Raw genomic sequence first — 57,671 nt, 5'->3', positions numbered from 1 at the left:
AGAGAGTGGCCGACAACATCCGCGACCGCACGTACACGCAGTAAAAGGAGCACCTCGTGGCCAGCACCCTCGCGGTCCCCGGCACCTATCCGACGATCCGTGACGCGCTCGAGGTGGCACCGGACGGCGCGGTGATCACCATCGGTCCCGGGACGTACCGGGAGCGGATCGAGCTGACCGGGCGGCGGCTCACCCTGCGCGGCTCCGGCGAGGAGGGCACGGTCGTCGTCGACGCCGCCGCGCTGGAGGGGCCGGCCCTGGCCGTGCTCAGTGGCGAGGTGACCGTCGAGGGGCTGGACCTGACCTCGGGGGACTATCCGGCGATCGCCGTCACGGCCGCGCGGGTCGTCGTCCGGAAATGTCGCCTCCGTTCGGGTTATGCCGCCGGCCTGCAGGCCACCGACATGGCCACGGTGGAGGCCAGTGAGGTCCGCGTACTGAAGGGCCAGAACGGGCTGGTCTTCTCGGACGCCGGCGGCACGGTCGAGTCCTGCGAGGTCCGCGGGGTCAACGACGACGGCATCATCGTGCGGCTGGGCGCCGACCCGGTGATCCGCAACACCACGGTCGCCGAGTGCGGCTATCGCGGGGTGTACGTCTATCAGTCCGGCCGTCCGGTGATCGAGCGCTGTGACATCTCCGGCACCGGCGACGCCGGCATCGTGATCGCCAACAGCAGCGCCCCGGCGATCCGGGAGACCTGGGTGCACCAGACCGCCGGCTCCGGGATCGTGGTCGGCGCCGGCTGCTCCGCGGTGGTCGAGCAGTGCCGGGTCGAGGGCACCGCCGAGCCGAAGGTCGCGGTCGACCCGCGCGCCCAGGCCACCGTCACCCTCTCCGAGGGCGGTCCGGCGCCGCGGGCCGGGATCACCGAGGCCGGCGCCGGGCAGGACGCCGCCGAGGTCGACCGGCTGCTCGGCGAGCTCGACGCGATGATCGGCCTGGCCGGGGTGAAGAACGAGGTCCGCGCCCTGATCGACGAGATCCAGGTGAACGAGTGGCGGCGCAGCGCCGGGCTGTCGGTCGGCGCGGCCAGCCACCACCTGATCTTCACCGGCGCCCCGGGCACCGGCAAGACGACGGTGGCCCGCATCTACGGTCAGTTGCTCAAGGCGCTCGGTGTGCTGCCCAACGGGCGGTTCCGCGAGGTGTCCCGGCGCGACCTGGTCGGGCAGTACATCGGGCACACCGCGGAGAAGACCACCTCGGTGTTCGAGGAGGCGATGGGCGGCGTGCTGTTCATCGACGAGGCGTACACCCTGTCCCGGGCCGGCGGGGCCAGCGCCGACTTCGGCCAGGAGGCGATCGACACCCTGGTCAAGCTGATGGAGGACCACCGTGACCAGGTGGCCGTGATCGTCGCCGGGTACACCCGGGAGATGCTCGATTTCCTGGACGCGAACTCCGGTCTGGCGTCCCGCTTCGCCAAGACGCTGGAGTTCGAGAACTACGGGCCGGACGAGCTGGTGATGATCGCCACCCGGATCGCGCAGAACGACGACTACACGTTCGCGCCCGGGCTCAGCGAGGCGCTGCACGAGCACTTCTCACAGATCGAGCGGGACCGGAACTTCGGTAACGCCCGCGAGGCCCGCAAGCTGCTGGAGGGGATGCGCAAGGCGCAGTCCGGCCGGCTGCGGTCGCTGGGCCGGATGCCCAGCCGGGACGACCTGACCACGCTGGTGCTCGACGATCTGCTGACGGCGATCCGCTGAGGACTCGCCGGGCCGCTTCCTGTCGGGGGTGGCACATAGAATGGGCTCGCTACGGGGACGGCGGGGAGGTGTGCGGTGAATCCAGGTGACGGCTACTCCGGGCAGGCGTATGGCGCCGCTCTGCCGCCGCCGCCCGCGAGCGCTCCGCCGCCCACGCCGGGCGCCGCGGCGCCGCCGCCCGCGGTGACCGCGCCCCCGCAGGCCCACGCCACCGCCGCGGCCACCCCGCTGCGCCGGGCCGGCACCCAGGCGCGCGGCAGCGTCCCGGGGCCCACCTCGGGGGTCCCGTCCGGGCCGCCGACCGGCGCGGCGCACCGCCCGGCGCCGCCCGCCCCGTCGGCCGCGTCCGACGCCGCCGACGCCGGGGTGCGGGCCATCCCGCGCCGCGGGCAGGTCGGGCCGCTGAGCCTCACCCAGATCGTGGTCGCCGAGGTGGCCGTGCTGGCCACCATCGCGGCGGCCCTGCAGGGGCCGATCCCGGCGCTGGTCACCGGCGTCGCCGGGCTGATCCTGATCATCGTCTTCTTCGCCCGGCAGCAGGGCCGCTGGTGGCTGGAGCACCGGCAGATCGCCCGCCACCACGCCCGCCGGCGGGCCGCCGCTCCGGAGACCGGGGCCGGGCCGGTGCTGGCCGCGCTGCGCACCATCGCCCCCGGCCTCGCCGTGCGGGACATGACCGCGCAGGACGGCGCCCGCGCCGGGGTGGCCAAGGACGAGGCCGGCTGGTTCAGCGTGGTGGCTCTCACCCCGGCCGCGCCGGTCCACCACGACGCCGCGCCGATCCCGCTGGACGCGCTGGTCAGCGTCCTCGCCGCGACCGAGCAGCCGGGCGTGGTGCTGGAGCTGGTCACGCACACCGTGCCGGCGCCCAGCCCCGACGTGCACGCGTCCTCGCCGGCCGTCTCGTCGTATCGCCAGCTCGTCGAGTCGCTCAGTCCGGAGCCGGTCCCGGCTCACCGGGAGTCCACGATCAGCGTCCGGGTCGACGCCCGGGTGCTGGCCGAGGCGCTGCACGACCACACCGCCGATCTGGAGACCGCCGCCGCCCTGGTCGCCGGCCTCGGCCGCAAGGTGGCCACCAGCCTGCGCCGGATCGGGATCGCCTGCCGGGTGCTCGACGCCGACGAGCTGCTGGCCGCGCTGGCCCGCTCGTGCGACGTCGAGGCCGGTTCGCTGGCCGAGGGCGCACAGGTCGACGAGGACTGGACACACTGGAGCTCGGCCCGCCTGATCCACCGGACGTACTGGGTGAAGACCTGGCCCACCTCGGCCGGCGAGATCGGCTCCCTGTTCGCCTGGGCGGCCACCGCCCCGGCCGCGCAGACCAGCGTCGCCCTGGTGCTGAACGCCGCGGCCGACGGTGAGGACGTCGCCGTCCGCGCCTTCATCCGGCTGGCCACCCGGCCCGACGCCGACCTCGGCGCCCTCGACCGCGTCCTGCTGGAGGGCGTCAAACGCGTCGGCGCCGAGCTGCAACCCCTGGACGGCGAGCACGGCCCGGCCGCCTACGCCACGGCCCCGACGGGAGGCGGAGCGGGATGACCGACCCGAACCGGGACGGCTCCTGGCGTCCCTATCCCCCACAGACTCCGGACCAGCCCGCCGCCGACGCCGATGCGCCGGACGCCGCGGGGCGTGAGCAGCAGTTGCCACCGCCACCCGCGATCTTCCCGCCGGGTTCGGTGGCCCGTGCGCAGGTGCGTCCGCCGCAGGGTCAGCTGCCGCCACCGCCGGCGCACCTCCCGCAGGCGCCGACGGGTCCGGGGCAGGGCCAGTATCAGCAGGGTCCCTACTCTCCGGGGTCGTATTCGCCGGGCGGGGCGCAGCCCGGCTTCGGTCCGCATCCGGCGGGGGCAGCAGCCCCGTCCGGGCAGTTCGCGCCCGGCCAGGCGGCGCCGGCACCCCTCGCACCCGGCCAAGCGGCGCCGGCACCACTCGCACCCGGCCAGCCCGCGCCGGCACCACTCGCACCCGGCCAGCCCGCGCCGGCATCACTCGCACCCGGCCAGCCCGCGCCGGCACCACTCGCACCCGGCCAGCCCGCGCCGGCATCACTCGCACCCGGCCAGCCCGCGCCGGCACCACTCGCACCGGGTCAAGCCGTGCCGGCACAGGGACTGTTCGCGCCGGGGCAGGCGTTTCCGACATCCGGGCTGCAGGGAACGTCCGGGTCGCAGGGCCTGCAGCAGGGTGCGGGTGATGCGAGCGGGCGGCGGCTCGCCGCGCCGCAGCTGACGTCGGCGCCCCTGGCCGGCCCACAGGGCCGGCTGCCGGCCGCGGCGCAGGCGGCGCAGACGTGGGAGAACGACTCTCCGCCGGACGATTCCCCGGACGAGGACGACGACGCCCGTACCGGCCCCTCCGGGAAGACGTCACCGCTGCACATCGGCTGGCACGCGATCTCCCGTAAGACGCTGCGCCGGGTCACCGTGGCCCCGTCCGCGGGCGCCGGCCTGGTGCTCGGCCGCGACCGGCAGCACGCCCCGGTCCCCCTGCACCTGTTCGCCCCCGAACCGGTCCGCATCGCCCTGGTCGGCGGCGTCTGGGCCGCCCAGCTCCTGATCTTCCGAGCCTTCGCCCTGGGCGCCCGGGTCGTCGTCGTCACCACCGAGCCCCGCGCCTGGGCCGGCTTCGGCGAACGCGCCACCGGTCAGTACAACCGGCTCACCGTCCACAGCAGCGACCAGGGCGTCGCCCTGGCCGGCAGCGCCCAGATGCCCACGCTGGCCGTCTACGACCTGGGCATGTCCGGCCCGGCCACCACCCCACCGTTGGGCCCGTGGCGCACCCAGCTGACCATCCTGCGCCAGCTGGACCGCCCCGGCCTGGCCGCCCTCCAGGATGCCCAGCTCACCCTCCTGCAGCGCCTGGGCGGTGACGAGGCCGCCATGGCCGCCTCAGCCCTGAAGTTGCGCCCGCACAGCAGCCAGTTCCTCCAGTTCATGGCCGACGACATGCTGGCCCTGATCGGTGCGGGCACCGACCGCTACCTGTTCCTGTCCCAGACCCCGACCGAACAACAGTTCGTCGGCCTCCCCCGCCGCTGACCTGAGCCGCTCGGCCCCGGCCGAGGTGACGGCCTCCACCGGCCGCACCAGACGCCTCATCCCGCACCCACGGACCGGCATCGCGATCCGGGCAGCCGGCCCACGGGATCACGGGATCACGGGATCACGGGATCACGGCCTGAGGGTGGGCGCCGGCGAATGGCCGGTGGCATGATGCCGAGGTGCTCCATGAGCGGCGTTCCCGCCATCACCGCGTCGCGGCCGCACTGGCCGGCCGCTCCGACGGTGAACTGGCGGCGTGGCTGCAGACCGCATCGCCCATGGGCGTGGGCGTGGGTGGCGACGCTTCGAGCATCCACGTCGACGGCGTGCCCGTCTTCGTGAAGCGGATCCCGATCACCCATCGGGAGCTGGCTCATCCCTACAGCACGGCAAACCTGTTCGACCTGCCGGCCCGGTGGCAGTACGGCATGTACCGCCTGGCCGGTCCGGGTTTCGGAGCGTGGCGGGAGCTGGCCGCTAACCAGATCGTCACCGAGGGGGTTCTCGCGGGCGAAACGCCGTCGTTCGCACTGCTGCACCACTGGCGGGTGCTGCCCGGCCGCCCGCCGACCGCGGCGGAGCACCTCGACGTCGATGCCGTCGTCGCCCAGTTCGGTGGCCACCGGGCCGTTCGCGCACGGTTTGAGGCGCTGGCGAGCGCCACCGCGAGCCTCGTGCTGTTTCTCGAGCATCTCCCCGACGCACTGCCCGGCTGGCTGAGCGACCCGGTGGGGAGAGCCGCGACGGTGGAACGGCAACTGTTCGAGATGGTGGCGTTCCTGCGTAGCCACGAGGTGCTGCACCTGGACGGACACTTCGGCAACATCCGAGCCGACGAGGACCGGCTCTACCTCGTCGACTTCGGGCTCGCCACCTCACCGCGCTTCGACCTGTCGGGCACCGAGCGCGACTTCGCGGCCGACAATGCCGGTCACGACGCCGACTACGCTTCCATGCGGCTGGTGAACTGGCTGATCACCGCGACGTGCTCGGTGCCGGCCGGCGGCGGTCCGGTCGCCCGCAACCGCCTGGTACGCCGGTGCGCAACCGGCGACATTCCACCCGAGGTGCCGGCGCCCGTAGCGGAGATCATCGCCAGACACGCCCCCGCCGCCGCCCGGATGAACGAGTTCTGCCGGCGCCTGTTCGACGGCGACCTCCGCGCCGCATATCCCGGCCATGCGGATGCGATCCGGACACCTCCGGATGACGCGACGCCGGTGACGGCGTAGGCCACCCGTCCACTGCGGACGATCGACCACCCGGTCCCGAGACGAACCTCATCACCCCGTGAGCGACCCGGGCGGCCCCGCGGCTACCGGGACGGTAGGGCGCCGGGCGTCCGGGCCGACGGGCAACGGGTCAGTGGGCCGGCGGCGTCCAGGCGAGCTGGACCAGCCGGGCGCCGTGCTTGCGGGTGATCATCCAGGCCCGGCCCGGGGGCAGGAACTGAGGTTTGATCGTGCCGAAGAGCGGGCCCTCGTCGCGCGGGCCGGACATCATGATGCCGGGGGAGGCGAGTTCGCGGATGCGGCCGATCACCGGGTCGAACATGGCGCGGGCGGCGCCGCCGATGCGGCGGGTGATGACCAGGTGCAGGCCGATGTCGCGGGCCTGCGGGAGGAATTCCAGCAGCGGCAGCAATGGATTCTGTGCGGCGGCGGCGACCAGGTCGTAGTCGTCGACCAGAACGTACAGCTGGGGGCCCTTCCACCAGCTGCGGTTGGCGAGCATCTCGGGGGTGACGTCCGGGCCGGGGAGGCGTTCCCGCATGGCGACCACCACCTGGTTGATCAGGTCGGCGGTGACCTGGTGGGAGGTGCCGTAGCCGATGGTGTTCTCGGCCGGGATGATGCCGAGCAGGCTGCGGCGCAGGTCGACGGTGAGGATGCGGGCCTCGGACGGGCTGTTGCCGGCCACGATCGACTTGGCGAGGCTGCGCAGGAACGAGCTCTTGCCGCTCTCGATGTCGCCGAAGAGCAGGGCGTGCGGTTCGGCGTCGAAGTCGAGCCAGACGGGTTCCAGGTCGGATTCGGCGATGCCGATCGGGACGACCGGGCCGCGGGCCGCGGGCAGCGCCTCGAACGCAAGCTCGGCCGGCAGCAGCCGGACCCGCGGCGCGGGTGGGCCGGACCAGTGCTCGGTGGCGTGCTTGACCATCTCGGCGACGGCCTCGGCGAGGTCGTCGGCGCGCTGCTCGCGGTCGATGCGGGGCAGGGCGGCGAGGAAGTGGTGCCCGTCCGGGGTGAGGCCGTGGCCGGGTGACTTGTCCGGGACGTTGACCGCCTCCCGGCGGTTGATCAGCGAGTCGCCGGGCTCGCCGAGCCGCAGTTCGATGCGGGTGCCGAAGACGTCGCGGATCTGCGGGCGCACGTCCATCCAGCGGCTGGTCGCGCCGATCACGTGGATGCCGAAGCCGAGGCCCCGGTTGGCCAGCTCGTTGACGGTGGGCTCGAGGTCCTCGAATTCGGTGCGCAGCGTGGACCAGCCGTCGATGACCAGGAAGACGTCGCCGAACGGGTCCTCCGCGTACCGGCCCTGGGCTTTGACCCGCCGGTACGCCGCCATGCCCTCGACGTTGCGCTGGGCGAAGAAGTCCTCCCGGCCGCGCATCAGCAGGTGCACCTCGGCGATGGTGCGCCGGACCCGGTCCGAGTCACGGCGGCCGGCGACCCCGCCGACGTGCGGCAGGTCAGCGAGCGCGGTGAGCGGGCCACCACCGAAGTCGAGGCAGTAGAACTGCACCTCACGGGGGGTGTGGGTGAGCGACAGGCTGGTGATCAGCGTACGCAGGAAATTGGATTTGCCGGATTGTGCGCCGCCGACGACGAGCAGGTTGCCGGCCGCGCCGGACAGGTCCAGCCACATCGGATCCCGGCGCTGGTCGAACGGCTTGTCGATGATGCCGGTGAGGGCGTGCAGCGCGCCGAACCGCTCGGCCGCGTCGACCTGCAGGCCGCGGTCCGGCATCGAGATCACCGGCGGCAGCATCTGGCCGAGGGTGGGCGCCTTGTCCAGCGGGGGCAGCCACACCTCGTGCGCCGGGGTGCCGCGCCCCTCCATCTGCCGGGCCAGCACGTCCATCAGGGTGTCACCCTGAACCTTCTCCTCGACCTCCTGGCCGGCCGGCTCGGCGGCGCGGGGCTGCTCCTCCTGCAGGGGCATCGCGTAGTAGGTGGTGAACTCGCGGATCGGGCTGCCGGCCCGGGTGCCGCCGGCGGCGACGGCGCCCTCGCGGCGGACCGCCCCGGACACGTAGGCCGCCTTGAGCCGGATCAGGCCGTCGGTGCCGGCCCGCAGATAGCCGTGGCCCGGGTGGGACGGCAGCTCGTAGGCGTCCGGCACACCGAGGACGGCGCGGCTCTCCATGGAGGAGAAGGTGCGCAGACCGATCCGGTACGACAGGTGGGTCTCCAGGCCGCGCAACCGGCCCTCGTCCAGCCGCTGCGAGGCGAGCAGCAGGTGGATGCCGAGCGACCGGCCGACGCGTCCGATCTGGACGAACATGTCGATAAAGTCGGGCCGGTCGGCGAGCAGCTCGGAGAACTCGTCGACGATCAGCACCAGACTGGGCAGCGGCGCCAGCGGCACGCCGGCCGCCCGGGCCCGCTCGTAGTCGCGCTGCGAGGCGTAGTTGCCGGTCTTGCGCAGCAGCTCCTGCCGGCGGGTCAGCTCACCCTGGATGGCGCCGAGCATCCGGTCGACCAGGGGCTGCTCGTCCTTCAGGTTCGTGATCATCGCGGCGGTGTGCGGGAGCCGGTCGAGCGAGGCGAAGGTCGCGCCGCCCTTGTAGTCGACCAGCACGAAGTTGAGGATCTCCGGGTCGTGGGTCAGCGCCAGCGCCACCACCAGGGTGCGCAGCAGCTCCGACTTGCCCGAGCCGGTGGCGCCGATCAGCAGGCCGTGCGGGCCCATGCCGTCCTGGGCGGACTCCTTGAGGTCGATCTCGATCGGCCGGCCGTCCAGGCCGATGCCGATCGGCACCCGCAGCCGGTCCCGGTTGGGCCGGTTGGCCCAGAGGTCGGCCAGCTCGAGTTGATACGGGTCGTCGACCTCGAGCAACTCGGCCAGCCCCATGTCCTGGGAGATGGCCGGCTGGTCACCGGAGGCGGCGGCGGACAGTCGCAGCGGGGCCAGCTCGCGGGCCAGCACCTCGATCTCGGGGAGCCCGAGCGTGTCGGCCCGGCCCACCTGGGTCGAGCCGTCCATGGTGACGCCGGTGATGGTGCCGTCCGCGGCGATCTCCAGGATCACCGAGCTGTCGTCGAGCAGCCGGGGCGGCGGCCCGGACAGGTCGAGGATGGTGACGCCGGCCACGCCGCCCTCGGTCATCAGGTGGTCGGAGCCGGCCGTCGAGCCACCGTCGATGATCACGACGACGTGCGGGCCGGGCGGCGGCGGGCCGGTCAGCTCGAACCGGGACCGGCTGGCCAGCACGTCGTCGAGCGAGGCTTCGAGCGCCGGCACGCTGGGCGAGACCAGCCGGACCGAGCCGGCCGCGTCGATCTTGTCCGGGTGCTGGCCGTGCGGCAGCCATTTCACCCACTCCCAACGGGGCCGCTGGTGGTCCGGCACGCAGACGCCGATGCGCAGGTCGTCGGGGGCGTGGAAGGTGACCAGCTGGGCGGTCAGCGCCCGGCAGAAGCCGAGCACCGCCTCCTCGGCGCCGCGCAGGTAGATGTGGGAGAAGTCGCGCAGGGCGACGGAGACCGGAAGGTCCGGGACGACGGAGTACGTGTTGACGAATTTCCGCAGCGCCATGGCGCACAGCGGCTCCAGTTCGTCGACCGGCCGGGTCTGCGGCGGAACCAGGCGGGTCGCCACCTCCTGGGCGCCGACCGCGATCCGCACCACGGTGAAGTCGGCGTCGTTGCGCCGCCGCTCCCAGAGCCGGCCGCTGTCCGCGAACGTCCACAGCGTGGCCGGGTCGGGATTGCGGTAGTAATACGCCTCGCGCTGCTGGCGGATCGTGGCGCGCAGCTGGGCGCGCAACTGGGAGAGGTGCCGCAGATACTGCCGGCGAGACTCGATCATCTCGCGCTTGCCGGGGCCGGAGGTGTTGGTGGCCATCATCGCGATCATGCCGAGGATGGACACTCCGTACATCGCGCCGGCGACGTAGGTCAGCGGGCCGCCCCGCTGGGCGCTCATCATCAGCCCCATCCCGGCCGCGCCGGCGCCCATCGGCAGGACCATCAGCATCCTCGTCCAGCCCTTGCCGCCGGGCGGCGGAATCTCCGGCGGTGGGTCGAGCAGCACCTCGCCGGAGGGCATCACCGGCGCGGGCCGGCGCGGGGGGCGCTTGACGATGGTGACGGTCACGCTTGGCTCTCCCCGAGTACGGCGAATCTCCCCTGCACGGGTCGGTGTCGCCGCTCATCCTAGCTCCCGGGGCCGGCGACCCCGGCCCCGCAGCCATTCGCCGGGGCGAATCCGGCCCGGCCCGGCCTGCTAGTTTGGTGGCACAGAAGGCACAGCTGGAGGTGACCGCGTGACCGCACCGGGTGGGCCGAGTCTGGCCCGGGTGACGATCGCCGCGCCGACCCGGCGGATGGATGTCGCTCTGCCCGACAACATGCTGGTGGGAGAGCTGCTACCGCACCTGCTGCGGCACGCCGAGGGCGCGTTGGGCGAGCCGGCCGAGCGGCACGGCGGCTGGGTGCTGCGCCGCGCCACCGGCGCCGCGCTGGAGCCGCAGCGCAACCTGGCCGCCCAGGGCGTGCGCGACGGCGAGCTGCTGCATCTGAAACCGGCCCGGGAGGACTGGCCCGAGCTGGCCTACGACGACGTGGTCGAGGTGATCGCCAGCGGGGCGCGCCGGGCCGGGCGGTCCTGGGGTGCCGCCGCGACCCGCCGGGCCGGTCTGGCGGTCTTCGCGGCCGCCCTGCTGATCGGCCTGTTCGGGCTGGCCGCCGGCGGCCCGGCCCGGCCGACCGCGGCGATCGTCGCGCTGGTCGTGGCGGTCGCGCTGGCCGTGGTCGGCATCCTGCTGTCCCGGGCGTTCGCCGACGCGGGCGCGGGCGCCGTGGTCGCCGCGAGCGGCCTGCCCTACGCGTTCCTCGGCGGGGCCTGGCTGATCGCCGACTCGGGCGCCCGCTTCCTCGGCGTCGGCGCGCCGGCCCTGCTGCTCGGCTCGGCGGTGCTGCTGGTGCTCAGCGTGCTGGGGCACACCGGGGTGGCCGGGTTGCCGCGGCTGTTCGTGGGCGGCATCGCGGTCGCCCTGACCGGTCTGCTGGCCGCGCTGCTCACCCTGGCCGGGGTGTCCGCGGCCGGTGCCGCCGCGGTGGCGCTGACCGCCGCGATCGGCCTGCTCCCCGGCTATCCGGTGCTGGCCAGCTGGATCGGCCGGCTGCCGTTCCCGGAGCTGCCCAGCCGGGCCGAGGAGATCCTCAAGGACAAGCCGATGCCGCGCCGGGCGGACGTGTTCGCCGCGGTGGTCCGGGCCGACGAGGTGCTCACCGGTTTCCTGCTGGCGACCGCGTTCAGCAGCATCGTGGCGATCGTCTACCTGGCCTGGTCGCACCCGGGCACACCGGCGGTGCTGCTGATCGTGGCCGCGGTCACCGCGCTGCTGCTGCGGTCCCGGCTGCTGGCGACGCCGCGGCAGCGCGGCCCGCTGCTGGTGGCCGGGGTGGCCGGACTGGCCGTGCTGGGCGTCGGCGCGGTGGTCACCGGCGCGGTCCCGGGCCTGCTGGTGCTGGCCGGCGCGGTGCTGGCCGGCGCGGTGGCGCTGCCGGCCGCGGTGGTCTACAGCCAGCGGCAGCCGTCGCCCTATCTGGGCCGGGCCGCCGACCTGCTCGACGTGATCGCGATCATGGCGCTGATCCCGCTGGCCTGCGCGGTGATGGGCGTCTTCGACGACATCCGCGGCCTGCTCTCGTCGATCGGCGGGTGAGGCGCGGATGGCCTCGCGTCGCGATCAGCTCCAGTCGTACCAGTTCCTGAACCAGCGGGTGATCTCCGCGTTCGTGATGCGGGAGACCGATCCGGCCCAGTCGCCGCTGCGGCGGGGTATCGGCGCGCTCTTCGGCGGCCTGATGATCGCCGTCCTGATCGCGGCCGGTTTCGGCATCTACGGCATCCTGACCAAGGTCGGCGGCGACCAGTGGCGCACCGAGGGCTCGGTGGTGGTCGAGAAGGAGTCCGGCGCGAGCTTCGTGTTCCTGCACGACCGGCTCAACCCGGCGCTCAACTTCACCTCCGCCAAGCTGGCCGCCGGCAAGCCGAACCCGCAGGTCTACCGGGTCGCCGCGAAGGCGCTGACCGGGGTGCCGCGCGGGGTCACCATCGGCATTCCGGGCGCGCCGGCCTCACTGCCGGCCGCCGATCAGCAGTCCGGTCTGCCGTGGGCGATGTGCCTGGTGCCGGGCGAGAACCCGGCGGCCACCCTGCTGGTCGGCACCGCCGGGCCGGCCGGCGCCGACCTGGGCGACAAGGGGCTGCTGGTCACCGATGGGGCGGGCAACGTCCAACTGATCTCGCACGGGTGGAAGCACCGGATCCAGGACGCGCAGACCAACCTGCCGGCGCTGTTCGGCGCGGTCGACCCGATGCGGGTCAGCACCGCCTGGCTGAACTCTCTCCCGGCCGGCGCCGACATCGCCGCGATCCCGGTGCAGAACCGGGGCGTCCCGTCGCGCCGGGTGACCGGTCTGAACAACGGTCAGGTGCTCGCCACCGAGGTGGGCGTCAACGGCACCCAGTTCTACCTGGTGCTGGACAACGGCGTGCTGCCGATCACCGCCCTGCAGAAGGCGGTGCTGAACGCCGCTTTCCCGGCCGAGCCGAAGAATGTGCCGGTCACCGTGGTCACCGGCGCCCCGCAGCTCAAGCCGGCCGGCAACGCCGACGCGCAACCCCCGGCCGACCCGCCCAAACTGGCCACCGTGGCGGCCGGCACGACCGCATGCGCGGTCACCCGGTCCGCGGCCAAGGCGCCGTCGATCGTGGTGGGCGGCTCACCGGCCGGGCTCTCCGCGGCGGTGCCGACCACCGGCGCGGCCGGCGGGCGGGCGCTGGCCGACCAGGTCGGCGTCCCGGCCGGGCATTTCGCGCTGGTGCACGTGCCCGGTTCGGGCGGCTACCAGGTGATCACCGACCTGGGGGTGCGGCACGCGGTGCCGGACGCGGACGCGCTGGCCCGGCTCGGTTACACCGCCGCGTCGGCCACCGAGGTGCCGACCGCCCTGGTCACCAGCATCCCGGCCGGCGTCACGCTGGACCCGGTCGCCGCCCTGAAACCGGTCACCGGCACCGACTGACGATCCGGGGACCACCGACCGGAAAGGACAAGCGGCACCGATCAGCGGTCCGGCTGGTCCAGCAGCATGACCGGTGGCCCCGGCTCGATCGGCTCGGCATAGGACGGCGGTGGCGGGGCGAGCGCCGGGCGCCAGTGCTGCCGCCGGCTGCGCCGGATCGCCGCGGTCACCATCAGCACCGCCAGGACCGCGACACCGGCGATGGTCGCCCCGGTGAAGGCCGCCGCCCGCCGCCGGTTCTCCACCCCGCTGCGGCCGGCCGCCGCCGGGCTCAGGGCGGGCAGGGCACGGGGCCGCCGGTCGCTGACCCGTCCGGTGACGGCCGCGGACGGGTTCACCACGCCGGCCCCGAACGCGTCGCCGGTCACCGTGGGGCTGGCCGACGCGGTCAGCTGCCGGGTCACCTCGGCCACCGGCAGCCGCCCGAAACGCGCGCGCACCAGCGCCGCGGTGGCGCCCACGTAGCCGGCCGCGAGTGCCGTCCCGTCGGCCTCGACCAACCCGGCGGACGCCCCGTCACCACCCTGCAGCGTGGGCACCGCCACCCCGGGGGCGACCAGATCGACGTACGGTCCATGCTGGGATTTCGGGAAGATCGCGCCGTTCTGATCGATCGCGCCGACCCCGATCACGCCGGGGTAGGTCGCCGGGAACGGCGTCGGGTTCGCGTCCTGTGCCGCGCCGAGGTCACCGGCCGCCGCGATCACCGGCACGTCCGCGGCCACCGCCGCGGCCACCGCGTCGCGCAGCGCCGCACTGTCCTGATAGGCCGGCTCGGCGACCACGATCACGTCGGCGCCGGCCTGGACCGCGAAGCTGATCCCACGAGACAGGGCGGCGGGTTGCACCGTGCCGTCGTCGCCGGTGACCCGGACCGGCAGGATGGTCGCCTTGCCGGCCAGTCCCAGCACCGGGCTGCCGTCCGCCCGGTCGGCGGCGATCACGCCGGCCACCTGGGTGCCGATCCCGGTGCAGTCGGTGTCCGCCGCGCCCTGGTTGCGCACCGCGTCGCGGCCGGCCAGGACGCGCCCGGCGAGTTGCCGCTGGCCGGCCCGCACCCCGGTGGAGAGCACCGCGACCACGACTCCGCCGCCCCGGCTGAACGAGGTGGCCGAGTCGATCGACAGCATGGTGCGCGGCCAGGCCGTCGAACCGGTCAGCCGGGCCGGACGGGCACAGTCCGCGGCCATCGCGGCGGCCGGGGTGACGACGACCGCGATCAGGAGGAGGAACACGGCCGGCAGCCCCCGCAGCAGGGCCATCAGCGGGCCGCCAGGGCGGCGCGGCGGGCGAGCAGGTCGGCGCGGCGGAAGCGTTCCGGCGACCGGGCCCGCGCCGCCCGGCCGGCGTCACTCCAGAACGCCTCGGCCGGCACCTCGGCGGCGTCCGCCGGCAGGAACCGGAGGGCCTCGTCGAGGCAGGCCACCGCGATCAGCAGGGAGCCGGGGTCGTCGTCGATCTCGGCGGCCAGGCTGAGCATGTCGGCGAGGTCCACCCACTCGCCGGCGTCGAACAGCTGGGACGGCTCGCTGCCGAACGTCACGTACTCCCCGGCCCGGGGCGGTGTCGGCCGGTCCGGCAGAGCGAAGACGAACTCCCGGTCGCGGCCGCAGCCCCCGCACCGGCCGTGATACCGGCGGGCCAGCACGCCGGACCGGTCGACCAGCGCCTCGGCCCAGGTGACGTCGACGCTGCCGCAGTCGGGACAGCCGTGCAGGTCCATGTAGAGGTGGGCTTCGTCGCGAGTCCTGGCAACCGGTAGCACCCGCCGATGATATGCCGGTCGATCCCGGTTCGGCGCTACCCTGTGATGCCCGGCCCTTCTCCCCCGGGAGCCCGATGAAGAAGCGGATCATTTCGTACGCCGTCGCCGCGTTGCTCACCGCCGTGGTCGTCGCCGACCTGCTCAGCGGTGGCCGGCTGGTCCGGCTGCCACAGCGCGCCGACGCGGCCCGGGAGCAGGCCGCGCAGATCGGCGCGCGGCTGCGGGCGGCCGGCACGGCGAAGGTGACCTTCGAGGCGTCGATGAATCCGGGCGGATCCTGGGCCGGCACCAGCACGGTGCGGTTCGGCGACACCCCGGTGTGGGACACGGCGTACACCCGCGCGACGGCCGGAAGCCGCCGCATCCCGCTGCGAAGGCTGCATCTCCAGCGCCGGGACTTCTACTCCTCCCCGGCGCTGACCACGGCCGACGCCCGGCCCTGGATCCCGCCGGACAGAATCGGGTTCGGCCGGCTGTCCTCGCCGGGCAACAACATCAGCGACCTCACCACCTGGCTGCCGTTCCTGACCGGGGCGGGTGAGCAGGTCGCGCCGCACGAATACGAGTTCCGCTGCGACGGGACGTCCGCCGGGTGCCCGCCGCCGCTGCATTCCGACCTGGACAGCTACTTCAACGCGGTCCCGGACGGCCCGGTGATGCGGGCCCGGCTGGACGACGAGGGCCGGCTGGTCCGTCTGCAGGTGACCGCGGTGCTCGACAACATACGCGGTGACGGGTCGCGCGGCATCCTGGTCCCGAGCGATGTCACGGCGACCTTCACACTCGCCGACTTCGGCACGCCGGTGCAGGTGGTGGCACCGGCCGAGGCCGACATCACGACGACGTTCGTCAGTCTTCCGGGGTGAAGGCGAGCAGGGCCAGCACCTGGTCCTCGGGCAGCTGGAACGCGGAGTCGCTCTCCGGGTCGACCGAGAGCCCGTGCCCCTCGGGCCACAGCGCCAGGGCGAACGCCAGCGACACCTCGACACGCTCCGGCGGCTCGTGCGGGTGCCGCCGGTCGAATGCCTCCGGGCTGGTGAACACCTCGATCATCTGGTCGTAGCCGGGCAGCCAGGGGAACCCGTCGCCCAGGATCTCCTCCGGCTCGGCCGGGCGGCTGACCGGGATCAGCACGTTCGCGTCGAGCAGCCGGTCGAGGTAGCCGTACACGTCGCCGACCTCCAACGCCGCCCGCAGCGCCGCCCGGTCGTCGTCCGGATACTCGGCCGGGTCGCGACGGCGGTGCCGCGCCTCGGCGTCGGCGATCGCCTCCCGCTCGGCCGACTCGGCCAGCTCACCCAGGGTCGGCACCCGGATGTCGCCGAGCGCGGCCTGCATCAGGGTCTCGATCGAGAGGTACGCGTCGATCGGCGTACCCGGGTTGATCGCGAGCCGCCAGTCCGGGTCCGGCCACTTGCGGCTGAGCTCGGCGAAGTTGGTCACCGTGTAGCCGTCGACGGCGTGCCCGACCTGCGCGGCGAGCGCCCGCACCGAGGTGAACACCGGCAGCATCACCTGGCCGAGCGCGTGGATGGTGAGGAAGCGCTGCGGGCCGTCCCCGCTCATCCGCGGCAGGTACAGGTCGGAGGACGCGACCACCTGGAAGAACGTCTGCCGGTCGTCCTGGATCGCGGCACCCAGCAGGGTCTCCTCGACCCCGTTGCCGGGCTCCCAGGCCGGGGCGGTCACGGCGCGACCCACCGATGCGTCGCGGGGAGCAGAGCACCCAGACCGTCCGGCGCGGCGAGCTCGGCACTCGCGGCCGCGGCCCGCGCCAGATCCGACAACTCGGCCGGTACGGGTCGTAACGCCAGCCAGAACGCCCCGAAGTCGCCGGCGAGACGATGCATCAGCCGCTCGCAGCGGTCGGCCGCGGTGAAGTGGTCCCGGTCCCGCCAGTCGTCGTCGTCCAGGTAGCCGACCGCGCCCACGTCCGCGCCCCGCACCCGGATCGCCAGCAGGCCGCCCTGCACGTGCCCGATGCCCAGCCAGTCCGGCGTGAGCCGGTCGGCGAACCAGGCGTTGAGATACCCCACGTCCTGCAGCCGGTCGTCCCGGAACCCGAACAGCGGCTGGTCCAGCACGAACCCGTGGCCCGGGAACACGCTGGGCCCGGCGGGGGCGGCACCGTTCGTCCGCAGCAGGAAGTCCCGGTAGTGGGCCGGAAGCGCCACCTTCAGGATCTCCTCGCCCACCGCCAGCGCCGCCTCGGTGAGCCGCTCGCCGACCAGCATCCGCGGCGGCTCGCCGGCACCCGCCGTCAGGCCGCGACCGGCGGCGCGCGGCCCGCCGACACTGACCCCGCCCAGGTGCCGGAAACCGGCGTGCAGCTCGGCCGGTACCAGCGCGAGGTGCCGGGTCTGCGCGACGTGCGCCCAGGTCCAGCCGACCGGCGTGCCGGCGGCCCCGGCCCAGAGCGGGTCACCGGCGGCCCGGGCGGCCAGGCCCGCGGTGCACACGTCGACCACCCGCGCCTCGTCGACGGTCAGGTCGGGGATCGCCGGCGGCAACGCGACCAGCAGCCGGGCGTACGGCGTCCAGTCCGGGAAACCCCACGGGTCCACCGGGACGCCGAGGCGGTAGCGCACCCGCAGCATCGGGCTGGCCGGGTGCGCGGCCCGGAAAGCGTAGCGGGCGCCGGCGATCCGTCCGGTCACGGCCGCCACTCCCGGATGTCGCCGAGGTCCGGATCCACCCCGGCGGCCGCCCGGGCCGCGCGGACCATCTCCCACGCCTGGCCGGCCGGCGGCATCCGATCGGCCGGGAACTCGTACACGTCGTCGTCCGGTGACCACGCCGGGAGGCCCGTCTCGGCGAGCCACACGGCGCGCACCGCGGCCGCCTCGGCGAGCCGGCCGTCCCGCTGCCCCGGATCGGTCGCGAACTCGCGCTGGATCGTGCTGACCAGCGAGTCGTACGCGGCCAGCGCGGACTGCGTCGCATGCGTCGAGTATCCGGTGGCCACGTCGAGTCCGGTGGCGGCCCGCTCGGCCCGCTGAAGCTCGAGGCGTTGCGCCGGGGTGGCCCGGCGGTCGGTGAGGTCGCTCAGACCGTGCCGGGCCACCCACATGGCCCGCACCTCGGCCCGGAGCCGGACCACCTTCAGGTAGTCGGAGTCGGGCCCCCCGGCGAACTCCTCGTCGGTCATCGGCGGAATCCCGCCGTCCAGCAGCGCCCAGCGGGACCGCTGGTCGCTCAGCCAGCGACGCCGGAACCGCTCCGGTGCCGCGGCCCGCGCCTGCCGGCTCCACCCCGTCCACAGCGCCGACTCGGGCAGGTCCTCGTCGTCCTCCATGGTGGTCCAGAACTTCGCCGCCTCGTCCAGGGCCGCATCGGCCACGTCGAGCAGCGCCTGCACGGTCTTCTGCTGGTCACGCGGCAGCGCCCGGATCCCGGGAATGCTCTGCGGGACCCCGGACAGGTATCGCTCGGCGACCCACAGCCACTGCCCGGCGTCGATCAGCTCGGACGGAGCCTCGCGGTGGCTGAAGCCGGTGCTGTCCGGGCGGTCGCCGAAACGGAATCGGAACGACCGCTCCCGGCCGCAGCGCGGGCAGACGCCGAACCACCGCACGCAGTCCGCCTCGGCGACGACGGACGGGGTGAAGGCGGTCTCCCCGCACTCGCACGGGGTGAGGTCGAGGTACAGGTACGCCTCGGCGTAGGTCTGCGCCACCAGCACGGTCATCGCACGAACTCCCCGGTCGCCGGGTCCTGCCCGGCCGCCGCCCGCGCGGCCCGGACCAGTTCCCAGGCGGGCTCGGCCGGCGGCAACCGATCGGCCGGCATGTCGTACTCGTCGGCGTCCTCGTCCCACTCCGGGTAGCCCTGCCGGACACACCAGGCGGACCGCACCGCGGCCACCGCGGCGAGCCGACGGTCCCGCTCGGCCGGGTCGTCCTGGAATCGGGCGCGGATCTGGTACGGCAGCCGGTTGTATCCGCTGAGCGCGGTCCGGCCGGTGTCGGTGGGAAAGCCGGTGGCCGGATCCTTCTCGTAGCTGGGCGGCCCCGGCCACGGGCGCGGCTCCCAGACTCCGGAGGACCGGTTGTAGCTCTCCCAGAGCGGGGACAGTCCCTCGGCGCCGAGTTTCTCCGCTTCGTTGATGCAGGCCATCGCGGTGCGCATGCGCATCGGGTCGGCGGGCGGAGCCGCATACCGGGCGGCTGCCGCAACCCACTGATCGGCGTCGATCAGCTCCGAGGGCTCGGGACCGCCGAACCGTGGCCAGCCCGGCTCCTCGATCTCCGGCTCGGTGGACATCCGGTAGACGAACTCCCGGGGCCGGCCACAGTTGTCGCACGGACCGGCGAAGCGCACCTCGGCGAGGCCATCGGGCAGCAACGTCTTCTCGGGCTCGCGGGGGAAGCGCGACTCACCGCACACGCACGGATGCAGATCCATGTGCAGGTGCGCCTCATGCTCGCTACGGGCGCGTGGAACCGGCATGCGACCACCCTGCCACAGGCGTATAGGGTTTGACCCATGCGGGACCCCGACGACGACCGCGACCCGGCCCGGCACCTGCTGTCCCGGGTCCGCTACCGGCGGCTGCCGGACGGTACCCAGCAGCGCGTCCCGATCACCCTGGACCAGGCCGCCGCCGAGTTCGGCGAGCTGATCGACGCCGGCCGGCCGGCCGAGGTGCGCCTCGACCCGGACGAGGGCCGCGACGAGGTCGCGGCGTTCTCCCGGCAGCGGGCCAAGGTGATCGCCTCGCTGCTCGACGAGCTGTCCCGGCGGGTGCGTCCGGGGCTGGCCGTCGGCCCGATCCAGAGCGACGGCAAGCTCGCCGACCTGGCCGCCGAGTCCGCCGCGCACCTGCGCAGCGGCACCGGTTACTGAGAGGAGCCGGCATGACCCCGGACCCGGCCCGGCACTGGCTGAGCTACCCCGTCCACCGGGGTGATCCGGAGGGCTTCCGGCCGAAACCGCTCGATGAGTTCGCCGCCGACGCCCGCCCGGCCCTGGACGCGGGCGACGCCTTCGACCACCGCACCACCCGCGGCTCGCGGGACATCGTGTCGATCTCCGTGCAGCGTGCCGGGGTGATCGCCGCTCTGCTGGACGAGTTGGCGCTGCGGCTGCGCCCGGGCGTCGAGGCGGGGCCGATCCAGGCCGACGGCGAGCTCAGCCTGCTGGCCCGCGAGCTGGCCGACGACATGTACCGGTGGGCGTCACCCGAGTGAGCGGACCGCCGACCGGGCGGCCTCGACCATCTCCCACACCGCCGCGGCGGGCGGCAGATCGGTGTCCGGCGTCTGCCAGATGTCCCCGGCCCAGAGGGCGTCGCGCCATGGCCCGTCGCTGATCCGCAGACGGTCCAGCCACGCCTGGTACGCCGCCAGGGCGGTGCCGATCCGCAGGTCACGGGCCGGCACGTCGGCCGCCAGCGCGATCTCCAGATCGTCGATGAACTGCCGGAACGCGGCGAACCCGGCGGCGGCGCTGTCCCGGTCCAGGCCGGTCTCCGGGTCCAGACCGTCCATGCGGCGCAGCTCCCGGTCGATCTCCCGGTTCTGCTCCGCGGTGCCGGCGCCGATCACCGGATCGGCCAGGCCGTGCCGGGCGGCCCAGGCCTCGACCGCGCGGTTGCGGGCCAGCTGGCGGCGGACCTGCTCCGGGTCGCGCGGGGGCGGCGGGTCACCCGGAAGGGCGCGCAGCCGCCGCTCATATCCCAGTCGCCGGTCGATCAACCGCTGCCGGGTGAAGTCGTCCGGGTCCCGGCCGGCCGGGACGTCCCCCGGCGGCAGCCGGTCAGCGCCGTCCGGCAGGAACTTCGCCGCTTCGCGCACGGCCGCCACGGCCGCCATCAGCCAGGTCCGCGCGGTCGCCCGCGCTTCGCCGGTGAGATGTTCCGGATCGCGGGGTACGGCCTCGGCATACTGCTCCGCGGCCCATAGCCACTGCCCCGGGCCGAGGAGCCGGGAGGGGCGGGTGCCGTAGCCGTACACGATCTGCCGGGTGCTGGTGGAGTCCTCCGGTACGGCGGGCATCGCGAACACGAACTCGCGGTCGCGCCCGCAGGTCGGGCAGCGTCCCGCGTACCGCCGTCCGGGGTTGCCGTCCGGCAGCGTGACCGGCTCGCCGGCGGTGGCCAGCCGGCGATCCCCGCAGGCGCACGGGGTGAGGTCGATGAACAGGTGCGCTTCCTGGCGGGTCCGGGCCAACGGGTGGGTCATCGCCGGATCATCCGTCGTCCTCGTCCGACCAGTCGGCGATCGCCAGCCACTCGTTGTCCGCCCAGGTGAGCAACACCGCGACGGGCAGCTGGTCGAGCACGATCGTGGCCCGCTCGCCGGGCCACCGGACCTGCGGGTGGTCGGCCGGCCTGCCGTCGCCCGGCTCGCCCAGGATCGCCGTGCCGGTCCGGACCGCCAGGTCGAACACCCCGGGCAGGAAGTCCGGCGGCGCCTCGGGCAGTCCGGCTACCGAAGCCAGGGTGATACTCACCTCGTCCACCGCGCCGCGGCTCCAGGCCAGCTGGACCGGGCGGCGCGGAGCCGGCCACGGCACGTCGGCGATCACACCGTTGTCGTCCTGGTAGGTGACGGTCCATCCGAAGCGCTCGGCCAGGGCCGGAAACCCGGCCCGGTCCCAGGACCACTCGGTGTCCCGCAGCGTTCTGAACAGCCCCTCCAGCGACGGCTGATCGGCGGCGGGCGGCAGCTCAGTCATGATCTCCGGTCCTCAGTGGCTCGTCGCCGACCAGCCGGATCGTTCCCGGCTGCAGGCGGTCGTGATCCAGCAGGTACTCCGTGACGGTGACCCGCCCGTCCGCGGCCGCGTGCACCTTCAGGAAGCGCAGGCTGCCCAGACGCTCCGAGCTGATGATCGACTGCAGCAGCGGGCGGAGCTCCGGACGCTCCTCGAGCAGGGGCCGGAGCTTCACGTCGTGCTGCAGCATATGCCTCAGGTACTCGGGGCTGCACTGCTCCGCGCGGATCATGACACCGCCGAGATCGGCCGGGTTCTCCACGTTGCGCGCCTGCAGCGTGCTGCCGGCGCCCTTCTCCTCGATCGCGATGATCGCCGGGCCACCCTGCCGCGGATCCTCGACCAACAGGATCCGGTCGATGTTCTGCGGGGTGCCGGGCTTGTCGGAGACGGCGCCGGTCAGCTCCCGGGCCCCCGGGAAGTGCCGCTCGACGATCAGGTCGCCACCGGCCGTGCCGAGCTTCTCGCTGGCCAGCTTGACCTCCTTCGTCAAGCGGATGTACTCGATCCCCCGGGCCCGCAGCGCGCTGCTCTGGGCGTCGGACAGGAACGGGGCCGCCTTCGTCAGGGTGTCCCGCAGCGACGCCCCGCCCAGATGCTGCGCGTCGAGGGTGATCCCGTGCCCCTGGAGCACCCGGGCGAGCGGTGCGAGGTGCCGGTTCCAGACCTCGTTCCGCTGGGCCTCGAACGACGCGCGGGCCTCCGCCGCCTGCCGGACGCCGACCTCGGTGGTGGAGTCGCCCGTCGGGTCGTACTGGCGCTCGGAGCCGCGGTCCGGAACCGCACGCGCAGCGGCGTCCCCGGTCGGCGGCGGGTTGTCGTCCTCGACGTTGCGGGAGCCCACCCGCGGCCGGCCGTCGCGGTTGCGGCTGGTGCCGACCCGGTCACCGGGGAAGTGATCCTTGCCGTCCGGCCCGAGCATCAGCTTCTGGCCGTACGTGGTGTCGCGGCGACCGTCCCAGACGAGCTCGTGCTGCTGCCAGCGACGCTCCGGGCTGGTCTCACCGGGCCGGACGTGCTCCACGGCGACCGGCTCGGCCGCCGCGTGCGCGGGCTCCCGCAGCGGGAGTTCGGCATGCCAGCTCTCGCCGGCCATCACCTCGACACCCAGCGAGGTGCCGCCACGGTGCCAGCCCGCCTCGGTGCCGGCCCGCGCGAACTCCTCCGGCCGCGGGAACCGCGGATCGCCGAACGGATGCTCGGCGGCCCGGCGCAGTAGTCCCTGCCCGGCGGTCAGCTCGCGGCGCATGTTCGCCGCGGTCTCCTCGACCGTGCCGCCGCCGAACCGCTCGCGCAGCGCCGGCACATCCGCGCCGCCGTCCGCCAGCGTGTCCAGGGCGTGCCGGATGTCGCGCACCCGCTCGTCCAGGCCGGTCAGGATCCGGGCGACGTCCGCCGCCTCGGTGCCGGTGCCCCAGCTGTAACCGCGCCGGGCGAGCTCGTAACCGTCTCGTCCGATGGCCGGCGCCTCGATCCGGTCCACTCCGGACTCCCGGTACCACTCGGCGAGCTGCCGGTCCACCCGCGGATCGAGGGACACACCCTCGTGCCGGGCGACCACGCTGCCGTCCGGCTCGCGGATCAGCACCCGGGTCTCGGTGCCCAGCGGGACGCCGTTGCGGTCGTCGACCCGGAGCCGGATCACCATCTCGTCGGGTCGGACGGTGATCGCCGCGTCGCCGGCCAGCCGCAGGGCCCGCGTGCCGATCCGGCGTTCGTCCAGCTGCCGGGCGATCTCCGCGGCGGCGTGCTCCGACCAGCGGCCGGCCTCCGCCTCGGAACGCGGGAGCAGTTCGTCAATCGTGGGCACCCGGCCCTCGGCGTGCCAGGGGCGGCCGATCCAGCGCAGCTCCCGGGCCGGCTCCGGATAGCCGAGCCGGGTCAGGTCGCGGTCCACCCCGTCGATCTCGTCGCGCAGGTGCGCCTGCAGGTCCGGGTCGCCCTCGGCGGCGTCCAGGCGACGCTGCAGGTGGAGCCGTTCGTTCATCCGGGCGGCCGCGTGCGGGTCGACCGGCGGCCGGTCGGCGCCCAGGGCGTGCCGGATCGCCGTCATCGAGCGGCGCACCAGGCCCTGGTCGGCCGCCCGGATCTCGCCGGCGTGCCGGATCGCCAGCGTCTCGCTGATCTCGTGCACCAGGACCCGGCTGAGCTGGTCGGTGGCGACCCGATGGTTGACCGTGACCACGTGCGGACTGCCCGGCGTGCCGTCGCCGACACGGGTCTCGGCCAGGTCGTCCATGTCCCGGCCGATCTCGGTGACGAAGTGCCGCGGTACGTCGTCGGCGGTGGTGACGGTGATGACGTGCCGGCCGTCAGCCTCGATCGCGTGCACCTCGCCACCGGCGAAGTCGGCGCCGGAGATCTCCCGCGCGGCCTCGTGCAGCTCGGTCACCGAAAGGTCGGCCGCGCCCTCGGGCCGCCCGTCCGGCACGAACGCGGTGTCCTCGATCGGGCTCGCCGTATGCCGCGGGTTCTCCCCCGGAGGGCCGTCATCACGACCATCGGCCCGGTCATGCGCGGTCTCCTCACCACGCGGGGCGGCCCGGTCATGCGCGGTCGCCTCACCGCGCGGCGTCGACCCGCCGTGCGTGGTCGCCTCACCGTGTCCGCTTCCGGTCGTCCCGTGCGGGCCAGGGCGGTCCGGCCAGGCGAAGCCGCCGGTCGCGGCCCGCCGTTCCGGCCAGGCCGACATCTCCGGTCTTTCCGGTACGTGGTGGGCCCCCTCGTGCGCACCGGTCCGCTCCGTCACCGCACGCGGCGAGTAGACCGGATCGGCGGGCGCCTCGCCGCGCAACACGTCCAGCACGCCCCGGGCCGCATTCCCCGGCGCGTACCGCTCGCCGAGGAAGTCCCGCAACTCCCCGGCCCGCGCATAGTGCCGGTCCAGCCCGGTCAGCGCCGACCGGACGTGATCCACCCAGGCGCCCAGCCGGTCGTCGTCCACCGCGGTCAGCAGGTCCTTGACCACCTTCTTGGGCAGCACCTCGGCGTCGCCGGCCACCGCGTCGACCCGGTCGCGCAGGGCGGCCACGGTGTTCCCGTCCCGCACCGTCGCGGCCTCGCCCAGCCCCTCCGGCACATACCGCGAGTCGCCGAAGAACATCCCGGCACCGGTGCCCTCGGGCACCACCACCGGCACCCCGGCCTGCGCCGCCTCGCTGGCCACCAGCCCGAAACCGTCCTGAATGGACGGCATCAGCACCAGATCCGCGTCCATCAGGTCCTGCCGCAGTTCCGCCCGGCCCTCCGGGGTGCCGGACGGGACGAACTCGCGCACCTCGACCGGATGCCCGGCGATCGCGGTGAGCCGATCAGCCATCATCGGCCCCTGCCCGTCCGGGGCGCCGCGCACGGTCAGCCGCACGTCGACGCCCTCGGCCCGCAGCTCGCGGACCATCCGGGCGGCCATGTCGACGCCCTTGATCGCGTCGTCGGCGCGACCGCGCACGTGCAGCTCGTACCCGCCACCCGGGGACCGGGACGGCGCCGGGCCGGTGTCGCGCGGCATGTCGGAGATGATGGTGTGCGCCGGCACCGGACGCTCCGGCGACGCCTCCCAGGCCAGCCGCCCGGCCTCCTGGCCGAGCAGCGGCCCGATGCCGGTGACCAGGTCGGCCCCGTCCATCAGGGCGCGCTCGGTGGCCGCCCGGTCGTGACCCTCGGCGGGCAGGCCGCGGACCCCGTCCAGCACCTCCGGCGAGGTGTGCAGCACGTGGACGTACTTCGCCTCCGGATAGACGTGCTCCTGCAGCACCCGGGCCGCGCCACCGCCGAACCGGGAATTGCCGACGATCACGTCGACCTCGGCCGGCAGGTTGTCCAGCAGCATCGACATGGCGCGGCGATCGGGCCGGTCCTTCTCGTCCAGCACGCCCCAGACCTCGCGGACGCCACGCACCTCGATGCCCTGCCCGGTGGTGAGCCGGGTGAGCTCCGGACGGCTCTGGGAGACCAGCGACACCCGGCCGTACACCTCGGCGCCGGCGGTCCGGAAACTCTCGCTCAGCTCGCGGTTCGCGGTGATCACGCCGCCGGCGTTCGAGTCGTACTCGGTGCAGACGGTCATCACCCGGGTGGTGCCACCGGCGGGCGGATCCCCGGCGGCGTTGCGGCGCACCACCTCGCGCGGGTCGAGGGTGTCGTGGAACGTCTCGTCCCGGACCCGGGCGACACCGTCACCCAGGCCGCCGATCGCGTCGTGCACGCTTCTGGCGGCGGCCGCCGGGCCGTACCGCTCCTGCAGCTCGCGGCTCAGCGACAGGGCGTGCTCCCGGGCACCGGGGTCGAAGGCCTGCCGGGCCCGGTCGACCCAGCCGGCGGCGTCGGTGCCCGCCGGGACCACCGATCGGCCCGCGTGCTCCGGCGAAACCTTCTCCGGGTCGCCGAACAGACGCCCGGCGCCGCTCTCGGCGTGCGCCAGCACCGGCACGCCGTCGCCGGCCGCCTGCAGCACCAGGCCGTCCAGCTGGGGCCGGGCCACCGGGTCGAGCACCACATCCGCGTCGCGCAGCAGCTCGCGGCGCCCGGCGACGTCGTCGGGCAGCCGGCGGACGGTGACCTCGCTGCCGGCTGCCTCGGCCAGCCGGTCGGCGTGCCAGGCCGCCTCGGCCCCCTCCGGGTCGCGCAACGCCACCGTGAGCCGCGCGTCGACACCCTCGGCGCGCAGCCGCCGCACCGCGTCCGCGGCGGCCAGCTGGGACCGTTCGTCGCCGGTGGCCAGCACGTGGTAGCCACCCTGCCCCGGGATCCGCTCCGGCGGCGGACCGCCGTCGATCGGCGGGATCAGCTCGTGCACCGGCGGAATCGGATCGGCGCGGTGCTCGGTGAACGCCGCGCGCAGGCCGTCCGCGACCTCCGGACCCACCGCGATCACCAGGTCGGCGCGGGACAGCACGTCCAGGTGCGCCGGATCGGTCGGCACCACGTCGATGATCTGCACCACCCGGGCATCCGGGAAGGCGTCCCGCCGCGCCTCGGCCACCCCGGCCGTCTGTCCATAGCCGACGATCACATCGGTGTCGGCCGGCAGGTGATCGGGACGCAGCAGCGGGCTGATCCGCCCGGTGACACCCGGAACCGGCTCGGCCGGGATGGCGCGGACATTCGGGCCCAGCTCGCCGGCCTCCAGGTCGGGGGCGCGCAGTGCGACATGGTCACCCTCGCCGCCCAGCGCGATGGCCAGCTCCCGCAGCGTGCCGCGCTGCATCGGCCCGTCCGCTACGTCGTCGAACGCGAGCAGATGCTGCGGAGCGGTGTTCCGCCACTCCGCGACCCGCGGCGGCACCGCCGGTTCCAGATGCTTGATACCGGCCCAGCTGGAGGTGAGCAACGCGTCCTTGCCGACCCAGTGCGCGTCCCGGCCGTGCTCACCGCGGTCCCCGACGGCGAGCACCTGCTCGGTGGTCGGCCAGTCCGCCAGCAGACGCTCACCTCGGGTGATGGCCAGCATCCGGTTGTAGATCTCGCGCGCCTCCTGGCGCTGGCTGATCATGTTGTCGCGCAATTCCGACGGGTTCTCCCCGCCGTACTTCCGGTAAAGCGGGCGCAGTTCGTCGGCATCCCGTCGGCTCAAGCCATCCAACAGCTCGTCGATCCGGTCGGCCTCCAACCGCAGGCGCTGGATCGGATGGACACCACCGCGCGGTTCCCAGGCGTAGCCTTCCCGTGCCCAGGCGAACCCGCCGACCTTCTCGGTGTTCACATGGATGTAGCGAACACCGGACTCGCGATACCAGCCTTCCAGGTGATCATTGAACTCTCCGGCGAAGCCTCCGCCCTGGACGCCCTCGGCCAGGTAGAAAGCCTCGTTCTTGACCACCAGGAAGTTCTCTTCCGGCTGCCGCCTGAACCACTGGGTCGAGCGGCCGACCTGTCGTCCCGCTTCGTCCAGCACCCGCACGTGGACCCGCACCGCGTGCTGGGCGATCTCGACCTTGTTCACCTCGACGTGCTTGTCGCCGTACGTCCGGCCCTCGTACCTGTCCTTGACGGCCTCCTGAATCGCTCCGTGCCAACGTTCCGCCTGCTCACGGGTGTGCGGGATGAGGTCACCCACGGGTGGCCGCTCCCCCGCCTGCCACGGTGGGTCGACGAGATGCTCGGGGCCCGACGTCCCATCCGGCCCGGAAGGCCCATCGGGGTCATGTGCGCCCGCGGCGGCCCGGTCCTCCACGCCCGGAGCAGCGTGGTCATGTGCCCCGGAAGCGGCATGGTCATGGGCCCCGGGCGTCACCTGGTCATGGACGCCCGGAGTGGGATGTCGCGATCCGAGCACACCACCCGACAGCCCCGCGGGCCGCTCCACCGCGAACGGGTTGACGTTGTGCCCGAGGGCCCGCAGGTCCCGCTCCACGCCGGTGATCTCGTGGCGCAGCTGGGCCTCCCGGACCGGGTCTCCGGCCGCCTCCCGGAGCTGCCGCTGCAGATGCAGCCGCTCGTTCATCCGGGCCGCCGCGTGCGGTTCCACCGGCGGTCTCGCCGGGGCGTCGCCACCGGAGAAGAACCGCCCGATGCTGGACGCGGCCCGGCGCAGCAGCCCCTGCGGCGGCCGGCCCACCTCCTCGGTGTGCCGCATCGCCAGGGTCTCGGTGATCTCGTGCACCCAGACGCGGCTCAGCTGCTCGGGTGCGACCCGGTGATTGACCTGGACCACGTGCGGGTTCGCGTGGGTGCCGGCCTGTACCGAGACCTTGCCCAGGGTATCCATGTCCCGGCCGACCTCGACCACGAAGTGCTCGGGTTCGGCCCGGCCACGGACCCGCACCTCGACGTGGTCGCCCCGGTGCGTGACGGCCTCGACGTCCCCGGCCGAGAAGTCCTTCGGGTCCACGTGCTCGCTGGCGTCCCGCATCTCCTCCGGGGTCAGGTCGGGCAGGTGCTCCGGCCGCCCGTCCGGTACGAAACGGGTTCCCTCGATGCCGCTGGCGGTGTGCGTGACCCCGCCGACCGGCTCGGCCCGCAGCGCCGGGTCGTATCCCAGGAACTCCTCGGGCGGCGGCCCGTCCAGGTACCGGCGGCCGGTCCACCGCCGGTCCACCATCGCGTCCTTGCCCAGCCAGTGCTGATGGGCCCGGTCGGTGCCGTGCAGCGACTCCCGGTAGCCGAGGCGCGCGATCTCACCGGGCACCGGGTACGCGTGGCGCGGCTTCGTGCCGTCGGCGACGCCCTTGGCCCGATCGAGCAGATCCTGCGCGTCCCGGCTCTGCTCGCGCATGTTCCGGGCGAGTTCATCGGGGTTCGCGCCGCCGAACTTGTCGTACAGCGACCGCAGCCGCTCGGGCCCGTACCGGTCGAGGTTGCGCAGGTCCCGGCCGATGGCGTCGACCTGCTCCTTGAGCCCCTTCATCACCTCGTGGCCACCGTGGATCTGCCACTCGTAGCCGGCCGCGGCCCAGCTGTATCCGCCCACCTTGGTGGCGCGCAGCTCGACGAAGGACGCACCGGACTCCCGGTACCAACCCTCCATGTGCCGGTTGAACCGGCTCGCGAAACCGTGTCCGCGGGCGTCCTCGGTCATCTCGAGCCGGTTGTGCTTCACCCACACCGTGCCGTCCGGCTCCCGGAAGAGCCCCCGGGTGATCTCGCCCACCCGTTGCCCCTCGGGCGTGAGCACTTCGAGCTCCACCACCACGTAGTCCCGGCCCACCTGGGTGCGACCGGAGCGCACCCGGACCTCGTTCCCGGCGAACTCGTGGCCGTGCAGTTTCGCCTGGATGGCGGCGTCGATCGCGTCCGCGCGGAGCGCCGCCTCCTCGTCGGTCCGCGGAATCAGATCGTCGATCGGCGGCGTCTCCCCGGGCGCCCACGGCGTCCGCGGATCGGTCGGATCGTGCGGCGTCGCCGGCACCTCCGCCGGGTCGTGCCCGCTCTTGCCGTCGTGCCCGAACTCCCGATCCTGTGCCTGCTCAGCACCCTCGTGAACCGGCTCGCGATCATGCGGAAGCCCGTCCTCACGCGCAGGCAGACCGGCACGTGGCGAAGCCTCGTCCCGGACCGGCCCACCATCGCGCGCGGTCACTTCATCGCGCGCGATCGCCTCGTCCCGTGCCGGCACACCGTCGTGTTCCGGCCCCCGGGACAGGTCCGGGTGCGGCGTAGCCTCCGGCCGGCGTGGCGCCAACGCCGCCAGATCCGGAAACTCCGACCTTTCTGTCCTTTCTGTCCCTTCGGACCTTTCCGATTGCTCCGGACGTCCCGCCCGTTCCGGCTCAACCGGCCTCGCCGGCTCGGCCCGGCGCGGCTCCAGCGCCTCCAGGCCGCGCAGGTGCGCCGGCGGCTCCGCCCACTCCCGCGGCGTGACCCGGTCGACCGCTTCGTCTCCGAGCGCCCGCAGGTGCTCAGCCACCGCCTCGGCCGGCTTCGGCCGGATCCGGCCGTGCTCCCCGGCTTCGGTCAGGTGCTCCTCGGCCCACCGCGGCAACGGCTCGGGCACATGCCGGCCCCGGGCGATCGACTGGATCGTGCCATCGGTCAGCTCCGGGGGCAGCGGCGGCTCAGCCGGCTCCGCCGCATGCCGCACCATGTCGTCGTGATCCCGTAGTCCGACCTCCGGCCGCGCGTCCTCCAACCCCCACAACGCATCCCGCGGAGTCTCCCGGGCGCCTGCGGGCACATCGGAAACAGCGTCACGCGGCGCATCGGCACCACCATGGCGCGCGAAATCGGGAGCGGCCTCACGGGGTACGTCCGTTACGGCCTCCCGCGGCGTCCCATCGTGCGAAGCAGCCTCACGAGGCACATCGGTTGCGGCCTCGCGCGGCACCCCATCGTGCGGTCCGGCGTCGGCGGCCGCACCATCCCCACGGGACGGCGGGAGGTCACCCGCCGCACCCTCGTCACCGATCGCCTCGAGATCCCTCGGTGCGCCTTCGCCGCTGTGCGGCGCCGGCTCGCGCCCTCCCGGCACGGCTTCGCCGGCCGGCGGTCGGAGCTGTCCGCCGACCTCTTCATGCAGTGCCCGCCAGGCGTTGTCCAGATTCCCGCGTACGTACGAGGCCCGCGCCCCCGGTTCGGCCGGCACATGCGGGGACAGCCCGATCGCGGCCCCGTCCGCCTGCCGCCAGGTGCCGTCCGCGAGCTGTTCCAGGGCCGGCCGCCGCAGCACCGGCCCGCCGGCCGGCAGCGACTCGTTCACCTGCACGGACACGTCCACGGTCACGCCGTCGCCGTACCGCACCCGCAGGGTCGCCGACTCCGGGTCGAAGTCGGCCCGGTGCGGCAGGTCCGGCGCTCCCGGCTCACGTCCCTCGATCAGCGCGCCGATCTCCCGGTCGGCGACCGTCTCCACGTCCTCGGGTCGCGTCACCGGCCGGTCCGGAGCCGCCCCGTCGACCTGCACCAGGCGGAACGGCTCTATGCGGCGTACGTCCCCGCCGCCGGCCACGTCCCCACGGTCCGGGATGTCCGGACCGCCTTCGCCGCGACCGCCGCGAACGCCGGCGTCGCCGCCCCGTCCAGCGGCGTCCCCGCCGGCGTGTCCTTGTCGATCACCAGCGCCCGGTCCCGGCTCGGATGCCCGTACCGGCACTCCACCGTGGTCGGGTCCTCCCGCGCCTTCCGGAAGCCGACCAGAATGGCCATCCCAGGGATCCCGCCCTCTGCTCGTCTCCCCGCCCGCCGCCACATCGCCTCGAGAAGCCCCGTGCCGTCCGGAAGCCGCCCGGTCTCCGCCAATCGCCCCGCGCTCGCCACCAACGGCGGCACGATCCCCTCCCGCCGGCCCCCGCTCGCCACCGATCGGCGCACGGTCGTTCCCCACGGCAGCACGATCCACAGCAGCACGATCCACGGCAGCCCGGTCACTACCGACCCGGGCACGGTCACTACCGACCGGGGCACGGTCACTACCGACCGGGGCACGGTCACCCCCGGCCAGGCCATGGTCGGCCCCGGCCGGGCTCCGCTGCATCCCGGCGGACCCACGGCCGGCCGGACCGACCCGATCCCCGCCCGGCGGCGGCCCGTCCCCACCCGGACGCACACCATCCACCGACGCGTGAGCACCCGGACTGTCCCCCAAGGAACCGGCAGCCGTCCCGCCCAGCCGGTCGGGCGCCGCTGTCCCGTCGACACGACCCGCCACCTGGCTCGGCGTCTCGCTGCGCGGAGAGGCGGGTGTCCCACCATCCGGCGGCGGCCCACTGCCGTCCGGCAGATGCCCCCTGCCCCCACTGTCCGGCGCGGTCGGCTCACCCGCCTGGCCCACAGACCGCTCACCAGCATCGGGACCGCTGTGGCGACCTGCATCCGGCGTAGTCCGATCACCGGCCCCGGGCACACCGCGGTCACCCGCACCCGGCGCGCTCCGATCACCCGCGCCGGGCACACCGCGGTCACCCGCACCCGGCGCGCTCCGATCACCCGCGCCGGGCACACCTCGGTCACCGGTCCCAGGCGCGGCCCGGTCAGCCGCGCCGGCGGTGTGCTCGGCCGGTGCCGACGACGCGTAGTTCGCCCCGGCGGCCGGGCTGCCCGAGGCAGTGCCGGCTTCGGGCGTACGCACCGGGGAGGAAACGTCTCCACCGGATCGCCCGGCGGCGGCCGCGGTCCTGCCCCCGTCGGCGGCCGCGCTCGGGCCGGCCTCGCCGGCACGTGCCGGAGTCCCGCCACCCCCACCGCCGCCACCACCGGAAACCGTCTGGCGCGGACCGCCACCGCCCCCACCGCCGCCCCCGCCGCCGTCGGCACGGGCCGGAGCGCCCGGCTCGACGCGCGCCGGAGCCGCCGCCGGGGCCGCCGCCGGCGGCTCGGCCGTGACACCCGGTGACGGCGACTCGGTCCGGACCGTGGCCGGCTCCGGACCCCAGTTGTCGGCGATGTGCTGGGCCACCTCGGGCCGCGCGGAGACCTCGGCGGGCACCACCCGCAGCGCGCCGTCACCGCCGTGGTTGGCCCCCTGGTACGCGGCGTAGCCGTTGTCGGTGAGCACCAGGTGCTCCCGGATGCCGAGCTTCGGGTTGTCCCGGAAGGAGACCGCGGAGAAGCTGCCGTCCTCATGGGACAGGATGTGCAGGTCTTTGCCGATCTGCAGTTTGCCGGCGCCGAGCGTGCTCATCTCCAGGTGGGTCTGCCCGCCGAAGATCACCCCGGCCTCGGCACCCTGCACCGCGCCGTGCCCGGCTTCGGTCCAGTTCAGGTCCTTGATCCCGGTGCCCTGTTCGAGCTGGCTCATGATGTCCAGGCCACCGCCGGCCAGCGCGCCGCCGGCGACGTGGCCGGTGATGCCGCCGAACATGCTGGCGCCGAAGACGCCGCCCTGGATGGCGCTGTCCTTGACGTGGCCCCAGTCCAGGCTGTCCCGGTTGCCCTCGCCCATCTGGACGAGCTGGCCGGCCAGGTCGCCGCCGCCCATGAAGCCGGCGCCGAACGCGACCCGGCTGCCCACGTAGTGCCCGAACTCCTTGCCCAGGCCGACCGTCGCGGCCTCCTTGACGGCGAGCTTGGTAAGCGCGTTCTCGCCGACGTCCTCGGCGACCTTCCTGCCCACCCAGTTCTTCATCAGTTGCTGCTGGATCTCTTTGACCAGCTGCTTCTGCACCGCGCGGGCGCTCTGCTGCGCGAGCAGACCGCGGACCTCGGTGTTGGCCATGTCGCGCAGGGCCTGGGCGGCGAGCCGGTTGGCGACGGTCTTGGAGATGCCACGGGCGGCCAGGTTGGTGGCGCCCTTGATCGCCATGTCGGTGAGCCACTTGCCGGCGATCTTCTCGGCCAGGTTGCGGGCGCCCTGGGCGACCAGGCCGCGGACCACGCCGGCCGGGATCATGTGGCCGAGGGTGATCCGGGTGACCAGCGGGACGGCGAACCGGACGCCGGCGGTCAGCGCGCGGGCCGGGAGCTTGCCGAACACGAACGCCAGCGGCTTGATCGCGAACTTCATCACGATGCCGGCGATCCGCCCGATGGTGGCGGAGGCGGCCTTGCCCAGCAGTGCCCGGAAGCCCCAGAACGCCGGTGGGGCGCCGGTGAGCGTGGCGCCGCCGGTCGGGCCGGCCCCGGCGATCATCATCCAGATCTGCACGGCGAGCATGAACAGGTTCATCGCGACGGCGAACTTCATCAGCTCGACCTCGAGCCCGAAGTTCTGCACGCCCTGGCGCATCTCGCCGGCGCCCTCGGCGGTCTGCCGGAGGCTGTCCAGGTACGCGTACCACTGCTCGACGAAGGCGGAGGCGGACGCGTCGCCGGACCAGTTCTCGACGATCGGGTCGGCGGCCCGGACGATGTCCTGGTACGTCCGGTTCAGCTCGTCGGCGAGCCGCTCCCACTGGTCGGCGAGGTCGTACACGTTGTTGGCGTGCGCCAGCGGGATCTCGCCGATCACCAGGTGCGAGAGCCAGTCGGCCCAGCCGGGCAGCCACTCCTCGAACGCCGAGAAGTAGTCCAGCATCGACGTGATGAACTCATGATCGTCACTCACGGGTCGGTCCGGCAGAGCCTCAGACGCGCTTCGCCGTCGCCGTGTGTTTCACGATGTCGCCGGCGTTCTCCAGGTCGGTCACGTCGTAGTTCACCATCGCCTTGCCGACGTACTCGCCGACCTCCTGGAGCCGGGCGGCGACCGCCTCGGCGCCCTGCATCAGCGCCTCGTTGGCCGGGATGTCCTGTCCCGGCACCGGCCCGGGAACCGGCTTCTTGTAGTTCTTCGGCACGAAGCCGTCGGTGAACTTGTCCGACGGGAAGGTGTCCCCGCGGTTCTCGTGCTCGACGATGTCGAGCTTGATGGCGCGCACGTTCGCGGTGAGCGAGATCCCGTGGTCGCGGAGCCGGTCGGCGACGTTGATGAGTTCGGACGGGCTCGACTTGATCGAGACGTAGTTACCCATTAGTCATCCTCTGCCCGGATCAGCACGTCGGCGTCGTGGCTGCCGACATAGCTCCGCACGTCGTCGGGGGCCATCCGGCGCAGATCGGCCGGAAGGCTGTCGGTCATCACCGCGGTGCTCTTGCGGCCGGCATCCTCGATGGCCGCGCGAACCGTCTGCACGATGCTCGCGGAGAGTGCCTTCGAGTTGGGCTGCCGGAGCACCCGGGGGTCGATGTCGAGCTCGAGGAGGTGGCCGCGCGGGCCGACGACCGCCTTGATCAGGCCGTCCGGCGAGTAGCCGGTGCCGGTCACCTGGAGCATCCTGCGCTGCACGTTCGGCAGGTCGGAGGTGGCCTTGCGGAGGTCGGAGAGCATGTCGCGCAGCACGCCCCAGTCGGGTCGTCCCGGTACGTCCGCCATCGTCCTGCCCTTCCTCCCGCGTACCACCGATCATCCCGCACCGGACCGGCCGCCGGGAACCCCGTCCGGGGCTCCCCACGGCCGGGCCGATCACATTCCGGCGGCGATCTGCTGGTCGATCTGCTGCATCCGCTCCGCCGACGCGCCGAGCTTCACGCCGACGCTGGCCAGCGCGGCCTTGATCTCGTTGGCGCCCTGGTTCCACTTCTGCCGGGCCTGGTCGCAGGCCTCGCCCGCGGAACCCTGCCAGTCAGCCGCGAACAGCGTCGTGAACGCCGTGTACAGCTCGGTCAGCTGATGGTCCATCTGCCCCTCAAAGGTGCCGATGGCCGTCGCGACGTCGTTGATCTGGCCGAAGTTGTAGGTGATGCTCATGATTCGCCTCTCTCCGATCTCGCGGGCGGCGCTCAGCCGCGCAGGATGCTGACGACGGAACCGTCGCCGGTCGACGCGGCCGCGGCCCGGATGTCGTGGGCGGCGTCCTCGTCGTGCGTGCCGTACTGCTTCGAAGCGCTGCTCATCTTGCCGGCCAGTTCGTCGAGCGCGTTGACGATCTTCGCGAGACCCTCGGTGAGCTGGCCCGTCACATCCTGCAGCGCGTTGTTCGCGCTGCCCTGGAACCCGCCACCGCTGAGCCCCTCGATCCGCTCCCGCAGCCCCGCCATGCCCCGGGAGATGTTCTCCCCGGTCTCCTCACAGCGCTGGGCCATCCTGTTGAGCTGTTCCTGCGTGGCATGGACCTGTCCCATACCCGGAGTTCCTGCCAAGGTGGTTCACCCCGATTCTTCCCTGTCGGCACACTCCGTGAGCGGCCGGCGAAACGTCCATGTGGGCCCCGAAGGTAGCGATCCGCTTCCGTCCGGTGCTACCCCGATGTACCGCCTTGGGGCCCTCCCGGTTCACATAAGTACATTCGAACCTACGTATCGGCGAAGGCGTACTCTATCGCGTCACCAAATGTCGTACCGGGCGGCTAACCTGACCGGTGCGCGATCGACGACGGGGAGGCGTGATGGGCGACGACAATCTGTATCCGGATACCACGAAGCAGAACACGCATCAGCCCTGGCTCGACGAGCACACCCCGGTCGACGTCAACCTCGACGGCCTCCGGGAGTATGCGAAGCTGATGGGCAAGCAGCAGACCCAGCTGCAGGACGACCTGGGTCGCCTGACCCATCTGTACGACTCGCCGTTCAAGGCGTGGGACGGGCACGTGCTCGGCGAGGCCGCGAACATCCGCCAGCAGCTGACCAACAACGCCGGCGAGCTCCAGGCGTACATGGGGTATCTGGCGCAGGCCTTCTACAACATCGGCTCGGCCGCGCAGACGATCGCCGACATCTACTCCGACGGCGACGCGACCGGTGCCGCCTCGCTCAACGACGTGCTGTTCGCCTTCGGCGACAAGTCGATCCCCCGGCCGCACGGCCTGCCCCGCAACATCGGCCGCACCTACCTGGACGCGGTGACCGAGCAGGCCAAGTCCGACCCGGTCGCCATCCCCGGGGAGACCAGCCCGGAGTGGGGCAACCCGACCGTCACGACCCTCTCGCCGTACCAGTCGAAGGAGGTCTCGGTCGGTCCCGGCGGGCAGCACATGGAGAAAGTGATCACCAGCGTCCCGGGCAGTGGGGTGACCATCGAGACGGTCACCATCTTCAACGCCAAGGGGCAGCAGCTCTCCACCAAGAGCACCCGCACCACCACGTCGTTCGACGCGTCCACGCACTCGATCGTCACCTCCACCGAGAGCAGCCAGGACGGCCGGGCCACCGGCTCCTCGGTGAACACCAAGACGTATGCCGGCACCCGGCTGGCCGACGAGACCACGGTGAACAAGGGCGCGAACGGTCAGGAGACCACGACCACCGAGACCAAGACCGCCACCGACGGGTCCAAGGTGGAGACCACCACCAAGCCGGTCAAGGACAAGCACGGCCACATCGTCCCGGACCAGCGCACCACCACCGACGAGGTGCACACCGGGACGGCCACGACGAGCAGCGGCACGTCCGCCCCGACCACGAAGATCTCCACGGCGTACGACCCGATCGCCCAGCGGATGGCGGCCGACCATGGCTGACGGCGACTACTTCGGCGCGAAGGCCGACCCGAATTACGGATACAGCCCGTACAGCGGGCAATTGCACTACGGCAACCACAGCATCGACTTCGAGTTCACTCCGGACGCGGGTGAGGGAAATCCGCTCACCATCGAGACCGTTGAATGGATGATCAACAATTCGCATCCGGAGGAGATCGCGGTCCTCGGTGATCATTGGCAGAACATGATCACCCGGCTGAACCAGTACAAGACCTTTCTGCGCGACGAGAGCAAGCAGCTGGAGGCGGAGAGCTGGAAGTCGCCGAAGGCGCGGGAGATGTTCCTGCAGAAGGGCCCCGGCGAGGCACTGGCCTACCTGGACGTCTGGATCGACGCGGCGACCACCAACCTCACCGCCATCCGCGCCCTGGAGAAGGTCGCCGCCGACTCGCGGGCCAAGATCGCCCAGCTGATGAACGAGTACCGGGCCGCCCTGCACAACGCGCAGCACGTCGACCTGAAGGGCCAGCTCAGCGAGTGGTTCGACACCAGCCGGGCGCTCAACACCACCTGGGGCGACGCCAAGAAGTACCAGATCCAGCAGCAGGTCGGGGAGGTCGAGAAGCACTTCAACGGCCGGGCGCAGGAACTCGCCGCGCTGACCGCCAAGGCGTACTCCGACTGGAGCAAGACGCTGTTCAGCGGCGTCGGCCCGCCGTACAAGCCGATGGACGCCGTACTCAACCAGCCGGGCCACCCGCCGCTGCTGGCCCCGCCGAACCTGCCCGGTGGTGGCGCGCCGCCCCCGCCACCGCCGTTGCCGCCGGCCGTCCCGCCGCCTCCGCCACCCTCGGGAGCGAACCCGAAACCGCCCACCGCGCCGGGTGGTGACCTGCCGCCCGACCCGTCGCAGGGCACCCAGGGCAATCCGCCGCCGGCTCCCGGCGCGCTGCCGGCCCCTCCGGGTCAACTGCCCGGCGGCATGCCCGGCGGCGTGCCCGGCGGCCTTCCGCTGTTCCCCGGTGGCCTGAGCAACCGCGGGCTCACCCCGCCCAGCCTCCGGCCGGGTCTGGGCGCGCAGCGCCCGGCGCTGCCGCAGTCGCCGGGCACCAGCCTGCCCAACCCGGGGCAGCTCACCCGCAACGCGTTCAACCGGCCCGGTCAGCCCCCCGGCCTGGGCCAGCCGCCCGGCCGCACGCTGCGCCGCGGCGGCCAGAGCACCGGCAAACCGGGCAGTCTGCCGCCGGGCCGTCCCGGCGACCGCCGGCGCGGCGAGCAGGACCGCGAGCACGGCACCCGGCTGCCGGGCGGCACCGAGGAGGCCTTCGGTCACCCGCCGAACAGCATGCCGCCGGTGCTGAAGAATCCGTCGACCGACCGGCAGCGGCGGCGCCCGGGCAGCACCGAGGAGTTGCGCCCCACCGCGCACACCAGCGGTGACGCCTACCGCCCGGAGGGCACCGCCCCGCCGGTGCTGAACCGGCCGATGCAGCCGGGCATCCCGCCGGCGCAGCCGTCCCGCAGGCGGCAGACGCCCGGACAGCGGCAGACCACCGGCCCGGCGTGGGGCGACTTCTTCGGGGCCGAGCAGGCCCGGGCCGCCGCGTCCGCGCCGGTCCTCGGGCCGCCGTTGCCGCCGCCGACCGGGTCGCAGGTGTCCGGCCTGGAGGAGGTGCCGGAGGCGCTGCGCAGCCGGGCCGCCGCCCGCGCCGCGGCCGCACAGCAGGGCCGTCCCGGCACGGTCGCTCCGGAGCTCAGCAAGCGCCGGGTGACCGGCGAGCCGGCTCCGGCGCAGCGGGACGAGGACGAGGACCTGTCCGGTGTGGTCACCGACGAGCAGGCGTTCGAGGTGCAGACCCCGGGCGGCGGCGTGGTGACCAGCCAGCGTGACCAGCCGGTCTACGAGCCGGAGATCAAGCGGGTGCTGGGCTCCTCTTGACCACCATCGAGCCGGCGGCGCGGTCGTGCAGCCCACGACCGTCGCCGTCGGCGATCAACGCCGGGACGAGCAGCGCGAGCAGCACCGCCCGGAGCAACCCGCGGCCCAGCCCGATCGCACCGCCGTCGATGAGCGAGCGGCAGGCGATCCGGGTCAGCCGCATCCCGGGCGTCTGTCCGAAAAGCCCGATGAACACGGTGTTCACCAGGATCAGCAGGACCACCGGCGGCCACGACGTCCGGTACGGGCTGGCATACAGGCCGGCCACCAGCAGGCAGAGAAGCCAGTCGATGAGCAGAGCGAGCAGCCGCCGCCCGCCGCCGGCCGGTTCCGGCCGGGCCGTCGCCTGCGGTACGTCGTTCGCGGAAGCTGCCACGACCGCGGAGCCTACGCGATAGGGTCCGGGGGTCGGCCGCTGCGCACACGCCGTGCCTGATCACCCGGTTACGTAACACGGCGGAAACAATAGGGACACGCCGGGGCAACTCCGGACCCATAACGTCGCGACCAGCCTTGCCAGGTGGCGGCGTATGCCGCCCGGTGTCGGAAAACTGTGCCAGGAGGACGTGTGTTCGCCAATCCCGAGGAACTCCTGCGATACCTCAAAGACGAGGACGTCAAGTTCGTCGACGTACGTTTCTGTGACCTCCCCGGCGTGATGCAGCACTTCAACATCCCGGTGGAGTCGTTCGACGACAGTGTGGCAACCGACGGTCTCGCCTTCGACGGGTCCTCGATCCGCGGTTTCCAGGCCATCCACGAGTCCGACATGATGCTGCTGCCGGACGTCGCCACCGCGTTCGTCGACCCGTTCCGGATCCAGAAGACGCTGGCCCTGAACTTCTTCATCCACGACCCGTTCACCCGCGAGGCCTACTCGCGTGACCCGCGGAACGTGGCCAAGAAGGCCGAGGCGTACCTCGCGTCGAGCGGCATCGCCGACACCGCCTACTTCGGCGCCGAGGCCGAGTTCTACATCTTCGACTCGATCCGCCACGAGACCTCCGCGCACCAGGCGTTCTACTACATCGACTCGATCGAGGGCGCGTGGAACTCCGGCCGTGAGGAGGAGGGCGGCAACCGCGGTTACAAGACCGCGTTCAAGGGCGGCTACTTCCCGGTCTCCCCGGTCGACCACTACGCCGACCTGCGCGACGCGATGGTCCGCCGCCTGGTCGACACCGGCTTCACCGTGGAGCGCTCGCACCACGAGGTCGGCACCGCCGGCCAGGGCGAGATCAACTACAAGTTTTCCACGCTGCTGCACGCCGGCGACCAGATGCAGCTGTTCAAGTACATCATCAAGAACACCGCCTGGGAGCACGGCAAGACGGCGACCTTCATGCCGAAGCCGCTGTTCGGCGACAACGGCTCCGGCATGCACACCCACCAGAGCCTGTGGCTGGGCGGCGAGCCGCTGTTCTACGACGAGACCGGTTACGCCGGCCTGTCCGACATGGCCCGCTGGTACATCGGCGGCCTGCTGCACCACGCGCCGTCGCTGCTGGCCTTCACCAACCCGACGGTCAACTCGTACCGCCGCCTGGTCCCCGGCTACGAGGCCCCGGTCAACCTGGTCTACTCGCAGCGCAACCGCTCCGCGTGCACCCGCATCCCGGTCACCGGCAGCAACCCGAAGGCCAAGCGCGTCGAGTTCCGCGTCCCGGACCCGTCGTCCAACCCGTACCTGGCGTTCTCCGCCCAGATGATGGCCGGCCTCGACGGCATCAAGAACAAGATCGAGCCCCCGGCCCCGATCGACAAGGACCTCTACGACCTCCCGCCGGAGGAGTGGGGCAGCGTCAAGCAGGTCCCCGGCTCCCTCGACGCCGTCCTCAACTCCCTCGAGGCCGACCACGAGTTCCTCACCGCCGGCGGCGTCTTCACCGACGACCTCATCTCCACCTGGATCGACTACAAGCGCACCAACGAAATCGACCCGGTCCGGCTCCGCCCGACCCCGCACGAGTTCGAGATGTACTACAACGTCTGACGCTTGCTGAAGTGGCCACTCCCGGTCCGGGGGTGGCCGCTTCTCTCTGTCCGGTGGCGACCGCCATCCTTGTTGGCGGTGGCGGCCGGTATCTCTCTTCCCGGTGGACGGCCGCCATCCAGGATCCCCGGTGTCGGGGTTACGGCAAAGATCAAGATCCGGAAACCGATGTCGTGCGCTGCGGCCGATATCAGATCGCCGCTCCCGCCGAGGGCACCTCCGGGCTCCGCTGGCCGCTACGCGTCCAGACCGCGAAGCCCTCCGGCGCTACACCCGCGGGTGGTCACCGCAACCCTCGTCAGCGATCCGGGGCAGCTCACCGCACCCTCGGTAAGCAACCACGCTGCCCGTCGTCGAGCTCGAGCCACCGGCTCGGCACGTGACCGTTACGCGAGCTGCCACTCGCTCTGGCTGTGGCCTGACGAGGATGAATGAACGCCAACACCGCAATATCGCCGCCGTTCATGATTCGACAGTCTGTTCCTCCACAGGTCCTCAAAGACCTACAGCTATCAGGAAAGCTCCCGCCTCACGTCACCCAGCAGGTATTTGGTGGATGTCATGTATGGCTCGTTGACCTGCACCACCCTCAGCCACTCTTCGGCTTGCTCCAGATACGTTCTCGCCTGTTCGTCTCCGAACTGACCGAAATACTTCAGCGCGCGGCGGCTGTAACTGAAGGCGTGCAAGGATCTCCGCCTATCCGAGAGGTAACACCTACGCAGCATATCCATAGCACGGTCGGCCTGCCTTCGAGCGTCCGAACTCTCGGCTGCCAGATTTATATTGGCATCGAAGAGAAGTTCTGCATGCGTGGCTTCGATGCGCCAATTCTTCTTGGGGCTCATCGCGAGCGCCTGATCAATAGCCACGAAAGATTCCGTGTAGAGACTCCTTTCGCTGAGCAGTAGCGCCTTCTGCTGAAGAAGGTATGGATTTGCATCCTTATCCAGGAGGAGGTCGTAGAATTGGATCGCGTCCTGCGTCCGCTGAAACGCACGCCCAATGATCCGATGACTGTATCCACGTCTGCGAAAGATGTCGAAACGGCAGATTCGGGTAGTGGCGAGGTTCGAATGAAAGGTTGTCAGCACCTTGCGCAGGATGGACGTCCTTGCGGCATTCAGGGCCGCCTCTGCCACCACAATGGACCGCGCCGCAAAGTAATCCTGCCCATCATCTTCCGCCAGGTCGCCCTCATACTCATTGAGGAGCTTTCCGACTTTTTCGATGAGTGTTAATATGTCTCTGTATTGAGCGGATTTATCACGCCAATAGGCGAGTGCCATGTCCATTGACAACACGGTTCCGCATGCATGAACGTATGCGATCAAGATAAGCATCTCGGCAGAGACCGGATCATCTTCCTGGAACTGCTTGATGGCCTCTACAAGGCGCGATTCTAGACTCTTCGAGGTAGTATTCGCAAGGTTGAAGTCCAGTATGCTCACCTCGCCCGCGGTAACCGGCGGCCTAACCATCTTCGGGGTCCGCACGGCCGCAGGTATGGCGGCTCGGATGGTGCCCTGATCCAGTTCACTGATTTCAGACAGGGAAACGAATTCCACACCAGACCGATCGATACGGTGGATCACGGTCCCGATGTTATAGTCACGATCAGCGGCGAGGAGCGTAATATTCGGCGCCGCTCGGAGCAGATTCCATGCCTCGACGTCGTCACAGAAGCGATCGAGTACCACAGTCGCTTCGTTCCCCTGCAGAACCCGTTGAAGTCGGTCCGCAGCCTCTCTGGTCATGGAGCCTGGCATGAAAGTAACGCCAGGACCTACATTCGCCGCCGCGAGTTGCATCAAGAGCGTCGTTTTCCCGCTCGCCGGAATTCCAGTGACGATTACGTCCTTTTTGCTGTTCAGCGCATTCTCCGCCACTCGATACTGTTCCAATTTCGGAACGTCTGGGCGAAATATGTCACTCCATGCCGGCGCCGCACCGGAATAGAATTCCACTACGGGGCGCTGAGGCACCCTACTAGGCCTTGGAACCAAATATTGCCTCAGCGAGTCGATGATGTCATCCGCGCCTTCCGACGGTGCCGCCGGAACCAAACCATCGAAATATTCGATCATTTCTTCAGTTTCAGCGAAGATGATCTGAAAACGTAGAGCGCGAAGATACTCGACAAGGGGGTCGTCTCGGTCGGACGGCCTGACCGTAATCCAATTGTTCCCTACGGCTCTTCCGCCCTGACCCGTGGTCTGCAGGGATTCAAGAGCCGCCGCGTCCTGCAGAGAGTATCCCCAAAACAGTGTCGGGCCCGCCGACAGCCGACGTCGAAAGGTCTGCCAGAGCGTAGGATCCGACGAGAAGCTGCTGGCCACCTCTATGCTCGTGAAGCGAAATGCTCGCGTATCGTCGAGTACGGAACCATGGAGAGGGGCATAGTCAACCGCCGATCCATCCTTAAACTGTGGCCCACGCATCACGACGTCATTGAGATATTTCGTCTGGCTGCCTTCATAGATCTTCCATGGCAGGTCGTCGATATTTGTGGTAAAAATCATCGAAACGTTAAGGCGCGCCACAGAGGTGTAGCGCGGATCAAACCAGCCGACCGTGAAACGATTCCGGAGATATTCGTCGGCGGCGTCCCGATCCTTCGCCGCCAGAATGGTGTAAAGCTGCGGCAGGGTCAGCTTGCATCCAGGATCCACGCCGAATTCTTGACGCAATTCGTCGCCGAGCTTCCCGCCGACAGGAAGAGACCTTCCCTGCTTGTCCTTCGCCAGCACGCTGAAGCCGGCTCCCAGCATCAGGTGTATACCGGCCTGCAGAGCCACCTCGAATGAGGCAGAGTTCTCGATGTCCATTCGCCGACCTTCTCTGAGAAGTCGCGTGAGGTTCAAGGTCTACCACGCGTCGAGCGTAGAAGCACTCCATGACACCTTCGATATCCTGAAAGGGGGCGCAAAGGGGCTGATATCAATCCCTGCTCTCGCCCGCACGCTATGAAGTCGCGAAGCCGCCATCGAACGCCTACTCCTCTCGACGGTTGACGTGCGGGGCGTCAAGCAAGGAGACGCTCGCCGAAGGACCCATCGAGCGCTGCGCCACAGTGGACCATGGGCCGAGCGGCCAGCGGGACGATGCGGAACCGCGGGTGCGGTCGGCGAGGCAGAATCGACGCGTGGACATCGGGGTGCTGGGCCCGCTGGAGCTGCGCGCCGATGACGGTGCGCCGGTGCCGATCGGTGGCGTCCGACTGCGGACGCTGCTGATTCTTCTCGCTCGTGACGCGGGGCGCAGCGTCTCCACGGGCCGGCTGGTCGACGGTCTGTGGGGTGCGGCGCCGCCGGCCGGCGCGGGGAACGCGGTGCAGGCGCTGGTGTCGCGGTTGCGGCGGGCGGCGCCGGGGTTGCGGATCGAGGCGACGGCGACCGGCTACCGGCTGGTGCTGGATCCGGGGCGGGTGGACGCGCTGCGTTTCCTGGCGTGCGCCGACCGGGATCCGGGGGCGGCACTGCGGATGTGGCGCGGGGAGCTGGAGGTTCCCGACGTCCATCTGGAGGAGGTCCGGCTGCGCGCGCAGAAGGCCTGGCTGGCGGCCGAGATGGCGCACCGCGACGTGGTCGCCGAGCTGGAGGCCCTGGTCGCCGCGCACCCGCTGGACGAGCCGCTGGCCGCGCTGCTGATCCGGGCTTTGCGTCGGGCCGGGAGTCCGGGGCGGGCGCTGGACGCGTTCGAGCGGATCCGGGTCCGGCTCCGTGAGCAGCTGGGCACCGACCCGTCCGCCGAGTTGACCGCGCTGCACCGGGAGTTGCTCCGCCAGGAGCGGCCGGGCCCGCGCGGGAATCTGCCGGCCGAGCTGAGCACCTTCGTCGGCCGGGAGACCGACGTCCGGCGGGTGGTCGCGCTGATCGGCACGCATCGGCTGGTCACGCTGACCGGGCCGGGCGGCAGCGGGAAGACGCGGCTGTCGGTCGAGGTGGGCGGCCGGCTGCCGGGTGCGTCGTGGCTGGTGGAGCTTGCGCCGGTACGGGACGCCGCGGAGCTGCCGCAGGCCGTCCTGACCGCCCTGGGCCTGCGGGAGCAGCCGGGCCGTGATCCGCTGACCCGGTTGCGGGACGCGGTGGCCGGCCGGGAGCTGCTGCTGATCGTGGACAACTGTGAGCATCTGATCGAGGCCGCCGCCGAGGTCGCCGCGGCGCTGCTGCGGGCCGCGCCCGGGTTGCGGCTACTGGCGACGAGCCGGGAGCCGCTCGGGATCCCGGGCGAGGGCATCCATCCGGTGGAGCCGCTGCCGTTGCCGCCGGCCGGGTCGGACGCCACCACCGCGGCCGGCTTTCCGAGTGTGCGGCTGCTGCTGGACCGGGCGACCGGGTTCGCGCTGACCGACGGGAACGTGGCGAGCGTGGTGCGGATCTGCCGGGCCCTGGACGGGATGCCGCTGGCGATCGAGCTGGCCGCGGCCCGGCTGCGGACGCTGCCGCCGGCGATGCTGGCGGACCGGCTGACCGACCGGTTCCGGCTGCTGACCGGCGGTAACCGGGCCGCGCTGCCGCGTCATCGGACGCTGCGGGCGGTGGTCGACTGGAGCTGGGAGCTGCTGTCCGAGCCGGAGCGCCGGCTGTGGCGGCGGGTGGCCGCGCTGCCCGGCGGCGCCGACCTGGCGGGCGTCGAGCGGGTTTGCGGTGCCGACCTGGACGTGGTCAGCGCGCTGGTGGACAAGTCGCTGCTGATCCTGGAGCCGGACGGGCGCTACCGGATGTTGGAGACGATTCGGGAGTACGGCCTGGAGCGGCTCGCCGAGGCCGGCGAGACCGAGTCGTCGCGCCGGTCCATCGCCGATCATCTGCTGGCGCTGGCCCGGGCGGCGGAGCCGCATCTGCGGCGGGCCGAGCAGCTGGTCTGGATGGCCCGGCTGCGGGCCGAGCACGACAATCTGCACGCCTCGCTGCGGGCCGCGCTGGCGGCCGGCGACCGGGCCACCGCGGTCGCCCTGGTGGCGAACCTGGGCTGGTACTGGTGGCTGTGCGGGCACCGGACCGAGGGTTCCACGCTGTGCCTGGCGGCGCTGGCCCTGGACGGCCCGGCGGACCGGCAGGAGCTGGCCCTGGCGTACACCCTGGCGGCGCTCAACGGGGTCGAGGGCCCGATGGCGTTCGCCGAGGTGAAGGCATCTTTCAACCGGGCGCTGGAGCTGGCCGACCCGCATCCGGGCAGCCATCCGGGGCTGCGGATGCTGGGGCTGGTCGCGGCGCTGTACGGGACCCGGCGGGCGGATGCGGAGCAGGCCGCCGCGACGATCGTCGACGACCCGGATCCGTGGCTGCGCGCGGTCGCCCGGATGATCGTCGGGCAGGTGCGGCTGAATTTCGGGGAGCCGGCCGAGGTCGCCGAGGCGGACCTGCGGGCGTCGCTGGCCGGGTTCCGGGCGGTCGGCGACCGCTGGGGTATCGGGTTCACGCTGAGCGCACTGGCCGACCTGACCGCAGCACGCGGCGACTTCGCGCAGGCGGTCGGCTGGCAGCGGGAGGCGGTCGAGCTGCTGCGGGAGGTCGGGATCCGGGAGGACGTCCCGCAGATGGGCGCCAAGCTGGCCTATCAGCTGTGGCTGCACGGGCAGCGGGAGCAGGCGTACCGGGCGTTGGACGAGGCCCGGGAGTACGCCGCCGACCTCGGCATTCCGGAGGTGATGGCGTCGGTGCACCACGTGTCCGCGACGCTCGCCCGCGAGGAGGGCCGGCTGGACGAGGCGCGCGAGCAGGTGGACCGGACCGTGGCACTGATCGCCGGTTCGACGCTGGCGCCGCAGTTCCGGGCGATGACGCACAGCACCCGGGGGCTGATCGAGGCGACCGCCGGCCGGCTCGCCGAGGCGCGGGCCGAGCACGAGACCGCGCTGCGGATCGCGGTGCGCACCCGGGATTCGCCGATGATCGCCCAGGTGCTCGCCGGGTGGGCCGACCTGGCGCTGCGCGAGGCGGATCCGGAGCGGGCGGCGTTCCTGCTGGGTGCCGCTGACGCGGTGCGGGGGTCGGTCGACCGTACCGTCAATGCGGGTGTGATCGTGGCGGGCGAAGCCCGCGCCGCACTGGGCGACGCGGGCTATGCGGCGGCGTTCGGCCGGGCCACGGCGGTCACCATGGACACCGCGCTGGCCGCGGCCGGATTAGACCCGGCGGCGGAAGGCCTGGACGGAGAGGGGGGCGAAGACCGCGAAGAGCGCGGCGGCCCAGATCAGCGCACCGGTGACCGGGCCGGCCACCGGGCCACCGGTGAGCAGGCCGCGGCCGGCGTCGGCCAGGAGCGTGGTCGGGTTCACCCCCGCGAAGCCGCGCAGCCAGCCCGGCATGCTGTCGGTGCGGACGAACGCGCTGCTCACGAACGTGATCGGGAAGATCAGCACGAAGCCGAAGATCTGCACCCGGGCCGGTTCGCTGACCAGCATCGCGAGCAGCACGGACACCCAGGAGACGGACACCGCGAAGCCGAGCAGCAGGGCGAAGAAGCCGAGCACCGGCAGCGGGCCGGTGGTGATCCGGAAACCCAGCAGCATGCCGAAACCCAGCAGCAGCGCGAGCGCCCACGCCTGTTTGATCACGTCGGCCACGATCCGGCCGGCCAGCGGCGAGAACCGGGAGATCGGCAGTGACCGCAGTCGGTCGAAGACACCCTTGCTGATGTCGGTGTTCAGGCCGACGCCGGTGGTCAGGCTGGCGAAGAGCAGGTTCTGCGCGATGATCCCGGGCAGCGCGAAAGCCAGGTACTCCTGCGGGGAGCCGGCCATCTGCCCGCCGAAGACATAGGTGAACAGCAGCAGGAACATCACCGGCTGGATGCTGAAGTCCATCAGCTCGAACGGGTTGTGCCGGATCTGCACCAGCGTCCGCCAGGCCAGCGTCGCGGTGTGGCGCAGGGTCGTCGTGCTCATGCGGCGGCTCCGGTCAGGCTCAGGAAGACCTCGTCCAGGCTCGGGCCGCGCAGCGCCAGCTCGGACACCGGGAGGCCGGCGTCGTCCAGGCTCCGGACCAGCGCGGTCAGCGCCCCCGGGCCGCTGACCGGCGCGACCACCGCATCGCCGCGCACCTCGACCGGCCCGGCCGCGACCCGGCCCACCTCGCCGGACAGTTTCTCCAGATCATCCGGGTCGGCCGGACGCACCGTCACGGTCTGTGCCCCGGTCCGGGCCTTGAGCTGCTCGGGCGTGCCGGTGGCGAGCACCCGGCCGTGGCCGACCACCACGATCTCGTCGGCCAGCCGGTCGGCCTCCTCCAGATACTGGGTGGTGAGCAGCACCGTGGTGCCGTCGGCGACCAGCCCCCGGACGATGTCCCACACCTCGTTGCGGCTGTGCGGGTCCAGCCCGGTGGTCGGCTCGTCGAGGTAGAGCAGGCGCGGCTCGCCGACCAGGCTGGCCGCCAGGTCCAGGCGGCGGCGCATGCCACCGGAGTACTTCCCGGCCGCCCGGCCGGCCGCGTCGGCCAGGTCGAAGCGGTCCAGCAGCTGCCCGGCCCGGGCCCGGGCCGCCGGCCGGGTGAGCCCGAGCAGGCGGCCGATCATCAGCAGGTTCTCGAAACCGGTGAGCTGCTCGTCGACCGAGGCGTACTGGCCGGTCAGGCCGATCAGCCGGCGCACCTGGTGGCCCTGGCGGACCACGTCGAAGCCGCCCACCGTGGCGTGCCCGGCGTCCGGGCGGACCAGGGTGGCCAGTACCCGGACCGCGGTGGTCTTGCCGGCGCCGTTCGGGCCGAGCAGCCCCAGCACGGTGCCGGTGCGGACCGCGAGGTCCACCCCGGCCAGCGCGGTGGTGTCGCCGTAGCGTTTCACCAGGCCCTCGGCGTAGACGGCGGTGGTGGTGTCATGTCCCATGCGGCCACCGTGCCGGGGACCGCTGACAATCCGCTGACGCGGTGATCAGCGCCCGTCAGCGCCGGTCAGCACCTTCTCCGGAGCCGGATCCGGGGCCGGGACCCCGGCGCCGATCGGCGTCCAGATCAGCAGAGCCAGGCTGAACAGGACGTAGAGGTTGCTGCCCAGGATCGCCATCGGCGGCCACGGCCGGTTCTCCCACAGCCAGGCCAGATGCGAGGTCATCAGCACGTACGCGGCGGTGGCCAGCCAGGCCGGCCCGCGACCCACCCCCGACCAGCCACGCTCCAGGCAGCGGATCAGCGCCGGGATCAGCCACACGCAGTGGTGGATCCAGGTGACCGGGCTGACCAGGCAGCCCAGCACGCCGGTCAGGGCCAGGCCGCCGACCACGTCACCCGGGTTCCGGGCCACCCGCAGCCCCCACCAGACCAGCGTGATCAGGACGCAGACCAGCCAGATCTTCGAGCCGATCTGGTCGTACGGCAGTCGGGCGATCATGCCGCGCTCCGACTGGTTGGAGAGGAACTGCAGCGAACCCACCCGGTTGGTGTCCCACAGCGCGGACGTCCAGAACTCCCGGGACTGATCCGGGAACAGCGCGCCGGCCAGCACCGACGCCCCGGCGGCCGCGCCGATCGCGGTGCCCGCCTCTTTCCACCGGCGGGTCACCAGCAGATACAGGATGAAGACTCCGGGCGTCAGCTTGATCGCGGTGGCCAGCCCGATGCCGATGCCACCCCACCAGCGGCCGCGGGCGACCCCGAACAGCATGTCGCCGGTCACCACGGTCAGCAGCAGCAGATTGACCTGACCGAAACTGAACGTCTCCCGGACCGGTTCGAAAGCCAGCCCGGCACAGCAGGCCAGCCCGAAGACGAACCACAGCGGGTGGCCGGTGCGGCGTAGCACCGACCCGGCCAGCCACCAGACCAGCAGCGCGGTGGTGAGCACCGTGCCGATCGAGGCGAGCACCACCACGGCGGCGAACGGCAGCACCGACATCGGCGACATCACCAGGCCGGCGAACGGCGGATAGGTGAAGCCGTACGGCGTGCCCGGCTTCAGCCAGTCGTAGACCATCCCGCCGTCGCGGAACCAGTACTTCACCGCCCCGTAGTAGACCTTGGAGTCGAAGAACTGGTTACGGTGCACCGCGGTGAATATCAGAACCACCGCCAGCAACGCCGACCCGACCAGGGACACGATTCGCTTCATGCAGCACTTTCCACGCTAGAGAACCGGCGAGCACAGTCATCCCGACAGCACCCAGAGCCTTGGTGGCCAGGGCGAGGTTGTATCCGTCGGGCAGGCAGAGGGCGGCGGCCACCGCGCACGGGACGGCCAGCCACCGGGTGTCCCGGGGCAGCGTGGCGGCCAGCACGGCGAGCGGCCAGGTCGCGTACCACGGGTGGAAGACCGGGGCGAGCAGCACCGTCGCGGCCAGCGCCAGCCCGGCGTACAACAGCGGATCGCCGCCTCGCGCGGTCCGCCGGAACAGGGCGATCAGCACGGCGACCAGGGCCAGCATGCCGAGGATCCGGGTGACCGGGACGCCGTGCGGCACGCCGAACAGCTCCAGGGTCATCCCGGCCGCGGTCGGCGGCGACGTCCACTGCACCGACACGCCGCTGTCCACGAGCGCGCCGATCCAGCCCAGGCCCAGCCCGGAGCCGAGCGAGGCGACGAGCAGCGCGCCGGCCGCGCCCCCGGCCAACTCGCCGGCCGCCCGCCAGCGCGGCTTCGGCACCAGGAAGATCAGGAAGGGCAGCACGACGATCGCGGTGACCTTCACCCCCACCGCGAGCCCGATCAGCACACCGGCCGGCCAGCCCCGGCCGGTCGAGGCGACCGCCAGGCCGGCGACCAGCAGCGCGACCATCACCGCGTCATTGTGCGCGCCGGACACCAGGTGGATGAGCAGCAACGGACAGGCCAGCACCAGCCAGACCGCGCGAGCGGCCGGCACACCGGCCCGGCGGGCCAGCACCGGCAGGCAGGCACCCAGCAGTGCGACCCCGGCCACGGCGATCAGGCGGAGCAGCGCCACCGTCCCGGCCAGCGAACCGCCCTCCCGCGCCGCCATGGCGGCGAGGGTCAGGAACACCGGGCCGTACGGGGCGGGGGTGGCGCGCCAGATCGGCGCGACGGCGTCGGACCACGGGCAACCCAGAAGATCGACCCCGCCGGCGTACGGGTTGAGCCCGGCCGCGTGCTGCCAGCCCTGGCAGGCGTACGAGTAGGTGTCGTAACTGCCCAGCGGCAGGAACAGCACCAGCGGGAACGCCCACAGCCCGGCCGTGACGAACGCCCACCGCGCGGACGGGACCACCCGTCGCCCGGCCAGCCAGGCGCCGATCAGCAGGGTGATCCCGATCAGCCAGAACACCGGCAGCAGGATTCCGTTCTGCCCGGTGACGATCGTCCACGGGGTCACCGTCGGTTCCCACGGGCGGTGCGCGCCGCCGAGCCGCGCGGCACCTGACAACAGGGTGCTACCTGCGAGCCCCGCATATCGGATGAGAGGCGGACGCGGCATGGCGACGACCCTACCGTGACAGCCTGCAACGTATGGGGCCCCCGGTCCGCGGCGCCGGGTCGGGTCGGGTCGGATGTGATTCGGACTGCGCCCACCAGCGGATAGGGAAGGGCGCGGGGATCGTGGTGGACGCGCCGGCGGCCGGGTCGCCGGGACCGCTCGCCCCCGATCAGCGGCGATCAGTCATCGACCGGCGCGCCCGACATCACGAGGTTGAAGGTGACCGTCAGCGGGCCCCCGCACGCCGGGCCCGCTTGAGTTCGCGCTGGTCGCGAGTGTATTGCTTGCGGCGTTCCAGGTCCGCCTTCCAGCCCTCGCGGGCGAAGGCGTCGCAGCCCTGGACGGCGCCCTTCGTCTGGGCCGGGCCGATCAGCGAGCGGAACCACATGTCGTCGAAGGTCTCGTGGAACCATCGCGCGAACCGGTCCTGGAACGTCGCCACGACGCACTCCTCGTCTAGTTGGCGGGCCAACTGTTTGTGCCCCAACTATTGGTAGGATAACCAACGACCTGAGGAGAACCGCAAGTGACCGACGACGCCCCCGTGGATGATGATCCGCTGGCTCTGGAACGACAGGTGTGCTTCGCGCTGTCGGTGGCGGCACGCAGCGTCGTGGCGCTCTATCGGCCGCTGCTGGAGCCGATGGGCCTGACGCATCCGCAATATCTGGTGATGCTCGCGCTCTGGGGGGAGTCGCCGCTGACCGTGCGCCGGCTCAGCGAGCTGCTCGCGCTCGATCCGGGCACGCTGTCGCCGCTGCTCAAGCGTCTGGAAGCGATCGGTTACCTGCGCCGTGAGCGGGACCGGGCGGACGAGCGCAGCCTGGCGATCACGCTGACCGAGCGGGGTGAGGCGCTGCGGGCCGAGGCGTTGCGGATCCCGCCGGCCGTGGTGGCACGGCTCGGCATGCCGATCGACGACCTGCACCGGCTGCACGCCTCGCTGACCCGGGTGATCGCCGCGGCGGTGTGAGCGGTCAGGAGAAGACCCGTTCCATGGCGGCCCGGGACCGCCGGGTGAGGCGCAGGTAGCGGTCGACGAACTCGCCCGGGTCACCGCCGCCGAGCAGCAGCACCGTGCCGGCCAGCTCGACGCCGTGCTGCGGCAGCTGATCGGTCGGGCGGCCGCGGACCAGGGTGAGCGCGTTGCGGACCTGGGCGGCCAGCGTCCAGCCGTCGGCCATCGCGGCGGCGTCGGCCGCCTCCACCAGGCCGGCCTCCCGGGCTGCCGCCAGCGCCTCCAGGGTCGCGGTGCGGCGCAGATCCGGCACCTCGTGGGCGTGCCGCAACTGCAGCAACTGGACCGCCCACTCGACGTCGGCCAGGCCGCCGCGGCCCAGCTTGGTGTGCGTGTTCGGGTCGGCGCCGCGGGGCAGCCGCTCGGTCTCGACCCGGGCCTTGATCCGGCGGATCTCGACGACCTGGTCCCGGCTCAAGCCGCCGTCCGGGTACCGCTTGCGGTCGGCGAGCGCCTCGAACGCCACGCCGAGATCGTGGTCACCGCAGACGAAGCGGGCGCGCAGCAGCGCCTGCGCCTCCCACACCTTCGACCAGCGGTCGTAGTACTGCTGGTAGGCCTGCAGGCTGCGGACCAGCGGGCCCTGCCGGCCCTCCGGGCGCAGATCGGCGTCGACGCCCAGCGCCGGATCGGGGGCGGGGGCGTTGAGCAGCCGGCGCGTCTCCTCGGCGACCGCGTGCGCCGCGGCGCCGTCATCCGTGCCGTCGAAGACGAACAGCACGTCGGCGTCCGACGGATAGCTCATCTCGTAGCCGCCCAGCCGGCCCATCCCGATGATCGCGAAACGCATCCCGGGCGGACCCGGTCGGGCCCGCCGGGCGATCAGCAGGGCGGCGTTCAGCGTGGCGTCGGTGACCGCGGACAGCGCCGCGCCGATCTCGTGCACGTCGACCGGGTGGGCCGGGGCCAGATCACCGGCCTGGGACAGGATGTCCGCGCAGGCCAGCCGGAACAGCTCACGGCGGCGCAGGGCGCGGACCGCGGCGATCGCCTTGACCGGGTCCCCGGCGTGCCGGTCCGCCGCGGCGGCGAACCCGTCGAGCAGCTTCTCCCGGGACCGGGGCTGCAGCTCGGCATCGTCGGCCAGCAGCCGCAACGCCTCCGGGTCGCGGGTGAGCAGATCGGTGGCATACCGGGAGAGGCCGATCACCCGGGCCAGCCGGCGGGCGACCGGGCCGCCGTCGCGCAGCAGCCGCAGATACCACGGGGTGCCGCCCAGCTTGTCCGACACCTGCCGGTAGTTGAGCAGGCCCCGGTCCGGCTCCGGCGCGTCGGCGAAATCCTGCAGCAGCATCGGCAGCAGGGTGCGCTGGATCGCCGAGGTGCGGGTCACGCCGCCGGTCAGCGCCTCCAGGTGGCGCAGCGCGCCGGCCGGGTCGGCGAAACCGAGGATCTCCAGCCGCTTGCGGGCCGACTCCGGGGTCATCCGCAGCGCGTCGGCCGGCACCCGGGCCACCGCCTCCAGCAGCGGCTGGTAGAGCAGCTTGACGTGCAGCCGGCGGACGTTCGCGGCGTGCCCGATCCAGTCCGACCGGAACGCCTCCACCGCGCCTTGGCCGGGCAGCGCGGTGTAGCCGAGCGCCGCGGCCAGCCAGCGCAGCCCGGCCGGATCGTCCGGAACGGTGTGCGTGCGCTTCAGGTGCTGCAACTGCAGCCGGTGCTCGACGGCCCGCAGGAAACGGTAGCCGCGCAGCAGCGTCTCACCGTCCTGCCGGCCCACATAGCCCCCGGAGACCAGGGCCCGCAGCGCCGGCAGCGTGCCGGGCAGCCGCAGCGACTCGTCGACCCGGCCGTGCACCAGCTGCAGCAACTGCACCGCGAACTCGATGTCCCGCAGCCCGCCCGGGCCCCGCTTGATCTCCCGGTCCAGCTCGCGGGCCGGCACGTTGTCGATGATCCGGCGGCGCATGTCCCGCACGTCGGCGACCGCCTCGGGCCGCTCCGCGGCATGCCAGACCAGCGGCGCCAGATCGGCCAGCCACTCCCCGGCCAGCGCCAGGTCGCCGGCCGCCGGGCGGGCCTTGAGCAGGGCCTGGAACTCCCAGGTCCGCGCCCACCTGCGGTAGTAGGCCTGATGGCTGGCGAGGGTGCGGACCAGCGGGCCACGGCTGCCCTCCGGGCGCAGCGCGGCGTCCACCGGCCAGGCGACCTGACCGCAGATCTCCATCAGCCGGGCCGCGACCGTGGTGCCGGCCGGCAGATCCTCGTCGCCGGCCGCCACGAAGATCACGTCGACGTCGGAGATGTAGTTCAGCTCGTTGCCGCCGCACTTGCCCATCGCCACCACCGCCAGACGCGGCTCCGGGGTGCCGGCCGGCAGCGCGGCCACCGCGATCGCGTACGCCGCGGACAGCGTCTCGTCGGCCAGCGTCGACAGCGCGGCCATGGTCGGCTCCAGACCGCGGCCACCGGTCAGGTCGGCGGCGGCGATCCGCAGCAGGGCGATCCGGTACGCCCGGCGCAACGCCGGCACGGTCGGCTCGTCCAGCTCCAGGTGCCCCTCCGGATCGGGCGGCAGCCCGCTCTTCGTCGTGGCCAGCGCCCGCCACTCCTGCTCGTTGGCGACCAGGTGATCGCCGAGCGTCGACGAGGCACCGAGCACCGCCACCAGCCGGCGGCGCAGACCGTGATCCCGGAACAGCTCGCCGAACACCTCCCGGGTGGCGTCGTTCGCGGTGATCTCACCGGTCGGCCCGGTCGGGCGGGCCCCGGCGGCCCGCTCGGCGGCCCGGGACACCGCGTCGACCAGCCGGTGGAACTGGCGCAGCGCCAGATCCGGGTCGGCGGCCCGGGACAGGGCGTGGATCAGCTCGGCCGCGTCGGCGCCGGCCGGACCCTCGGCGTCCCACAGCCGCAGACCGCGCGGGCCGAGCAGATCGGCCCCGGAGTCGGCGAAACCGTACCGCGCCAGCCGGGTGGGGCGGGTCACCTCACTGCCCCAGCAGCGGCAGGGTCTTCGGCATCCCGGCATCCGGCAGCTGACCCAGGGCCAGCGCGGCGAACCGGGCCGCGAACGGCTGCCAGACCTCCTCGACGTCGGGCAGGATGCCGGCGACCGCGTGCACCACCGCCTCCCCGTCGTAGCCCAGCTCGTCCAGGTCGGCGGCGCCCAGCCGGACCCAGTCGGCCATCATCGCGGCGTCACACTCGATGTGGAACTGCAGGCCCCAGGCCCGGTCGCCGATCCGGAACGCCTGATGCGGGTAACGGCTGGAGGCGGCCAGCAGGGTGGCGCTCAGCGGCAGCTCGGTGATCTCGTCACGGTGCCACTGGATCACGTCGGGCAGCAGCGGCACCCACTGGAACAGCGGGTCGGTGTCGGCCGCGTCGCGCTTGCCGACCAGCCCCGGACCGATCTCCGGGCCGGCCGGACTGCGCTCCACCAGACCGCCGTGCGCGCTGGCCAGCAGCTGCCCGCCGAGGCACACGCCGAGCGTCGGCACCCGGTTGCGGACCGCCTTGCGGAACAGCCCCTCCAACGCCGGGAACCAGGGGGCGCCCGGGGCGCCGGCCGCATCCGGATAGGCGCTCTGATCGCCGCCGAGCACGATCAGGGCGGCGAAGTCGTCCAGGGTCTCGGGCAGATCGTCGCCGGCGTGCGGGCGCAGCACGGTCAGCTCCAGCCCGGCCTCGGTGAGCCACTCCCCGAGGCGCCGGAGGTCGTCGGTCGGATCGTTCTCGATGACAAGCGCTGTCCTCACGTGACGAGGCTAACGAATTACTCGCCGGCAAACACCGACAGGACGCTGTCGGGCCGGCCCGCGAGAGTTCTGTCGACGCCAACGAAGGAGAACGAGATGAACACCATCGGCTGGATCGAAGTCGGCACCGACCACCCGGCGGAGGCCGAGAAGTTCTACGGGGAGCTGTTCGGCTGGACCTTCACCGACGACGACACGTCCATCGGACTGGACGGCGAGGCGTACCGGATGGTCACCGGGCCGGACGGCGGGGCGCCGTTCGGCGGCTTCTACGGCACCGGGGGGAAGGCGCCGCAGCAGGCGATCTTCCTGGTGGTGGTGGCCGACACCGAGGCGGTCTGCCGTCAGGCCGTGGCCGGCGGGGCGACAGTCCTGGTGGGGCCGCAGCGGGAAGCCAACGGGCTGGTCTTCGCCCGGCTCGCCGACCCGCTCGGCAACCTCTTCGGCGTCTTCACCCCGCCGGCTCCGCGGTCCTGACGAGCAGGGTGAGCCGCTCCCGCCGGGTCACCGGGATGTCCAGATCATCCTCGGTGAACGGGCGGGCCGGCGCGACCTCCCGGGTCGGCACCACCGAGCTGATCCGGTCGGTGCGGAAGATCCGGACGCCGTCGCGCAGTCGGCACCAGGCGATCAGATACCACTGGTCGCGGATGCCGACATATCCCAACGGCTCGATGTCGCGGGTGGTGACGGCGCCGGACCGGTCGGCATAACCGATCCGCAGGACCCGGCCGATCGGCAGCGCGCCGACCGCCGCGCGGGGCATGACGGCCGGGACGATCCCACCGACCAGGTGGATCCGCTCGGCCAGCTCCTGCGCGGCGGCCGCGTCGTCGGTCCGCATCGCCGCGACCAGCTTGCGGAAGGCGCTCGCCGCCGGCTGCCGGAACGGGGTGCCGTCGAGCCGGCGCAGGGCCAGCGCCATCGCCACCGCCTCCTCCGGAGTCAGGTTGACCGGGGGCAGGGTGTGCGCCCGGTCCAGGCAGTAACCGCCGGTGCGGCCCGGCTCGGCGTAGATCGGGGTGCCGGACTGCTGCAGGGCGCCGATGTCACGCTCGACGGTGCGGACGCTCACCTCGAAGCGCTGGGCGAGCCAGCGGGCGCTGCGTGGCCGGGGTGCGACCGCCCGCAATTCCTCGACAAGGGCGTAGAGCCGGTCGGTACGGTTCACGCCCAGCACGCTAGAGCGGGGGTACGACAATCTCCCGGTACGGCGCCGGCACCCCGCAGTCACCGCCGACCGCCTAAGGTCTGCAGCATGACGCAGGAGTCGCCCGAGCCCCGGGTGTCCACACTCGAGCTGTTCTTCGATCTCGTCTTCGTCTTCACGGTGACCCAGCTCGCCGACTCGCTCGCCCACCACCCGACCTGGTCCGGCCTGGTCGACGTCCTGTTGGTCCTGGTCGTCGTCTGGTGGATGTATTCGGGGTATGCGTGGCTCACCAACGCGGTCGCCCCGACCACCACCACCCGGCGCACCCTGCTGCTGGCCGGGATGGCGGGGTTCCTGGTGATGGCGCTGGCCATCCCGGACGCGTTCGGGCACAACGGCTGGCTGTTCGGGGTGGCCTACGTGGTCGTCAACGTCACCCATTCGGTGCTGTTCCTGCAGGCCGGGCCGGACGCGCGGCGGGTGATGCGGACTCTCGGGCCGATGAACCTGCTGGCCGCGCTGCTCGTGCTGACCGGCGGGGTGCTGCCCGAGCCGTGGCGGCACCTGTGCTGGCTGGCCGCCCCGGTGGTGCAGGTGCTGGCGAGCTACTCGCACCCGATCGGGCTGCACCACATCGCGGCCGGCCACTTCGTCGAGCGCCACAGCCTCGTCATGATCATCGCGATCGGCGAGTCGGTCATCGCGATCGGCGTCGGTGTCG

General features: G+C 72.4%; 40 protein-coding genes and 1 pseudogene (2 of these 41 running past the window's edge). 17 read left to right on the top strand and 24 right to left on the bottom strand.

Annotation, left to right across the window (positions count from 1 at the left end):
- From ACSP50_RS07615 to ACSP50_RS07595, 5 genes are all read left to right on the top strand, one after another.
- A protein-coding gene (locus ACSP50_RS07615) for a translation initiation factor IF-2 (RefSeq protein ID WP_014688575.1) crosses the window boundary here: on the top strand, positions 1-44 show its 3' portion. It extends 1,486 nt beyond the left edge of the window; 44 of the gene's 1,530 nt are visible here — the last part of the coding sequence; its start codon lies off the left edge, out of view; the stop codon is at positions 42-44.
- Between the two features lie 12 nt (positions 45-56).
- Positions 57-1,715 (top strand): right-handed parallel beta-helix repeat-containing protein, encoded by a 1,659-nt coding sequence (locus ACSP50_RS07610; protein ID WP_014688574.1) that lies wholly within the window; start codon positions 57-59, stop codon positions 1,713-1,715.
- 75 nt (positions 1,716-1,790) lie between these two features.
- Complete coding sequence (locus ACSP50_RS07605) at positions 1,791-3,257, top strand: type VII secretion protein EccE (RefSeq protein WP_080127751.1); 1,467 nt, start codon at positions 1,791-1,793, stop codon at positions 3,255-3,257.
- 560 nt (positions 3,258-3,817) lie between these two features.
- Positions 3,818-4,762, top strand: a complete 945-nt coding sequence (locus ACSP50_RS07600) for a hypothetical protein (RefSeq protein ID WP_014688572.1) — start codon at positions 3,818-3,820, stop codon at positions 4,760-4,762.
- A gap of 182 nt (positions 4,763-4,944) precedes the next feature.
- A complete protein-coding gene (locus tag ACSP50_RS07595; RefSeq protein ID WP_043511008.1) occupies positions 4,945-5,997 on the top strand; it encodes a serine/threonine protein phosphatase in 1,053 nt (350 codons plus the stop codon).
- 130 nt (positions 5,998-6,127) lie between these two features.
- On the opposite strand, the gene ACSP50_RS07590 is transcribed toward ACSP50_RS07595, so the two are convergent.
- Positions 6,128-10,087, bottom strand: coding sequence for a type VII secretion protein EccC (locus tag ACSP50_RS07590; RefSeq protein WP_014688570.1), 3,960 nt, complete (start codon positions 10,085-10,087; stop codon positions 6,128-6,130).
- A gap of 169 nt (positions 10,088-10,256) precedes the next feature.
- On the opposite strand from ACSP50_RS07590, the gene eccD reads away from it, so the two are divergent.
- Complete coding sequence (gene eccD / locus ACSP50_RS07585) at positions 10,257-11,660, top strand: type VII secretion integral membrane protein EccD (protein ID WP_014688569.1); 1,404 nt, start codon at positions 10,257-10,259, stop codon at positions 11,658-11,660.
- Between the two features lie 7 nt (positions 11,661-11,667).
- Positions 11,668-13,026, top strand: a complete 1,359-nt coding sequence (eccB, locus tag ACSP50_RS07580) for a type VII secretion protein EccB (RefSeq protein WP_014688568.1) — start codon at positions 11,668-11,670, stop codon at positions 13,024-13,026.
- Between the two features lie 41 nt (positions 13,027-13,067).
- Here the strand turns inward: eccB and ACSP50_RS07575 are convergent, their stop codons facing one another.
- Together ACSP50_RS07575 and ACSP50_RS07570 are read right to left on the bottom strand one after the other, a co-directional pair.
- Complete coding sequence (locus ACSP50_RS07575) at positions 13,068-14,288, bottom strand: S8 family serine peptidase (protein WP_014688567.1); 1,221 nt, start codon at positions 14,286-14,288, stop codon at positions 13,068-13,070.
- On the bottom strand, positions 14,288-14,791 hold the full coding sequence (locus ACSP50_RS07570) for a hypothetical protein (protein ID WP_043511004.1): 504 nt from the start codon (positions 14,789-14,791) through the stop codon (positions 14,288-14,290). The genes ACSP50_RS07575 and ACSP50_RS07570 overlap by 1 nt, the downstream gene beginning before the upstream one ends.
- A 74-nt stretch (positions 14,792-14,865) precedes the next feature.
- Between ACSP50_RS07570 and ACSP50_RS07565 the strand changes: the two genes are divergently transcribed.
- A complete protein-coding gene (locus ACSP50_RS07565) occupies positions 14,866-15,657 on the top strand; it encodes a hypothetical protein (protein WP_014688565.1) in 792 nt (263 codons plus the stop codon).
- Here the strand turns inward: ACSP50_RS07565 and ACSP50_RS07560 are convergent.
- The 4 genes from ACSP50_RS07560 to ACSP50_RS07545 are packed head-to-tail and all read right to left on the bottom strand — an operon-like array spanning position 15,641 to position 19,240.
- On the bottom strand, positions 15,641-16,480 hold the full coding sequence (locus tag ACSP50_RS07560; RefSeq protein WP_014688564.1) for an SseB family protein: 840 nt from the start codon (positions 16,478-16,480) through the stop codon (positions 15,641-15,643). The two genes, ACSP50_RS07565 and ACSP50_RS07560, sit on opposite strands and share 17 nt — an antisense overlap.
- Positions 16,477-17,448: an SMI1/KNR4 family protein gene (locus ACSP50_RS07555; protein ID WP_014688563.1), complete on the bottom strand. Its 972-nt coding sequence runs from the start codon at positions 17,446-17,448 to the stop codon at positions 16,477-16,479. The genes ACSP50_RS07560 and ACSP50_RS07555 overlap by 4 nt, the downstream gene beginning before the upstream one ends.
- Positions 17,445-18,479, bottom strand: coding sequence for a hypothetical protein (locus ACSP50_RS07550; protein ID WP_014688562.1), 1,035 nt, complete (start codon positions 18,477-18,479; stop codon positions 17,445-17,447). Before ACSP50_RS07550 ends, ACSP50_RS07555 begins: the two co-directional genes overlap by 4 nt.
- A complete protein-coding gene (locus tag ACSP50_RS07545) occupies positions 18,476-19,240 on the bottom strand; it encodes a hypothetical protein (RefSeq protein WP_014688561.1) in 765 nt (254 codons plus the stop codon). The genes ACSP50_RS07550 and ACSP50_RS07545 overlap by 4 nt, the downstream gene beginning before the upstream one ends.
- A gap of 36 nt (positions 19,241-19,276) precedes the next feature.
- Between ACSP50_RS07545 and ACSP50_RS07540 the strand changes: the two genes are divergently transcribed.
- Positions 19,277-19,636 (top strand): hypothetical protein, encoded by a 360-nt coding sequence (locus tag ACSP50_RS07540; RefSeq protein WP_014688560.1) that lies wholly within the window; start codon positions 19,277-19,279, stop codon positions 19,634-19,636.
- An 11-nt stretch (positions 19,637-19,647) separates the two neighbouring features.
- Positions 19,648-19,980, top strand: coding sequence for a hypothetical protein (locus tag ACSP50_RS07535; RefSeq protein ID WP_014688559.1), 333 nt, complete (start codon positions 19,648-19,650; stop codon positions 19,978-19,980).
- On the opposite strand, the gene ACSP50_RS07530 is transcribed toward ACSP50_RS07535, so the two are convergent.
- From ACSP50_RS07530 to ACSP50_RS07500, 7 genes are all read right to left on the bottom strand, one after another.
- Positions 19,969-20,973: a hypothetical protein gene (locus ACSP50_RS07530; RefSeq protein ID WP_014688558.1), complete on the bottom strand. Its 1,005-nt coding sequence runs from the start codon at positions 20,971-20,973 to the stop codon at positions 19,969-19,971. The two genes, ACSP50_RS07535 and ACSP50_RS07530, sit on opposite strands and share 12 nt — an antisense overlap.
- Before the next feature lie 7 nt (positions 20,974-20,980).
- On the bottom strand, positions 20,981-21,469 hold the full coding sequence (locus tag ACSP50_RS07525; RefSeq protein ID WP_014688557.1) for a DUF6301 family protein: 489 nt from the start codon (positions 21,467-21,469) through the stop codon (positions 20,981-20,983).
- On the bottom strand, positions 21,462-33,923 hold the full coding sequence (locus ACSP50_RS07520; protein ID WP_043510995.1) for a glycosyltransferase: 12,462 nt from the start codon (positions 33,921-33,923) through the stop codon (positions 21,462-21,464). The genes ACSP50_RS07525 and ACSP50_RS07520 overlap by 8 nt, the downstream gene beginning before the upstream one ends.
- A gap of 19 nt (positions 33,924-33,942) precedes the next feature.
- Entirely contained in the window at positions 33,943-34,329 is a 387-nt protein-coding gene (locus ACSP50_RS07515; RefSeq protein ID WP_014688555.1) for a hypothetical protein, read from the bottom strand.
- On the bottom strand, positions 34,329-34,730 hold the full coding sequence (locus ACSP50_RS07510) for a YbaB/EbfC family nucleoid-associated protein (protein ID WP_014688554.1): 402 nt from the start codon (positions 34,728-34,730) through the stop codon (positions 34,329-34,331). The genes ACSP50_RS07515 and ACSP50_RS07510 overlap by 1 nt, the downstream gene beginning before the upstream one ends.
- Positions 34,731-34,820: 90 nt before the next feature.
- Complete coding sequence (locus ACSP50_RS07505; protein WP_014688553.1) at positions 34,821-35,105, bottom strand: WXG100 family type VII secretion target; 285 nt, start codon at positions 35,103-35,105, stop codon at positions 34,821-34,823.
- A 32-nt stretch (positions 35,106-35,137) separates the two neighbouring features.
- Positions 35,138-35,479 carry a WXG100 family type VII secretion target gene (locus ACSP50_RS07500; RefSeq protein ID WP_014688552.1) on the bottom strand — a complete coding sequence of 114 codons (342 nt, stop codon included), beginning with the start codon at positions 35,477-35,479 and terminating at the stop codon, positions 35,138-35,140.
- A 263-nt stretch (positions 35,480-35,742) separates the two neighbouring features.
- On the opposite strand from ACSP50_RS07500, the gene ACSP50_RS07495 reads away from it, so the two are divergent.
- Positions 35,743-36,816 carry a hypothetical protein gene (locus tag ACSP50_RS07495; protein ID WP_014688551.1) on the top strand — a complete coding sequence of 358 codons (1,074 nt, stop codon included), beginning with the start codon at positions 35,743-35,745 and terminating at the stop codon, positions 36,814-36,816.
- Positions 36,809-38,716, top strand: a complete 1,908-nt coding sequence (locus ACSP50_RS41635) for a hypothetical protein (protein WP_014688550.1) — start codon at positions 36,809-36,811, stop codon at positions 38,714-38,716. The genes ACSP50_RS07495 and ACSP50_RS41635 overlap by 8 nt, the downstream gene beginning before the upstream one ends.
- Here the strand turns inward: ACSP50_RS41635 and ACSP50_RS07480 are convergent.
- Positions 38,691-39,092: an RDD family protein gene (locus ACSP50_RS07480; RefSeq protein WP_014688549.1), complete on the bottom strand. Its 402-nt coding sequence runs from the start codon at positions 39,090-39,092 to the stop codon at positions 38,691-38,693. The two genes, ACSP50_RS41635 and ACSP50_RS07480, sit on opposite strands and share 26 nt — an antisense overlap.
- A 192-nt stretch (positions 39,093-39,284) precedes the next feature.
- On the opposite strand from ACSP50_RS07480, the gene glnA reads away from it, so the two are divergent.
- Positions 39,285-40,709, top strand: coding sequence for a type I glutamate--ammonia ligase (gene glnA, locus ACSP50_RS07475; protein ID WP_014688548.1), 1,425 nt, complete (start codon positions 39,285-39,287; stop codon positions 40,707-40,709).
- A gap of 512 nt (positions 40,710-41,221) precedes the next feature.
- Here glnA and ACSP50_RS07470 read toward each other — a convergent pair.
- Positions 41,222-43,537, bottom strand: coding sequence for an SIR2 family protein (locus ACSP50_RS07470; RefSeq protein WP_080127748.1), 2,316 nt, complete (start codon positions 43,535-43,537; stop codon positions 41,222-41,224).
- 656 nt (positions 43,538-44,193) lie between these two features.
- Between ACSP50_RS07470 and ACSP50_RS43765 the strand changes: the two are divergent.
- A pseudogene (locus tag ACSP50_RS43765) lies at positions 44,194-44,430 on the top strand (BTAD domain-containing putative transcriptional regulator); the annotation flags it as partial.
- 2,409 nt (positions 44,431-46,839) lie between these two features.
- Here ACSP50_RS43765 and ACSP50_RS07460 read toward each other — a convergent pair.
- From ACSP50_RS07460 to ACSP50_RS07440, 5 genes are all read right to left on the bottom strand, one after another.
- The gene (locus ACSP50_RS07460) at positions 46,840-47,520 is read right to left on the bottom strand and encodes an ABC transporter permease (RefSeq protein WP_231957009.1); all 681 of its coding nucleotides are present in this window, start codon (positions 47,518-47,520) and stop codon (positions 46,840-46,842) included.
- 77 nt (positions 47,521-47,597) lie between these two features.
- Positions 47,598-48,539, bottom strand: a complete 942-nt coding sequence (locus ACSP50_RS07455) for an ATP-binding cassette domain-containing protein (RefSeq protein ID WP_014688545.1) — start codon at positions 48,537-48,539, stop codon at positions 47,598-47,600.
- Between the two features lie 45 nt (positions 48,540-48,584).
- Positions 48,585-49,757, bottom strand: a complete 1,173-nt coding sequence (locus ACSP50_RS07450; RefSeq protein WP_043510988.1) for a glycosyltransferase 87 family protein — start codon at positions 49,755-49,757, stop codon at positions 48,585-48,587.
- Positions 49,684-51,078: a polyprenol phosphomannose-dependent alpha 1,6 mannosyltransferase MptB gene (gene mptB, locus ACSP50_RS07445; protein ID WP_014688543.1), complete on the bottom strand. Its 1,395-nt coding sequence runs from the start codon at positions 51,076-51,078 to the stop codon at positions 49,684-49,686. The genes ACSP50_RS07450 and mptB overlap by 74 nt, the downstream gene beginning before the upstream one ends.
- Before the next feature lie 226 nt (positions 51,079-51,304).
- Positions 51,305-51,520, bottom strand: a complete 216-nt coding sequence (locus ACSP50_RS07440; protein ID WP_014688542.1) for a hypothetical protein — start codon at positions 51,518-51,520, stop codon at positions 51,305-51,307.
- A gap of 84 nt (positions 51,521-51,604) precedes the next feature.
- On the opposite strand from ACSP50_RS07440, the gene ACSP50_RS07435 reads away from it, so the two are divergent.
- Positions 51,605-52,051: a MarR family winged helix-turn-helix transcriptional regulator gene (locus ACSP50_RS07435; protein ID WP_014688541.1), complete on the top strand. Its 447-nt coding sequence runs from the start codon at positions 51,605-51,607 to the stop codon at positions 52,049-52,051.
- A 4-nt stretch (positions 52,052-52,055) separates the two neighbouring features.
- Here ACSP50_RS07435 and ACSP50_RS07430 read toward each other — a convergent pair whose 3' ends face one another.
- Both ACSP50_RS07430 and ACSP50_RS07425 read right to left on the bottom strand, forming a co-directional pair.
- On the bottom strand, positions 52,056-55,067 hold the full coding sequence (locus tag ACSP50_RS07430) for a bifunctional [glutamine synthetase] adenylyltransferase/[glutamine synthetase]-adenylyl-L-tyrosine phosphorylase (RefSeq protein WP_085945549.1): 3,012 nt from the start codon (positions 55,065-55,067) through the stop codon (positions 52,056-52,058).
- The gene (locus ACSP50_RS07425) at positions 55,027-55,797 is read right to left on the bottom strand and encodes a type 1 glutamine amidotransferase (protein ID WP_014688539.1); all 771 of its coding nucleotides are present in this window, start codon (positions 55,795-55,797) and stop codon (positions 55,027-55,029) included. Before ACSP50_RS07425 ends, ACSP50_RS07430 begins: the two co-directional genes overlap by 41 nt.
- A 96-nt stretch (positions 55,798-55,893) precedes the next feature.
- Here ACSP50_RS07425 and ACSP50_RS07420 point away from each other — a divergent pair, with 96 nt between their 5' ends.
- Positions 55,894-56,274: a VOC family protein gene (locus ACSP50_RS07420; RefSeq protein ID WP_014688538.1), complete on the top strand. Its 381-nt coding sequence runs from the start codon at positions 55,894-55,896 to the stop codon at positions 56,272-56,274.
- Here the strand turns inward: ACSP50_RS07420 and ACSP50_RS07415 are convergent.
- Positions 56,249-56,968, bottom strand: a complete 720-nt coding sequence (locus tag ACSP50_RS07415; RefSeq protein WP_043513698.1) for a YafY family protein — start codon at positions 56,966-56,968, stop codon at positions 56,249-56,251. The two genes, ACSP50_RS07420 and ACSP50_RS07415, sit on opposite strands and share 26 nt — an antisense overlap.
- Positions 56,969-57,055: 87 nt before the next feature.
- On the opposite strand from ACSP50_RS07415, the gene ACSP50_RS07410 reads away from it, so the two are divergent.
- Positions 57,056-57,671, top strand: the 5' portion of a protein-coding gene (locus ACSP50_RS07410) for a low temperature requirement protein A (RefSeq protein ID WP_014688536.1). Its footprint extends 533 nt past the window's final position; 616 of the gene's 1,149 nt are visible here — the first part of the coding sequence; it begins with the start codon at positions 57,056-57,058; the stop codon falls past the right edge of the window.

Source organism: Actinoplanes sp. SE50/110 (assembly GCF_900119315.1).
Taxonomy (GTDB): domain Bacteria; phylum Actinomycetota; class Actinomycetes; order Mycobacteriales; family Micromonosporaceae; genus Actinoplanes.
The sequence above is the reverse complement of the archived record's forward strand: the minus strand, read 5'-3'. Positions and strand labels throughout refer to the sequence as shown.

Excerpts from the sequence above, each read along its gene's own strand:
- eccB (WP_014688568.1), top strand. The coding sequence starts at position 11,668 with ATGGCCTCGCGTCGCGATCAGCTCCAGTCGTACCAGTTCCTGAACCAG.
- ACSP50_RS07460 (WP_231957009.1), bottom strand. The coding sequence starts at position 47,520 with ATGGACTTCAGCATCCAGCCGGTGATGTTCCTGCTGCTGTTCACCTAT.
- ACSP50_RS07455 (WP_014688545.1), bottom strand. The coding sequence starts at position 48,539 with ATGGGACATGACACCACCACCGCCGTCTACGCCGAGGGCCTGGTGAAA.
- mptB (WP_014688543.1), bottom strand. The coding sequence starts at position 51,078 with ATGCCGCGTCCGCCTCTCATCCGATATGCGGGGCTCGCAGGTAGCACC.
- ACSP50_RS07470 (WP_080127748.1), bottom strand. The coding sequence starts at position 43,537 with ATGGACATCGAGAACTCTGCCTCATTCGAGGTGGCTCTGCAGGCCGGT.
- ACSP50_RS07565 (WP_014688565.1), top strand. The coding sequence starts at position 14,866 with ATGAAGAAGCGGATCATTTCGTACGCCGTCGCCGCGTTGCTCACCGCC.
- ACSP50_RS07575 (WP_014688567.1), bottom strand. The coding sequence starts at position 14,288 with ATGGCCCTGCTGCGGGGGCTGCCGGCCGTGTTCCTCCTCCTGATCGCG.
- ACSP50_RS07450 (WP_043510988.1), bottom strand. The coding sequence starts at position 49,757 with ATGAAGCGAATCGTGTCCCTGGTCGGGTCGGCGTTGCTGGCGGTGGTT.
- ACSP50_RS07550 (WP_014688562.1), bottom strand. The coding sequence starts at position 18,479 with ATGACCGTGCTGGTGGCGCAGACCTACGCCGAGGCGTACCTGTACCTC.
- ACSP50_RS07495 (WP_014688551.1), top strand. The coding sequence starts at position 35,743 with ATGGGCGACGACAATCTGTATCCGGATACCACGAAGCAGAACACGCAT.
- ACSP50_RS07510 (WP_014688554.1), bottom strand. The coding sequence starts at position 34,730 with ATGGCGGACGTACCGGGACGACCCGACTGGGGCGTGCTGCGCGACATG.
- ACSP50_RS07430 (WP_085945549.1), bottom strand. The coding sequence starts at position 55,067 with ATGCCGGGATGCCGAAGACCCTGCCGCTGCTGGGGCAGTGAGGTGACC.
- ACSP50_RS07525 (WP_014688557.1), bottom strand. The coding sequence starts at position 21,469 with ATGACTGAGCTGCCGCCCGCCGCCGATCAGCCGTCGCTGGAGGGGCTG.
- ACSP50_RS07545 (WP_014688561.1), bottom strand. The coding sequence starts at position 19,240 with ATGCCGGTTCCACGCGCCCGTAGCGAGCATGAGGCGCACCTGCACATG.
- ACSP50_RS07530 (WP_014688558.1), bottom strand. The coding sequence starts at position 20,973 with ATGACCCACCCGTTGGCCCGGACCCGCCAGGAAGCGCACCTGTTCATC.
- ACSP50_RS07515 (WP_014688555.1), bottom strand. The coding sequence starts at position 34,329 with ATGGGTAACTACGTCTCGATCAAGTCGAGCCCGTCCGAACTCATCAAC.
- ACSP50_RS07505 (WP_014688553.1), bottom strand. The coding sequence starts at position 35,105 with ATGAGCATCACCTACAACTTCGGCCAGATCAACGACGTCGCGACGGCC.
- ACSP50_RS07535 (WP_014688559.1), top strand. The coding sequence starts at position 19,648 with ATGACCCCGGACCCGGCCCGGCACTGGCTGAGCTACCCCGTCCACCGG.
- ACSP50_RS07500 (WP_014688552.1), bottom strand. The coding sequence starts at position 35,479 with ATGGGACAGGTCCATGCCACGCAGGAACAGCTCAACAGGATGGCCCAG.
- ACSP50_RS07420 (WP_014688538.1), top strand. The coding sequence starts at position 55,894 with ATGAACACCATCGGCTGGATCGAAGTCGGCACCGACCACCCGGCGGAG.
- ACSP50_RS07540 (WP_014688560.1), top strand. The coding sequence starts at position 19,277 with ATGCGGGACCCCGACGACGACCGCGACCCGGCCCGGCACCTGCTGTCC.
- ACSP50_RS41635 (WP_014688550.1), top strand. The coding sequence starts at position 36,809 with ATGGCTGACGGCGACTACTTCGGCGCGAAGGCCGACCCGAATTACGGA.